The organism is Acinetobacter sp. F16 (assembly GCF_052712855.1).
The window spans coordinates 1-57,671 of the sequence record NZ_JBRATK010000011.1 but is presented as its reverse complement, the minus strand read 5'-3'; the positions used below and the strand labels follow the sequence as shown (position 1 = coordinate 57,671).

Annotated in this window: 49 protein-coding genes and 4 pseudogenes (1 of these 53 running past the window's edge); 34 read left to right on the top strand and 19 right to left on the bottom strand. The window is 42.3% G+C overall.

Annotated features, from left to right (window positions below; translation table 11 throughout):
• The 3 genes in view from ACU0NF_RS08350 to ACU0NF_RS08340 are tightly spaced (at most 33 nt apart) and all read left to right on the top strand, a layout consistent with a single transcriptional unit that may run on beyond the window.
• Nucleotides 1-666, top strand: partial view of an NAD(P)H-hydrate dehydratase gene (locus ACU0NF_RS08350; RefSeq protein ID WP_445660790.1) — the end only. It extends 822 nt beyond the left edge of the window; 666 of the gene's 1,488 nt are visible here — the last part of the coding sequence; its start codon lies off the left edge, out of view; it ends in the stop codon at nucleotides 664-666.
• Nucleotides 659-934, top strand: a complete 276-nt coding sequence (locus ACU0NF_RS08345; RefSeq protein WP_445660789.1) for an acylphosphatase — start codon at nucleotides 659-661, stop codon at nucleotides 932-934. Before ACU0NF_RS08350 ends, ACU0NF_RS08345 begins: the two co-directional genes overlap by 8 nt.
• 33 nt (nucleotides 935-967) lie before the next feature.
• Entirely contained in the window at nucleotides 968-1,303 is a 336-nt protein-coding gene (locus tag ACU0NF_RS08340; RefSeq protein WP_445660788.1) for a hypothetical protein, read from the top strand.
• 8 nt (nucleotides 1,304-1,311) lie between these two features.
• Here ACU0NF_RS08340 and ruvC read toward each other — a convergent pair whose 3' ends face one another.
• Entirely contained in the window at nucleotides 1,312-1,854 is a 543-nt protein-coding gene (gene ruvC, locus ACU0NF_RS08335; protein ID WP_131266622.1) for a crossover junction endodeoxyribonuclease RuvC, read from the bottom strand.
• 122 nt (nucleotides 1,855-1,976) lie between these two features.
• Between ruvC and ACU0NF_RS08330 the strand changes: the two genes are divergently transcribed.
• Together ACU0NF_RS08330 and ACU0NF_RS08325 are read left to right on the top strand one after the other, a co-directional pair.
• Nucleotides 1,977-2,558, top strand: a complete 582-nt coding sequence (locus ACU0NF_RS08330; protein WP_131383664.1) for an FxsA family protein — start codon at nucleotides 1,977-1,979, stop codon at nucleotides 2,556-2,558.
• Between the two features lie 158 nt (nucleotides 2,559-2,716).
• Nucleotides 2,717-3,355, top strand: a complete 639-nt coding sequence (locus ACU0NF_RS08325; protein WP_445660787.1) for a LysE family transporter — start codon at nucleotides 2,717-2,719, stop codon at nucleotides 3,353-3,355.
• On the opposite strand, the gene ACU0NF_RS08320 is transcribed toward ACU0NF_RS08325, so the two are convergent.
• Nucleotides 3,352-3,540: a hypothetical protein gene (locus tag ACU0NF_RS08320; protein ID WP_445660786.1), complete on the bottom strand. Its 189-nt coding sequence runs from the start codon at nucleotides 3,538-3,540 to the stop codon at nucleotides 3,352-3,354. The genes ACU0NF_RS08325 and ACU0NF_RS08320 overlap by 4 nt on opposite strands.
• 323 nt (nucleotides 3,541-3,863) lie before the next feature.
• Here ACU0NF_RS08320 and ACU0NF_RS08315 point away from each other — a divergent pair, with 323 nt between their 5' ends.
• Nucleotides 3,864-4,109 carry a hypothetical protein gene (locus ACU0NF_RS08315; protein WP_171535501.1) on the top strand — a complete coding sequence of 82 codons (246 nt, stop codon included), beginning with the start codon at nucleotides 3,864-3,866 and terminating at the stop codon, nucleotides 4,107-4,109.
• A 51-nt stretch (nucleotides 4,110-4,160) separates the two neighbouring features.
• Here the strand turns inward: ACU0NF_RS08315 and metK are convergent, their stop codons facing one another.
• Nucleotides 4,161-5,327, bottom strand: a complete 1,167-nt coding sequence (gene metK, locus ACU0NF_RS08310; RefSeq protein ID WP_131383658.1) for a methionine adenosyltransferase — start codon at nucleotides 5,325-5,327, stop codon at nucleotides 4,161-4,163.
• Nucleotides 5,328-6,200: 873 nt separating this feature from the next.
• On the opposite strand from metK, the gene tkt reads away from it, so the two are divergent.
• The 3 genes from tkt to ACU0NF_RS08295 all read left to right on the top strand — a co-directional run bounded on the left by tkt (nucleotide 6,201) and on the right by ACU0NF_RS08295 (nucleotide 9,603).
• Nucleotides 6,201-8,189, top strand: coding sequence for a transketolase (gene tkt / locus ACU0NF_RS08305; protein ID WP_445660785.1), 1,989 nt, complete (start codon nucleotides 6,201-6,203; stop codon nucleotides 8,187-8,189).
• Nucleotides 8,190-8,352: 163 nt separating this feature from the next.
• Complete coding sequence (locus ACU0NF_RS08300; protein ID WP_067724440.1) at nucleotides 8,353-8,568, top strand: hypothetical protein; 216 nt, start codon at nucleotides 8,353-8,355, stop codon at nucleotides 8,566-8,568.
• Between the two features lie 450 nt (nucleotides 8,569-9,018).
• On the top strand, nucleotides 9,019-9,603 hold the full coding sequence (locus ACU0NF_RS08295) for a YceI family protein (RefSeq protein ID WP_445660784.1): 585 nt from the start codon (nucleotides 9,019-9,021) through the stop codon (nucleotides 9,601-9,603).
• 56 nt (nucleotides 9,604-9,659) lie between these two features.
• Here the strand turns inward: ACU0NF_RS08295 and ACU0NF_RS08290 are convergent, their stop codons facing one another.
• The 3 genes from ACU0NF_RS08290 to exaC form a co-directional block, all read right to left on the bottom strand.
• Complete coding sequence (locus tag ACU0NF_RS08290) at nucleotides 9,660-10,283, bottom strand: LysE family transporter (protein ID WP_445660783.1); 624 nt, start codon at nucleotides 10,281-10,283, stop codon at nucleotides 9,660-9,662.
• Between the two features lie 61 nt (nucleotides 10,284-10,344).
• On the bottom strand, nucleotides 10,345-11,076 hold the full coding sequence (locus ACU0NF_RS08285; RefSeq protein ID WP_445660782.1) for a glutamine amidotransferase: 732 nt from the start codon (nucleotides 11,074-11,076) through the stop codon (nucleotides 10,345-10,347).
• A gap of 151 nt (nucleotides 11,077-11,227) precedes the next feature.
• On the bottom strand, nucleotides 11,228-12,739 hold the full coding sequence (gene exaC, locus ACU0NF_RS08280; RefSeq protein ID WP_445660781.1) for an acetaldehyde dehydrogenase ExaC: 1,512 nt from the start codon (nucleotides 12,737-12,739) through the stop codon (nucleotides 11,228-11,230).
• A 202-nt stretch (nucleotides 12,740-12,941) separates the two neighbouring features.
• Here exaC and ACU0NF_RS08275 point away from each other — a divergent pair, with 202 nt between their 5' ends.
• The gene (locus ACU0NF_RS08275) at nucleotides 12,942-14,123 is read left to right on the top strand and encodes a transcriptional regulator (RefSeq protein ID WP_445660780.1); all 1,182 of its coding nucleotides are present in this window, start codon (nucleotides 12,942-12,944) and stop codon (nucleotides 14,121-14,123) included.
• A 22-nt stretch (nucleotides 14,124-14,145) separates the two neighbouring features.
• On the opposite strand, the gene ACU0NF_RS08270 is transcribed toward ACU0NF_RS08275, so the two are convergent.
• From ACU0NF_RS08270 to ACU0NF_RS08260, 3 genes are all read right to left on the bottom strand, one after another.
• Nucleotides 14,146-15,114: an alpha/beta hydrolase gene (locus ACU0NF_RS08270; protein WP_445660779.1), complete on the bottom strand. Its 969-nt coding sequence runs from the start codon at nucleotides 15,112-15,114 to the stop codon at nucleotides 14,146-14,148.
• Between the two features lie 198 nt (nucleotides 15,115-15,312).
• On the bottom strand, nucleotides 15,313-16,485 hold the full coding sequence (mdh, locus tag ACU0NF_RS08265; protein WP_445660778.1) for an iron-dependent methanol dehydrogenase: 1,173 nt from the start codon (nucleotides 16,483-16,485) through the stop codon (nucleotides 15,313-15,315).
• A 433-nt stretch (nucleotides 16,486-16,918) separates the two neighbouring features.
• Nucleotides 16,919-17,665, bottom strand: a complete 747-nt coding sequence (locus tag ACU0NF_RS08260; RefSeq protein WP_131317291.1) for an IS5 family transposase — start codon at nucleotides 17,663-17,665, stop codon at nucleotides 16,919-16,921.
• 193 nt (nucleotides 17,666-17,858) lie between these two features.
• Between ACU0NF_RS08260 and ACU0NF_RS08255 the strand changes: the two genes are divergently transcribed.
• On the top strand, nucleotides 17,859-18,143 hold the full coding sequence (locus ACU0NF_RS08255; protein WP_445660777.1) for a hypothetical protein: 285 nt from the start codon (nucleotides 17,859-17,861) through the stop codon (nucleotides 18,141-18,143).
• Between the two features lie 120 nt (nucleotides 18,144-18,263).
• Here ACU0NF_RS08255 and ACU0NF_RS08250 read toward each other — a convergent pair whose 3' ends face one another.
• The 3 genes from ACU0NF_RS08250 to ACU0NF_RS08240 form a co-directional block, all read right to left on the bottom strand.
• On the bottom strand, nucleotides 18,264-20,363 hold the full coding sequence (locus tag ACU0NF_RS08250; protein ID WP_445660776.1) for a TonB-dependent receptor plug domain-containing protein: 2,100 nt from the start codon (nucleotides 20,361-20,363) through the stop codon (nucleotides 18,264-18,266).
• 180 nt (nucleotides 20,364-20,543) lie between these two features.
• Nucleotides 20,544-21,542, bottom strand: a complete 999-nt coding sequence (locus ACU0NF_RS08245; RefSeq protein ID WP_445660775.1) for an ABC transporter substrate-binding protein — start codon at nucleotides 21,540-21,542, stop codon at nucleotides 20,544-20,546.
• Nucleotides 21,543-21,545: 3 nt separating this feature from the next.
• Nucleotides 21,546-22,133 (bottom strand): ANTAR domain-containing response regulator, encoded by a 588-nt coding sequence (locus tag ACU0NF_RS08240; RefSeq protein ID WP_445660774.1) that lies wholly within the window; start codon nucleotides 22,131-22,133, stop codon nucleotides 21,546-21,548.
• Nucleotides 22,134-22,582: 449 nt separating this feature from the next.
• On the opposite strand from ACU0NF_RS08240, the gene ACU0NF_RS08235 reads away from it, so the two are divergent.
• From ACU0NF_RS08235 to nirD, 3 genes are all read left to right on the top strand, one after another.
• Nucleotides 22,583-23,929: an MFS transporter gene (locus ACU0NF_RS08235; protein ID WP_445660773.1), complete on the top strand. Its 1,347-nt coding sequence runs from the start codon at nucleotides 22,583-22,585 to the stop codon at nucleotides 23,927-23,929.
• A 25-nt stretch (nucleotides 23,930-23,954) separates the two neighbouring features.
• On the top strand, nucleotides 23,955-26,501 hold the full coding sequence (gene nirB, locus ACU0NF_RS08230; protein ID WP_445660772.1) for a nitrite reductase large subunit NirB: 2,547 nt from the start codon (nucleotides 23,955-23,957) through the stop codon (nucleotides 26,499-26,501).
• 115 nt (nucleotides 26,502-26,616) lie between these two features.
• The gene (gene nirD, locus ACU0NF_RS08225) at nucleotides 26,617-28,242 is read left to right on the top strand and encodes a nitrite reductase small subunit NirD (RefSeq protein WP_445660771.1); all 1,626 of its coding nucleotides are present in this window, start codon (nucleotides 26,617-26,619) and stop codon (nucleotides 28,240-28,242) included.
• Between the two features lie 439 nt (nucleotides 28,243-28,681).
• Here the strand turns inward: nirD and cynS are convergent.
• Nucleotides 28,682-28,990, bottom strand: a pseudogene (gene cynS, locus ACU0NF_RS08220) (cyanase); the annotation flags it as partial.
• Nucleotides 28,991-29,329: 339 nt separating this feature from the next.
• Between cynS and ACU0NF_RS08215 the strand changes: the two are divergent.
• The 12 genes from ACU0NF_RS08215 to ACU0NF_RS08160 all read left to right on the top strand — a co-directional run bounded on the left by ACU0NF_RS08215 (nucleotide 29,330) and on the right by ACU0NF_RS08160 (nucleotide 42,293).
• Nucleotides 29,330-30,139, top strand: a complete 810-nt coding sequence (locus tag ACU0NF_RS08215; protein WP_445660770.1) for a formate/nitrite transporter family protein — start codon at nucleotides 29,330-29,332, stop codon at nucleotides 30,137-30,139.
• A 61-nt stretch (nucleotides 30,140-30,200) separates the two neighbouring features.
• The gene (locus ACU0NF_RS08210; protein WP_445660817.1) at nucleotides 30,201-31,928 is read left to right on the top strand and encodes a protein kinase domain-containing protein; all 1,728 of its coding nucleotides are present in this window, start codon (nucleotides 30,201-30,203) and stop codon (nucleotides 31,926-31,928) included.
• Between the two features lie 635 nt (nucleotides 31,929-32,563).
• A complete protein-coding gene (locus ACU0NF_RS08205) occupies nucleotides 32,564-35,344 on the top strand; it encodes a molybdopterin-dependent oxidoreductase (RefSeq protein ID WP_445660769.1) in 2,781 nt (926 codons plus the stop codon).
• An 8-nt stretch (nucleotides 35,345-35,352) separates the two neighbouring features.
• Nucleotides 35,353-35,979, top strand: a complete 627-nt coding sequence (mobA, locus tag ACU0NF_RS08200) for a molybdenum cofactor guanylyltransferase (protein ID WP_445660768.1) — start codon at nucleotides 35,353-35,355, stop codon at nucleotides 35,977-35,979.
• Nucleotides 35,980-36,112: 133 nt separating this feature from the next.
• Complete coding sequence (moaA, locus tag ACU0NF_RS08195) at nucleotides 36,113-37,153, top strand: GTP 3',8-cyclase MoaA (RefSeq protein ID WP_445660767.1); 1,041 nt, start codon at nucleotides 36,113-36,115, stop codon at nucleotides 37,151-37,153.
• A gap of 1 nt (nucleotide 37,154) precedes the next feature.
• On the top strand, nucleotides 37,155-37,406 hold the full coding sequence (locus ACU0NF_RS08190; protein WP_445660766.1) for a MoaD/ThiS family protein: 252 nt from the start codon (nucleotides 37,155-37,157) through the stop codon (nucleotides 37,404-37,406).
• Nucleotide 37,407: 1 nt separating this feature from the next.
• Nucleotides 37,408-37,926, top strand: coding sequence for a molybdenum cofactor biosynthesis protein MoaE (locus ACU0NF_RS08185; RefSeq protein ID WP_445660765.1), 519 nt, complete (start codon nucleotides 37,408-37,410; stop codon nucleotides 37,924-37,926).
• 84 nt (nucleotides 37,927-38,010) lie between these two features.
• Complete coding sequence (gene moaCB, locus ACU0NF_RS08180) at nucleotides 38,011-38,934, top strand: bifunctional molybdenum cofactor biosynthesis protein MoaC/MoaB (RefSeq protein ID WP_370984705.1); 924 nt, start codon at nucleotides 38,011-38,013, stop codon at nucleotides 38,932-38,934.
• A complete protein-coding gene (locus tag ACU0NF_RS08175; protein ID WP_445660764.1) occupies nucleotides 38,934-40,163 on the top strand; it encodes a molybdopterin molybdotransferase MoeA in 1,230 nt (409 codons plus the stop codon). Before moaCB ends, ACU0NF_RS08175 begins: the two co-directional genes overlap by 1 nt.
• Nucleotides 40,164-40,177: 14 nt before the next feature.
• Nucleotides 40,178-40,939, top strand: coding sequence for a molybdate ABC transporter substrate-binding protein (gene modA / locus ACU0NF_RS08170; protein ID WP_445660763.1), 762 nt, complete (start codon nucleotides 40,178-40,180; stop codon nucleotides 40,937-40,939).
• Between the two features lie 27 nt (nucleotides 40,940-40,966).
• Nucleotides 40,967-41,650, top strand: a complete 684-nt coding sequence (modB, locus tag ACU0NF_RS08165) for a molybdate ABC transporter permease subunit (RefSeq protein ID WP_445660762.1) — start codon at nucleotides 40,967-40,969, stop codon at nucleotides 41,648-41,650.
• Nucleotide 41,651: 1 nt separating this feature from the next.
• Nucleotides 41,652-42,293, top strand: coding sequence for an ATP-binding cassette domain-containing protein (locus ACU0NF_RS08160; protein WP_445660761.1), 642 nt, complete (start codon nucleotides 41,652-41,654; stop codon nucleotides 42,291-42,293).
• A 104-nt stretch (nucleotides 42,294-42,397) separates the two neighbouring features.
• Here ACU0NF_RS08160 and ACU0NF_RS08155 read toward each other — a convergent pair whose 3' ends face one another.
• The 6 genes from ACU0NF_RS08155 to fahA all read right to left on the bottom strand — a co-directional run bounded on the left by ACU0NF_RS08155 (nucleotide 42,398) and on the right by fahA (nucleotide 46,948).
• The gene (locus ACU0NF_RS08155) at nucleotides 42,398-42,784 is read right to left on the bottom strand and encodes a carboxymuconolactone decarboxylase family protein (protein WP_445660760.1); all 387 of its coding nucleotides are present in this window, start codon (nucleotides 42,782-42,784) and stop codon (nucleotides 42,398-42,400) included.
• Nucleotides 42,785-43,028: 244 nt separating this feature from the next.
• Nucleotides 43,029-43,676, bottom strand: coding sequence for a CoA transferase subunit B (locus ACU0NF_RS08150; protein WP_131383609.1), 648 nt, complete (start codon nucleotides 43,674-43,676; stop codon nucleotides 43,029-43,031).
• 3 nt (nucleotides 43,677-43,679) lie between these two features.
• The gene (locus ACU0NF_RS08145; protein WP_445660759.1) at nucleotides 43,680-44,381 is read right to left on the bottom strand and encodes a CoA transferase subunit A; all 702 of its coding nucleotides are present in this window, start codon (nucleotides 44,379-44,381) and stop codon (nucleotides 43,680-43,682) included.
• A gap of 16 nt (nucleotides 44,382-44,397) precedes the next feature.
• Entirely contained in the window at nucleotides 44,398-44,973 is a 576-nt protein-coding gene (locus ACU0NF_RS08140; RefSeq protein ID WP_131383605.1) for a VOC family protein, read from the bottom strand.
• Nucleotides 44,974-44,994: 21 nt separating this feature from the next.
• Nucleotides 44,995-45,645: a maleylacetoacetate isomerase gene (maiA, locus tag ACU0NF_RS08135; protein ID WP_445660758.1), complete on the bottom strand. Its 651-nt coding sequence runs from the start codon at nucleotides 45,643-45,645 to the stop codon at nucleotides 44,995-44,997.
• On the bottom strand, nucleotides 45,632-46,948 hold the full coding sequence (gene fahA / locus ACU0NF_RS08130; RefSeq protein ID WP_445660757.1) for a fumarylacetoacetase: 1,317 nt from the start codon (nucleotides 46,946-46,948) through the stop codon (nucleotides 45,632-45,634). Before fahA ends, maiA begins: the two co-directional genes overlap by 14 nt.
• Nucleotides 46,949-47,341: 393 nt before the next feature.
• Between fahA and ACU0NF_RS08125 the strand changes: the two genes are divergently transcribed.
• The 8 genes and pseudogenes from ACU0NF_RS08125 to ACU0NF_RS08090 all read left to right on the top strand — a co-directional run.
• Entirely contained in the window at nucleotides 47,342-48,121 is a 780-nt protein-coding gene (locus tag ACU0NF_RS08125; protein WP_445660756.1) for an IclR family transcriptional regulator, read from the top strand.
• A gap of 67 nt (nucleotides 48,122-48,188) precedes the next feature.
• Entirely contained in the window at nucleotides 48,189-49,502 is a 1,314-nt protein-coding gene (locus ACU0NF_RS08120; RefSeq protein ID WP_445660755.1) for an MFS transporter, read from the top strand.
• A 47-nt stretch (nucleotides 49,503-49,549) separates the two neighbouring features.
• A complete protein-coding gene (locus tag ACU0NF_RS08115; RefSeq protein ID WP_445660754.1) occupies nucleotides 49,550-51,259 on the top strand; it encodes an FAD-dependent monooxygenase in 1,710 nt (569 codons plus the stop codon).
• Nucleotides 51,256-51,441 carry a hypothetical protein gene (locus tag ACU0NF_RS08110; RefSeq protein ID WP_445660753.1) on the top strand — a complete coding sequence of 62 codons (186 nt, stop codon included), beginning with the start codon at nucleotides 51,256-51,258 and terminating at the stop codon, nucleotides 51,439-51,441. Before ACU0NF_RS08115 ends, ACU0NF_RS08110 begins: the two co-directional genes overlap by 4 nt.
• 448 nt (nucleotides 51,442-51,889) lie before the next feature.
• Nucleotides 51,890-52,773: pseudogene (locus ACU0NF_RS08105) on the top strand (aldehyde dehydrogenase family protein).
• A pseudogene (locus tag ACU0NF_RS08100) lies at nucleotides 52,746-53,524 on the top strand (copper amine oxidase); the annotation flags it as partial. The pseudogenes ACU0NF_RS08105 and ACU0NF_RS08100, both read left to right, overlap by 28 nt.
• A 55-nt stretch (nucleotides 53,525-53,579) precedes the next feature.
• Nucleotides 53,580-54,835, top strand: a pseudogene (locus tag ACU0NF_RS08095) (hypothetical protein).
• Between the two features lie 762 nt (nucleotides 54,836-55,597).
• A partial coding sequence (locus tag ACU0NF_RS08090) for an Ig-like domain-containing protein (protein ID WP_445660752.1) occupies nucleotides 55,598-57,671 on the top strand: 2,074 nt, incomplete at its 3' end.

Genomic DNA, 57,671 nt, shown 5'->3' with positions numbered 1-57,671 from the left:
TGTCATGAAAAACATCACATGGCAATTTTGGCACGTTCACCGAATATTATGCTGCGTGATATCAATGCCTTGAGCGAAATTGAGACTCAACAATTATTAGCGCATGTGGATGCGGTCAGTTTTGGTATGGGACTCGGGCGAGATCCCTGGTCAGAACAGCAATATTTTAAATGGTTTCCGAAGGTCAACACGGCTGAACATTTACATGTGGTGCTGGATGCCGATGCTTTATGGTTCCTAGCGGAGCATCCTGAAGTATTAAAAGCAGATTCTTATGCAACACCGCATCCGGGTGAAGCGGCAAAGCTTTTAAATTGTTCGGTGAAACAGATTGAACATGACCGCATTGCAGCGATTCATCAACTTCAGGAAAAGTATGCCGGACAATGGGTGCTTAAAGGTGCAGGCAGTTTAATTTTAGAAGATCAGCTCTGGATTTGCACGAAAGGCAATGCAGGGATGGGAACCGGTGGTATGGGCGATGTGCTGGCAGGCATGGTCGCCAGTTTAAAGGCGCAATTTTCCGGAAAAATTCATCTGCATGAAATTGTCACTTTACATGCTTTGGCCGGGGACTGGTTGGCGATTAAAGGAATGCGTGGTCTGCAGGCACATCATATGAATGCAGCGGTTTATCATGTGGTCAATCGGAGTCATGATGAATAAGGCGATTAAGTTAACCATTCATGGCAAAGTGCAAGGTGTCGGCTATCGCCGCTGGTTTGAACAGCAAGCTTTAGCATTGGAAATCAAAGGCTATGTAAAGAATCTGGACAGCGGTGAAGTTGAAGCCGTCATAGTCGGTACAGAAAATCAGCTTCATGCAATTATTCAACGGAGTTATACGGGTCCATCACGTGCCGAGGTTTCAAAGATCAGTCAAAGTGAATTTGATCAAGCACAGGATTTTGCCACATTTCAAATGTTGCGCTGAATAGAACGTTGATAAAAAGAAAATAAGAAGGAAATGATGGATAAATATCTGGTAGTTGCAGTTGTGATCATAATTTGTATTGTGATGGTGATTTACACACAACGGGGCGGGAATTCTAGTCGCTCAAGTAATGTGTCATTTAAAGACATCGTGCAAAAAGAATTCCCGAAATATACAGTCGTTGAAAGGAATCAAACCATTATGATTTGCGAAATGAACCCTCGCAATCAACTTGAGGAACTGGTTTTGATCCGGATTGATCCCAACCAGAAAAAGAATATAAGAAACTTCGGCCGGAGAGTCACTTTTACTTATCCCAAGCAACCCTCGATGAGTGAAATGCGTAAAGATTTCGCGCCGTATTTATAAAATCCGGTTTAGCGTCTTCTGCTGGTACGGCTACGTCCACGTGCCATACCGCCTAAGGCATTGAGTACCGCCATTTTACTCATGCTGCCTGAAGCATGCGCATGGCAAATTGCGGCGGCTAAAGCATCGGCAGCATCTTGTTGCGGTTTAATGCTTAAATTTAAAATGCGCATCACCATCATCTGAACTTGTTCTTTATCTGCCGCACCATAACCCACCACGGACTGTTTAATCTGTCGTGCGGTATATTCAGCGACTTGTAAATCCAGATTCACCAACGCGGCTATGGCAGCGCCACGGGCTTGACCAAGCTTGAGTGCAGAGTCAGGATTTACTGCCATAAAGACCTGTTCGACTGCGGCTTCGGTCGGACCATGAAATTTAACAATACGTTCTACACCTGCAAAAATTCGTTTTAAGCGTTCAGGCATTTCCGGGGTTTCGGTACGAATGGTTCCTGCATCTACAAAAGTCAATTTTTGCCCATCTTTTTCGATAATACCGTAGCCTGTCATGCGTGAACCCGGATCGATACCAATAATTAATGACATATAAAGACTTTAAAAATAGAATAATGCCCATATTGTTACATAAGCGTATCAAAAAAGCTTGATCGTGATTAAGCACTTGTATATTGCACCCTATTTATTTTATTGAGATTTGATTAATTTTTATGAAATTATTTCTTATTGTTTTAGCTGGCTTAATCCTTGAAGTCTTTGTCTGGATTGGCGTGGGTGACCTCGTCGGTAGTATGTGGTACGTGTTTTTCTGGTTTGTTGCTGCCTTTTTTATCGGGATAAATCTGATTCGCAAATATTCGGCAGGTTTAATGCCTCAGATGCAGCAAATGCGTATGGGGCAAATGAGTGGCGATCCTGCATTAACCGGGAATCTGCCAAAAATTCTGGCAGGCTTGTTCTTGCTTATTCCGGGCTTAATCAGCGATGTCCTGGCCGTGCTGATTTTAATTCCAGCGGTTCAAAATGTATTTAAAAATGCCATGATGAAAACCATGGCAAAACGCCAGCAAATCATGATGGATAAAATGATGGGTGGCATGATGGGCGATATGAATGGCATGGGCGGGGGCGCGCAAGGCCAAAACCCATTTGCGGATATGATGCGTCAAATGCAGGATATGCAACAGCAGCAAGGTGGTGCACCGCGTCATGACTCTAGCATTATTGATGGTGAAGCACGCGAAGTAACGCCAGATGCGAAAAAAATTGAAATGAAAGATGTGAATAAATAAGTTTATTAATCCATATTTTTAAAAGTTAATTTAAAAGCCGAATCCTGATGATTCGGCTTTTTTATGCTTTTGATATTTGTATGACGGGTAAGCCGTTAAAGCATGCAAAAAATTGAACAAACGATATAATATATTTTTTAAAAATCTCCCCTCATTCTATGTCATTGCTTTTGACCATTTGTGCGCTGCATTTTGTTGCACAGCTTAGCCCCGGGCCGGACGTTTTACTGATTGCTAAAAGTTCAGCCTCGACTTCAAGGACAAATACATTAAAAATTATTTTGGGTATTTCAGTCGGTATTGTGGTTTGGGTCGTCCTGACGCTGCTTGGCTTTACTGTGTTGATGGAGCAATTTTCATGGATACAACAGGTTTTAATGTTGCTGGGTGGCGTGTTTCTGGCGCGCATGGGTTGGGCCATGCTGAATGGCGGTTTAAAAACCTTGAAGCAAGAAACCAATCTGGATGATGCTCAACAACTCGCTGCATCAGATTCTAAAAACCACTTTTTATTGGGATTATTTACCAATTTATCCAATCCTAAGACCCTGATTTATTTTAGCAGTGTATTTTCTTTGGCCTTAAGTTCATCTGCATCGGCGCATTTAAAAACCCAGCTTGCAGTGATTATTCCAATCCAGACTTTTCTGGTTTTTGCATTGTTCATGCTGATTATGTCGATGCCAAAAATCAAAACTGCGTATCAGCGTTCGGGCAGTTATATCGATATTATTTCGGGAGGATTATTCCTGATTTTTGCCATTTGGTTAGGGCTTGATGCATTAGCGATGTTTTAGTCTTTTTTATTAGACTCATCCGTGATTTGCGTATATGGGGGAGTGGTAGTACCGACTTCCTCATTTTTTTCGCCTTGAGAATAGCGATTGGGCTTTAAGGTTGCTTCAGTATTTTCTGAACCTTTATAGCTGCGGCTACGGTTGGCACGTTCGCGTAACCCCCCTTTTTTAATCAGTTGAACCATCATACACTCCAGATTATTGCCAGCCATTTTACCTAAAAAGGCGAGCGGTATATAGTTTTGGTAATTTTCATATTCACAACTTGGTTCATTGCATTGTGTTACAAATGATGTATTTAAAATTGAATTAAAGAATTAATTTTTTATATAAATGAATAATTTATAAATAAAATTGGAGAAACGATTCTTTTGGGTATATTTTAGTTATTGATAACTAGACTTGTATCTTCATAAAGAGTCACATAAGATTTTATCGATATTACCCTCCATCAAATAATAGGATGGAAATATAAAAACAAGAATGTGCGTAATGTAGGAGCATAGCTATGCTATATCAATATCATTGTGCGTGTTGTGATCAGGTTGTTGAGTCAACCCATCATAAAGAATGTACAAATTGCGGTTCACATAATATTAAAAGTCCCTATGGTTTCTGGATTTTTTGCGTTTTGACCTGTCTTGCAGCGGTCATCATTTTTAAAATCGTGCATGTCTATTTACAGGATCATCAAGAAACGCCTGTGCAAATTTCATTATTAGAAGTTTTACAACAGGGAGGAAAGCCGAAATAATGATTTTTTACGTAAAAAAAGCCCACAGATGTGGGCTTTTTTATGGAAAAATTACAGTCCGGCAGAGGCTTTAAGCGCTTCCACTTTATCTGTTTTTTCCCATGTAAATGCAGTGTCTGAACCTTGACGGCCAAAGTGACCATAAGCAGCAGTTTGCTTGTACATCGGTTGAATCAGATCAAGCATACGGGTAATACCATATGGACGTAAGTCAAAATGTTCACGTACCAACGCAATGATCAATTCTTCAGATACTTTTGCTGTATTAAAGGTATTGATTGAAATAGAAGTTGGCTCTGCAACACCAATTGCATAAGACACCTGGATTTCACATTTATCCGCCAGACCGGCAGCAACGATGTTTTTCGCCACATAACGACCTGCATAAGCAGCAGAACGGTCGACTTTAGATGGATCTTTACCAGAGAAAGCACCACCACCATGACGTGCCATACCACCGTAAGTATCTACAATGATTTTACGGCCGGTTAAACCGCAGTCACCTACAGGACCACCAATCACAAACATCCCGGTTGGGTTGATGTGGAATTTGGTGTCTGCATGGAACATTTCAGCAGGAATCACTTTCTTCACGATTTCTTCAATCACAGCTTCTTTCAGATTGGCTTGAGTAATTTCAGGATCGTGTTGGGTAGAGAGTACAACCGCGTCTAAACGAACCGGCATGCCATTTTCATAGGCAAAAGTCACCTGACTTTTCGCATCTGGACGTAACCAAGGTAAACGGCCATTACGGCGTAGTTCAGCCTGTTTTTCCATTAAGCGATGTGCATAAGAAATAGGAGCAGGCATTAAAACGTCAGTTTCACGGCTTGCATAACCAAACATCAGGCCTTGGTCGCCAGCACCTTGATCTTCAGGTTTTTGACGGTCCACACCTTGAGCAATTTCAGGAGATTGTTTACCAATCATGTTAATGACAGCACAGGTTGAACCATCAAAACCAAGATCAGAATGGTGATAACCAATTCCATTTACGGTTTGACGTACAATTGCTTCGAAGTCAACATTTGCAGTTGTTGTGATTTCACCGGCAAGTACTACCGCACCCGTTTTGACAAGCGTTTCACAAGCAACCCGTGCATATGGGTCTTCTGTTAAGATTGCATCCAAAATAGCGTCACTGATTTGGTCAGCCATTTTATCCGGATGGCCTTCGCTTACAGATTCCGAGGTAAATACAGCATACTCGCGCATAAGTCCTATCACAGTTAATTTTAAAGACCCGATATGTTACATCGAGTTAGACTTTTGGACTAGTTCTACACGACCAAAATGACTGAAATTATTTCAATTTCACGACTTTTTAATTGATATATGCATCTAAAAAACTGATAAGCAGCACAAATTGGGCTTTAAAGTTGCAATTCTAGCGATGAAAATTTTTATAGGCTAAATATTTAATCCGCGACTCAAAGCGTATTTACTAGAAATTGAAATCGTATTGTTAAGATTGCCTGTTAAAGTTTCTGTATAAATATAATGATTATTATCAAGATATTAATTCATATAAATTATATTGCAGCATTGTTTTTATATGGATTAATTAAATTTATATGCGTAATAAAAACAGTCAGAAAACATCAATTTTAAATAAATATATTTTTCATTAAATCTTTTTAAAGATGAATTTTATTCAACTTATGTGCTTGTTGCAGGTTAATTGATCAATTGGGTTTGATGCAAACTTGTTGAGGCTCGCTTATTAAGACTACTAATTCGGTGGAACTTATCAATGAATGGGTCAGTGAAAAAAATAATTCTTTTAATCAGAGAAATGTTTGAAAAATGTTCTCATTGAATAAATTAAGCTGACTTATCGTTAAAATATTAGCTATTAGTCTTAAATCAAATAAATTAAAGCTTTTACTGAGCGCTTACAAATTTAAAAGCGATGTGAAATTGAACGCTACCTGCATTTAAATATGCATATAACATCTATAGTCACGAATAAATGTTGAAATGTTGACTATTAGGCTTTACCCCTTGCTGTTTTTTTAAGACAATATAGCCAGCTTTGAATTTTCCTATTCATCATCTTCTTTAAACGATTTAGTTGGACTCTGACCTATGACAACCCCGCTTAACGAACGTCGTATTGCAAACGCAATTCGTGTATTGGCAATGGATGCTGTGCAAAAAGCAAATTCAGGACATCCAGGTGCTCCAATGGGGATGGCAGATATCGCTGATGTAGTATGGCGCGAATTTTTAAATCATAACCCAACAAATCCACAATGGGCGAACCGTGACCGTTTTGTATTGTCGAACGGTCATGGCTCTATGCTTCAGTATGCATTATTACATTTAACCGGTTATGAGCTTTCAATTGCGGATCTTCAACAATTCCGTCAATTACATTCTAAAACGCCAGGTCACCCTGAATTGGGTTATGCACCCGGGATTGAAACTACGACTGGTCCACTTGGTCAGGGTATTGCCAATGCAGTTGGTTTTGCTTTGGCAGAAAAAACCTTAGCAGCTCAATTCAACAAAGACGACATTAAAGTGGTTGACCATTTCACTTACTGTTTCTTAGGTGATGGCTGTCTAATGGAAGGTGTTTCACACGAAGCATGTTCATTGGCAGGTACTTTAGGTCTAGGCAAACTCATTGCTTACTATGACGACAACGGCATTTCAATTGATGGTGAAGTTGAAGGCTGGTTCTCTGACGATACAGAACAACGTTTCCAATCTTACGGCTGGCAAGTGCTTAAAGTTGATGGTCATGATTCTGCTGCAATCCGTCAAGCAACCTTGGATGCTAAAGCTGAATCTGCTAAACCAACCTTAATCATGTGTAAAACAGTGATTGGTTTGGGTTCACCAAACAAACAGGGTAAAGAAGACTGTCATGGTGCGCCTTTAGGTAATGACGAAATTGTATTGACTCGTGAAGCTTTAGGCTGGTCAGACGAAGCATTTGTTATTCCTGCAGACGTCTATGCTGCTTGGGATGCCAAAGAAAAAGGTGCTCAATCTGAAGCTGCCTGGAATGAAGTATTTGCAGCCTATGCTGCTAAATACCCAACAGAAGCTGCGGAACTTAAACGCCGTATCTCTGGTGATTTACCGGCTGACTTTGCTGCCAAAGCAGATGCCTATATTGCTGAAGTGAATGCAAAAGGCGAAACAGTTGCAACACGTAAAGCCAGCCAAGCAGCGATTCAGGCTTTTGCTCCACAACTTCCTGAAATTTTAGGCGGTTCTGCGGACCTTGCAGGTTCTAACCTGACACTTTGGAAAGGTGCACAAGGCATTCAGGACAATCCAGCGGGTAACTACGTACACTATGGCGTACGTGAGTTCGGTATGACTGCCATTGCCAATGGTGTTGCACTGCACGGTGGTTTCATCCCTTACGTAGCAACATTCCTGATGTTCATGGAATATGCACGTAATGCAGTACGTATGTCTGCACTCATGAAACAACGCGTGATTCATGTGTATACCCATGACTCAATTGGTCTGGGTGAAGATGGTCCTACACATCAACCGGTAGAACAAATTGCCTCTTTACGTGGTACACCAAACTTAAATACTTGGCGTCCATGTGACACCGTTGAAGCCGCGATTTCTTGGAAATCTGCACTTTTACGTTCTGAAGGTCCAACTGCGTTAATTTTCTCTCGTCAAAACTTGCCATTCCAAGCGCGTACGGATGCTCAAATTGCTGATGTTGCCAAAGGTGGTTATGTATTGGCTGAAGAAAAAGGTGAATTAAAAGCCATCATCATTGCAACAGGTTCTGAAGTATCTCTTGCGATGGAAGCGTATGCACAACTTGAAGGTGTGCGTGTGGTTTCTATGCCGTGTGCTGAAGAATTCGTTAAGCAAGATGCAGCTTACCGTGAAGCGGTTCTTCCATCTCACATCCGTGCACGTGTAGCTGTTGAAGCTGCACATGTGGATTACTGGTGGAAATTTGTAGGTCTTGACGGTCGTGTGATCGGTATGATGACTTATGGTGAATCTGCTCCTGCGAAAGACTTATACCAACACTTCGGCATTACAACTGATGCTGTCGTTGCTGCAGTAAAAGAAATTACTGCTTAATTCTAAAAGATTAAATCAGTGAAAACGCCCCATATGGGGCGTTTTTATTTTAATGAATTTTTAACGATATTGTTCTAGCAGTTTTTAGGAATAAGTATATAGTGATGCCATTCATTGAGTATTCATTTTGAGATGGTATTTATTCAGCATAAGTGAGGAAAATATGAGCCTTTATAACCAAATTAGTGATGAAATCACTTTAATGGAACCCGGTGAGCAAAAGTGGATCGGTCAGGATCTCCCCCTGGAAAGCATGATGGCCGTAGTATTGATGCTGAAAGAGCTGGACGAAGAAAAAGTGATTAAAGTGCGTCGCCAAAATCGTGAAAAGCACACAGGCTTAAAACAAGTCGATCGTGTTCTGGTTGAAAAGTTGTAGAAGATGATTCATCTTTAAAAGCCCCTATATGGGGCTTTAATTATTTTAGCCCTATATTCATCATCTCTCATATTTTTTAAATTGTTCACCAGTTTAACTTTAAATAGATTAAGTCAGTAAATAGATTAAGTCAGTCAAGCGTCAGCAGGGCGGCCATGAACCACTTCTAATATAAAGCCCTCTAAACTGTGTATTTTTTTGTATTAAATGATTCGAAAATTATTAAAAGCATCATGTAAATCAGGCATGGGAATAGAATCATAAAAGTGAATTAAAAATATTTATTTAATTTTATCAATAAATTAAAACTAATTAATTTATATGTATATTAGGTTTATCTGCAAAGCCGAATGATTGTTCTATTCTTGAAACATATCGTTTTATCTATACCAGTGAATTAAGATAAGAAACCTATAGACTAACAACCATTCCAAAGCGAGATAACAACACATGAATTTTAAAGCAATAACTTTAGGTTTGGCGGTTGCCTCAGTTGCAACTTTATCGTTGGCAAAACCCGTGGCTTACCAAATTGATCCAGGCCATTCAGCAACTGTTTTCTCTTGGAGCCACTTTGGTTTCTCTACACCATCTGCGAACTTTTCTGACATTCAAGGTACGATTAACGTCGATAATGAAAAGCCAGCAAACTCATCGGTAAATGTTAACATTCCAGTTGCAAGCATCAATACCAATGTAAAGGCATTGGATGATCATATTAAAGGTGCAGACTTCTTTGATGCTGCCAAATATCCAAACATCACTTTTAAAAGTACTAAAGTTCAGGCCCTAGGCAAAAACAAATACAGAATCACTGGTAATTTAACCGTGAAAGATGTGACTAAACCTGTAGTTTTAGATGCGGTATTAAATAAACAAGCCGTACATCCAATGACTAAACTACAAACTGTTGGTTTCAATGCAACCACTTCATTTAACCGTTCAGCCTTTGGTGTTGGTGGTTATGTTCCAAATGTAGGCGATAAAATTACCGTAAACATTACCACTGAAGCATCAATTCCTGCGAAAAAATAAGCCTAAAATGCTCTAAAATAAAAAAAGCACCTTTCATGGTGCTTTTTTATTTAATTTTAATCTCGATTCAGAATGAGATAACAACCAAAACTGATAAAAATGCCACCGGTTAAACCATCTATCCAGTTGCTGAAGCGTTGGTAATAGGCATTCATTTTTTGCCATGAAAATAGATAGGCCACTAAAGCAAACCAGATTAAACTTTCAATCCAGATGAGAAAAAGTAATGAGCTTTGGGTGCTTAATGGAGCATCGGTATTGATGGCCAAGGCAAAAACACTACTGAAATAGACCAGTGCTTTCGGGTTGGCCATATTGGTCAAGAAGCCTTGCAAGAGCAGAGTCAATCTTGATTTAGACGGTGACGCGTGTACAGGTGACACTGAATCTTGCGGTTTGCTTAGGGGGGATTTAAACAGCTGAATACCGAGATAAAAAAGGTATATTCCACCTAAAATCGTTAATACCTGTTGCAACCATGCCATCTTTTGAAAAAGGTAATGTAGACCGCTGATTGCACAAATGGACCAGACCAAAATGCTCAGTGAAATACCTAAAGCAGCAAACAGGGCATGCGATCTGGACTGGCGAATTGCACTTTGCGTGACGAAGAAAAAATCTGGACCTGGACTGATCAATGCAAAGAAGTGAATGAGCGCAATACTGATTAAAGGTGTCATCATCAGGAACTTATATAAATGAATGACACCCTTATAAATGAATTAGATCATAAATTAAAGTTTATTTACTCAACCCTTGCTGCATGATTTGCTTCATATAGTTTCGTAAAATTTCTGTAGCAACGGTTTCTAAGGACATGGCATATTTTTCATTGTCAGCACGTAAAGAAGGAATATGAATCTCAGCTTTACGCAGTTCACTGGTATGGCCAATGAGCCATTTTTCCAAGCTCTCTGCCGCAACTTCCAAATGAAATTGCAGAGCCAGAATATTTTTACCTACCGAAAAAGCCTGGTTTGGATAAACATCAGAGCTTGCCAATAATTTAGCCTGTTCAGGCAAATCAAAGGTATCACCATGCCAGTGTAAAACAGGCGTGTCAGTTAATGGCGCAAGCAAGTTGTTTGGCGTATTTGAAATGCTCAGTTTGCTCCAGCCGATTTCCTTTTGATGACCGGCATAGACTTTTGCACCCAAAGCATGCGCAATCAGTTGAGCACCTAAACAAATGCCAAGGGTTGGTAAATTTTCTTCTAAACGAACTTTTAGTAAGTCAATTTCTTGTTGTAAGAATGGATAGTCAGCCGTTTCATAAACACCAATCGGTCCGCCTAAAATAATGGTCAAACCTTTATGCTGAAATGCTTTGCTTAGCTCATCTACACCGGCTTCAAAATAACGGACCCGAAAGCCGAGTTGATAAAAGACATCTTCCATTACACCCAGGTCTTCAAAGGCAAGATGTTGAATGGCATAAATGGTGTCTGGAAAGTCTGGAGAGATTGTAGTCATACTATTTTTTCAAGATATTTGGAATAAGAGAAATTTAGCCCGAATCTGAATAAAAATGAAGGTTTCAAGCGAAATGATTTGCTTAATGATCTGCAATCATTAAAAAAGCGAACCGAAGTTCGCTTTTTTAATGTGTTATACCAATATATTTTTAGAAGAAGCCCATCGGTTTGGTCGCATAGCTCACCAGCAGGTTTTTAGTTTGCTGGTAATGATCAAGCATCATCTTGTGGTTTTCACGCCCAATGCCCGATTTTTTATAACCACCGAATGCCGCATGTGCAGGGTAGATGTGATAACAGTTGGTCCATACACGACCGGCCTGAATGGCACGACCGGCACGGTAAGAAGTGTGTGCTGAACGCGACCAGACACCGGCACCTAAACCATAAATAGTGTCGTTGGCGATTTTGATCGCATCATCAAAGTCTTTAAATGTAGCAACCGCAAGTACCGGTCCAAAAATTTCTTCCTGGAAAGTTCTCATGTCATTGGTGCCTTTGAAAATGGTCGGTTCAATGTAGAAACCTTGGCCCACTTCGTGACGTTCGCCACCACCCGTCAATATTTCAGCGCCCTCTGCACGACCTGTTGCGATACAGCCCAAGATTTTATCCTGCTGTTCTTGAGAGGCTTGCGCACCAATCATGGTATCTGTATCGAGTGGATGACCGGTCTTAATCCGTTTCACACGCTCTACGGCTTTTTCCAGGAATTGATCGGCAATGCTTTCCTGAACCAATGCACGAGAAGGACAGGTACAAATTTCACCCTGATTGAGTGCAAACATGACAAAACCTTCCAGCGCTTTATCTAAGAAGTCATCATCTTCTGCCATGACATCTTCAAAGAAAAGATTCGGTGATTTACCGCCCAGTTCAAGGGTGACCGGAATAATGTTCTCGGTCGCATATTGCATAATCTGCTGGCCAACCGCCGTTGAACCGGTAAATGCAATTTTGGCGATCCGTGGATTGGTCGCAAGTGGACGACCCACTTCAACACCATAACCATTGACAATGTTTAATACACCTTCAGGCAGCAGGTCTTGGATCAGTTCAACCAGAACCAGAATACTGGCCGGGGTCTGTTCTGCCGGTTTCAGCACAATACAGTTACCCGCCGCCAAAGCCGGTGCCAGTTTCCAGGTCGCCATTAAAATAGGGAAGTTCCAGGGAATAATTTGTCCAACCACGCCTAAAGGCTCATGGAAATGGTAGGCAATGGTATCTTCATCAATTTCTGAAATGCCACCTTCCTGCGCGCGGATACAGCCGGCAAAGTAGCGGAAATGGTCAATCGCCAAAGGAATATCGGCAGCCAGGGTTTCACGGATCGGTTTACCGTTATCCCAAGTCTCAGCTACAGCCAAAAGCTCTAAATTGGCTTCTAAACGGTCTGCAATTTTTAACAGCATATTGGAACGGGTGGTAGGAGAAGATTTGTTCCATTGTTCTTTGGCTTTATGTGCTGCATCCAGTGCTAGCTCAATATCTTCTACACTCGAGCGCGGAACTTTAGTAAATACCTTACCGTCGACAGGAGAAATATTGTCAAAGTATTCACCTTTTGTGGGTGCTACCCATTGTCCACCAATGAAGTTTTCATATTGGGCTTTAAACTGAACTTTTGAACCAGGTTGATTAGGATCGACGTAACGCATATGAATTTTCCTTTGCTTATTTTAGTGTTTTAACCGTATCTACAGCTTTGGTATAAGGTACTTTTGTACAATATTTGATTAGCATACAGGGAATAAGGTTGGAGAAAGGTTGGAGACAAGAAGGTTTACAATCTTTTCAATCGGCTTTAAAAGAATAGCGATTACAGCGGATGTAAATCATGAATTGTTGTGAGAATAAGGAATGATGACAAAGCAAAATTTGACGAAAAAAAGACAGGAAATTGAGCAGCTTAGGCAAAGCAGCAGTCTTTCTCCCTTGCATGCAGAACAGTTGGGACAAAGCATTGTCAGCTCTTGGCAACGCTCAACATCAGCCGAAATTCCTAAAGATCGCGCAGCTGCACCCTTAGTTTATTTACAAAAAGAAACCTATCCTTCTGCTTTAGAACATGCCTTGCAACATTGTGCACAAGATTTAAAGCATATTGCCGAGCAATCTTCGATGGTGCTGGCGGTAGGCGATATTGGCAGTACCATTATTTGGACAGCATCAAGTCCACAAATGCAGAGTGCGGCAGAAAGTGTACATTTTATCGAAGGCGGGCAGTGGCGCGAGGAACTGGTCGGCACCAATGCTCTGGCTTTATCATTAAAGACGCAACAATCGTGTTGTGTGTTTTCCAATGAGCATTACATGTCATCAATTCATGATTGGGTCTGTTATGCCGCCCCGATTATTGATCCTTATTCCAAACAGGTTCTCGGGGTGATTGACCTGTCGACCACATGGCAAAAGCATAATAGTCTGGGTTTGCTGGCGGCTGAACGCTGTGCCTCGATTATTCAATCCGCATTACTTGAATATCAAAAACAGCGATTGTTTATTCGGGCTTTTTCCGTGCCGCAAGTCATGTTCAATGGCAAAGTTCTGGTGCTTACGCCACGTCAAATCGAAATTTTGACCATTCTGGCACTGTGTCCGCAAGGCTTAAGTTTAGATACTTTACATCAGGCCGTATATGGCGAGCGAAAAGTCAGCATCGGCACTTTAAAGGCGGAAATGTCACAATTACGCGATATTTTAGGCGGCATGCTGGGGTCTAGACCCTATCGTTTATTGGCGCATGTAGAAGCTGATTTTCTACTGACCGAGCAATCTTTAGATGCCGGCTATATCGATTCGGCCTTAAAATTGTGTACGGGCGTCTTTCTGGCAAAAACCGAAAGTCCATTTTTATGTGCCTGGCGCGACTGTCTGGAATCGCGTTTAAGTGACGCCATTTTTAAAGCCAATGAGACCGATGTTTTGCTTAAGCACGTGGCGCGTTTTCCTGAAGCGATTGATGCCGTGGAGCGTTTAATTGAACTCATGCCCAAAACCCATCCCGTGCATCAAACCTTGCTTAAATATAAAGATGTCTAAGCTCTAGAACAGAAAATCTATTTTATAGACCTTTTGAGTCTAACCATTGGAACAGTTGCTGATAGACCTGATCGCGCACCGATTTTTCAGACAGAACCAGATCATGCAGTCCACCTTTTATTTCACTGATAGTGACATCACCTTTCATTTTCCGGGCATATTTATCAATATGTTTGACATCCAAAATCACATCGCTACTTTGAGCATGCTTGTGCCATTTTTTGGGATTTTTGGTTTGATCTGAATGCATCACTAAGGCAGGGACGTTTAAGGTCACGCCTTGATGAATTTCCTTTTGCGCTTCAAAAATTGCCCGTATAAAACTCAGGCGAACCAGCGGATAAGTGGTTTTTTTCCATTCAAGATTAAAGTCCCATTCTCCTTTTAAGCTTTTGTGCAAACTGGTCACATACCATTTATTCAGTTCACTGGGAAATTCCAAATCTGGGCAAATCTTGCCGACGCGACTTAAATTGGGCAGACCCAGTTTTTTCTTGATTGGATTCATGTTGAAGTCATAAAATGGGCTATTGACCCACAGTGCCTTAATTAAAGGATGATCCGGATGATGTGCCGCATATAAAGTCGTGGTCAATCCGCCAGTCGAATGACCGCACAACAGAACGGCATCATGACCTTCTGCACCAATAATCTCTAAAGCTTGGGTAATTTCGGCATCGTATTCAGCCATTTCACGTACGTTATAATATTTTTGATGGGGAAGGTGGGAACGACCGTATTTACGCAAGTCGAGTGCATAAAAGTCAAAACCATGCTGGTTGAACTGTTCTGCCATTTCGGTTTGAAAAAAATAATCGATAAAACCATGAATATATAAAACGGCTTTGCCGGTTGCCTGCTGCGCTTTTTTACGCACCAGTGTTGCTGTAACTTGACCTTCATAATCATCAGGGAAATCTAGGGTGGCCTGTTCATAGTCTGAACCTAAAACATCAAGTTGATAAAGCGGTTCAATTGTCTGTTCTGTCATTGTTGTGCTCATTTGGAATTATCAATTTTCTTTTATCCTTCATGATGGGCAGCTATTTGTCAAATTGCTTTAAGGCCAAAAATAAAAAAAGGCAATCTAAGTTTTCCAGCTCATTAAGAACATGGAATTTAGATTGCCAAAAATGTAAGTCAAAAATTTGGGGGGAGAAGACTTACATTGAGGATTTACATTGCCGCTTTACATTGCCGCTTTGAATATATCAACCACTTGTGCATGCGTGGCTTTACGTGGATTGGTCAGCATGCAGGCATCTTTTTGCGCATTTTCTGCCATGATGGCTAAATCTGCTTCTTTCACACCCAGTTCATTTAAGCCAGATGGAATGCCAATCGCGGCTGAAAGCTGGCGAATCGCCTGAATGGCTTCATCTGCAGCTTCATTCACAGTCAGACCATCAATATTGACACCCATGAGTTGGGCAATTTTGGCATAACGGTCAGGGCAGGCAATCAGGTTGAATTCACACACGTGCGGCAGTAATACCGCATTGCATACGCCATGTGGCAAGTTATAGAAACCGCCGAGTTGATGTGCCATGGCATGTACATAACCTAAAGAGGCGTTATTGAATGCCATACCAGCAAGGTACTGTGCATAGCTCATTGCGTCACGCGCTTCCAGGTTTTCACCATTGGCAACCGCAGGACTCAGCCATTCGCTAATCATGCTAATGGCTTTTTCTGCACAGGCATCGGTAATAGGGTTGGCTGCGGTAGAGACATAGGCTTCCACGGCATGGGTTAACGCATCCATACCTGTTGCTGCGGTTAAACTTGCTGGTTTGGCAACCATCAGTTTAGGATCATCAATGGCAATTAGTGGAGTACAGCGCCAGTCGACAATTGCCATTTTTACATGCGTGTCGGTATTGGTGATAATACAGAAGCGGGTCATTTCAGAAGCCGTACCTGCCGTGGTGTTGATGGCAATCAGCGGTGTCATCGGTACGGTACTTTTATCAATGCCTTCGTAGTCGCGAATATGACCACCGCCAGCGGTGACCAAACCAATGCCTTTGGCACAGTCATGCGATGAACCACCGCCTAAAGAGACGATGAAATCACAGCCATTTTCATTATAGGCTTGCACGCCGTTATGCACGTTAATATCGGTTGGATTGGGTTCTGCACCCGGGAAAATATGGCAGTCAACACCCGCCTCTTTTAAATAAGCTGCAATGTTATCTGCGACACCAAATTTGAACAGACCTGCATCAGTCACAATCAGTGCTTTTTTAGCACCTAAATTTTGTGCTTTGGTACCAATTTCCTTGGCACAGCCTGGACCAAAAAGAGAAACACAGGGAATATAAAAACCGTTTGTTTGATCTGCAATATTTTTAAAAGCCATGGTGCGATTCCTTCTACCATTGGTATGTTGTTATCGGTGACCCTCACCGTGAATTAAGTATCAAAGGAACAGGGAGAAAATCCTACCTACCAAACACCTACCATTTTAAGTTGTTGAATTTTTATTAAATTATTCATGCCAGGTTATTCAATCGGGACTTAAAGAATTCAATGTTTAGCGCAAATGTATGGGATTAATCAGGAGGGTGCGAGAAGAACGGTCATGGCCAAAAAGATCTAAATCAGGTTTAGGCGAGATTTCTGAATGAATAGTGAGACAAGACATTGTTTTGATAAAAGTATAATTTGCTATTTGGTAAATAAATAAATTATATTATTTATTAAATGATCAATATTTTTGCAAATGAAGAATTTAAAAATAAGCATTTTTTTCAGGGGACGAAAGAATTTAAAAATTAGGGTCTGTTGACATTTTATAATGGTAGCCAAATAAAGATACAAGCTAAGGCAACAGAATTTTCATAGCTTCGCTTTAGCTTGTCATAGCGTGTGGCAATTCCTCTAAATTGCTTTAATCTAGCAAAGGCATTCTCAATTAAATGCCTGATTTTATATAAATACCAATCCATATGATCATTATTTGAAAGCGTATTGGATTTCTTGGGAATATTGGCTTGAGTACCCATTTTTTCTATCTGTTCTCTCAAGGATTCAGAGTCATAACCCTTATCGGCACAGAGAATTTCTGTCTCGTTCAGATCTATGCTGTTAACTAATTTCGGTGCCACTTTTACATCATGGGTCGTACCATCCTCTATCAGAAACTGAACAGGGTTCCCATGAGAATCAACTGCCAAATGAATTTTAGAACTGTTTCCACCAATGCTTTTTGAAATTGCCTGATCCTTGATTCCTGTAGCATGCTGATGAGCCCTCACATGGCTGGCATCAATAAACACCCACTCCAGATCAGCATCAGATGAAATTAACTTAAATATTTTTAATAACTTATTATCTTTGGACCATCGGGAAAATTTCTTGAATATAGAATTTGGTTTTCCAAAGGCTGAGGGTAAATCCCGCCATGGGCAGCCTGTACGAATTCTATAAAGAATAGCTTCAATAAAATTTCGAAGATTTTGTTTGAGATAAATACGAAAATTACGGAAAATAGTTTCTAACTTAGACCAGTGTTGATCGGTCAACATTGTACGAGGCATAGCGAGGAGTAAATTTGGTTTGGCGATTAAATTCTACTTGCTCGCTATTTTTTTGCACAGTAAATGTCAACAGACCCTAATAAAAAGATAGTGTAGCAAATATTAAAAAAAATTCTTGATCATATTGTTAAGAGTAAATTATAGTCAATTTATAAGATTTTTGTATTAAATTCCTAAGGATGGGGTAAGTTTAATGAAAGTCGGACATACAAATGATGCAACATTATTATTACATGCAATCCATAAAATTCTGCTTAGAGAATGGGATCCTTTAGGAATTCGCAGCATTCCTTCGATGTGTGATGAATACGAAGATTATTTGCCTAAAATTTTTAACCTGATTTGTGACAATGCCGATGAATCAGAGATTTTTGAATATTTATGGCGGATTGAAAATAAAGTCATGGAGAAAAGAGGCAACAGGCAACACACCTTGCGAATTGCAAGTTTACTTAAAGAGTTACAAGTGAAAAAATGAAGTCAAATTTTTAAGCATTCAGTAAAATTTTTTAAAATATAAATGATGGGCTGCAATGATATTGATGGTCTGCAATGATATTAATGAAAAAACCGGTGCCTGAGCACCGGTTTTTTATGCTTAGAATTTCTTTTCCAGACTGACTAATACACTTGGAATCGCCTGATTGATCCGTGATTCATAAAGGCTGCCATCAGCTTGATTGGTTAAGCGCTCTTTATAATCGGTACTGAAAGTATTGCGCGCATTCAGTGTGGTTGCCCAGCCATTATTGAAGCGTTTGGTCACGCTGATATCCATGTTGACGCGTTCATTGCTGGTACGATTATAGGGCTGGTTGTCCAGGGCACGGGTAAACTCAGGCACGTAGTTCAGGTTGACACTGGTTGAAATGCGCCAAGGCTGATAGTTATAAGACAGACCTGTGCTTGCTGTATAAGGCGCGACATCACTGACCAGACGTTGTTGATGATTTTCATCTTCAACTTTTGCGCGCATAGTAGAAAGTTGTCCATTGAGCATCAATGAATGACCATTTTCAGTTTGCTTTAATGCATAACGGCCTGCAATTTCAACTCCATAAGTGGTGGCATTGTCCTGGTTTTGTGGACGCTCGACAAAACGTGTGCCTTCCTGGCGAATGACTTTTTCGATGTAGTCATCAATTTCACGTTGGTACGCGGTGATATTGATACCGCCTGACGGGGTGTTATAGCCCAAAGTCGATTCAAAGGCGGTAATTTTTTCAGGACGTAAAGCAGGATTACCGCCACGATCCGGATTGTTCAGGCTACCGGCATCGCTATCGGTAGACACCGAAACTGTTGGCAATAAACGGTCTGCTTTTGGGCTACGGAAAGCCTGACTGAGATTGCTTTGCAAAGACCAATGATCATCAAAGTCAAAACGATGTGCCAAGACTGGGCTTAAGTGACTGTCGCTATAATCGACTAAACCAGAGCGCTCGATCCATTCCTGACGGGCACCTAAAGTCACGGTTTGGCGATCGGTAAATTTCCAGCTACCTTCGGCATATAATGCATACAGCTGTTCATCTAAACTTTGGCTGACATTGCTGTCGAGTTCATTGGCACGAGCATCTGCACCAAATTTAAGCTGGCGAGTTTCATTGAACTTTCGCACGCCATCGTAGGCAATCCCATATTCATTGACCGTTTCATCGGTATAGCTGTTGAATCGTGGTGATTGAGCCGACTCAGTCGATTCAGTTTCATTCTGCTGCTCGACAGAAAGACGGATTTTATCTGAATTGCCTTTGTCTGTACGTTCATAACGGGTGTTTAAACGGATGCTGTCATTCTTGTCATTTTGAACCTGGTCGCCACGAACACCATCACTTTCGTTATTACGATAGAACAATTCCGCAACCAGTTTTTGCTGATCATCCATTTGATATTCCACACGCGGTGAAAGCATTTGCGACTTGCGTTCAGTGACTCGTTTTTGTTCACGTGTTCCGCTGCTGTTTTGGGTTTGCGTAATGGAAGTGGTGTCATTCCACATCTGGTTGGCAGACAGGCTGTATAACCAAGCATTGTCACGACCATCCGCCTGAACGCTGATATTTTTACGTTGTTCTTCTTTTTGATCCGATTTAGCCAAACCATATCCCGCACGGATGGTTCCGCCTATACGGGCATTATCTAAGGGTTCTTTCAGAATAATATTAATCACGGCGGAAGAAGCAACAGAAGCCTGAGCCACACTTGGCTGTTTGGTAATTTCAATTCGCTCAATCATATCTGGGGTGATGCTGTCAACGATAGACATGCCACCGCGTGGACCGCCTTGAACCGCTTCGCCATTGATTAAAAATACTGGGGCACCGCCACCACGAAAACGCATGCCTGAAGCACCGCCACCACCACGCGGACCACGTCCTGGAGATGGCATTTGAAAACCTGCAGCACGGCGCAAGGCATCATTCACCGACTGATCGCCAAATTGCAGCATTTCTTCACGCGTAACGATGGTTTTGGCAACCGCACTGATATCCGGATCTTTTGCAGTCGCTGGGGTCGCTTCGAATTTTAAAGTGGCGAGTGTTTGTACGGGTGCTGTTTGTGCTGATACTGTGTGTTTTGGGGCGCTGCCTGTTGTTGTATTTGTAATGGAATCAGCAGCCCAAGTTGGGGACATAAAAGTGAGCAAGGCACAACTTAATGCGCTTAATGGCCAACGCGGTTGTATGCGCTTCATTATTTGATGTTCCAAATGTATTTTTGCGTAAGATAACGTAAAAATGTGGAGAAACTTTGTGGGAAATCACAGGAATAAAAATAAAAGATAAAAATCTGATCACAGGTATAAAATAACCAAAATGAATGGTTTAGCTCCAGCATCTTATTGGAGTTTGTATGGCTGGAGCGATGGTTCATGTTAATGGTTCAAGGATAAAATACAGTTTTGGCTGATTTTCTCAATGAGGGCATCATTCAAACTGATTTGATTATCCCATTTCAGCATTTGCTGAATCAGCCATTTAAAGTCTTCAATGTCTGGCTGAGATGATTCATCGACAAAATGACGGATAATATTCTGAATGGAATGGAATTTTTGCACGTGAATGCTGTCAGAACATTGAAATTGAATAATATTGAAGTCAATCAGCATCTGCCAAACTTCAGCATAATCCTCTAGAGCTTTTAGTTCCTGTTGTGCCTTTTGAATTGCATTGATTAAAGCAATATGGGTGTGGGGATGTTGTGCTGCCCATTCACTGGTTACCGCCAGAACCTTGTCCGCTACTTTTGGAATAATGTTCTGACTGGATGCCACAATCTGACTAATTCCCAATAGTTCAGCTTGGGTATTCCACGGTTCACCGACACAAAAACCGTCAATCACCTGATTAGCCAAAGCTTCGACCATATAGGGTGGAGGAAGAATCGCAAGCTTGATGTTCTGTGCAAGCTCACGGTCGGCTAGGGCGAGCCATTCTCTTAGACAATAATGATGAATCGACTGTTTAAACACATGTGCCAATTGAACCGGCTTTTGTTGTTGTATGGCTGAGACTATTTTTTCTGCTGATTGCTGTACCGTATCTTGGGAAGAAATATCCAGTTCAAAGCATAATTTTTGACTCAAGCTGATAAAGGCCCGGTTATGACTGAGAACCAAAGCCGTTTGCAGGGGAATGCCGAGTTGGTCTTCACCCAGTGCTGCTGCCGGTAGCATGGCAGACAGGCAATGTGCAGCATCCAAAAAGCCAAAAGCCAGCCGGTCTCTTAAACTTGCCCAGGAGGCTTCCTTGACGAGGGTGATATCCAAACCAACTTCATCAAAAAAACCGCGCTGCTTGGCCCACAGAATGGCCACACAATCAAGCAAAGGAATATAGCCGATCTGGATTTGAGTTTTTTCTAAATCTGTCATGAGCTAATCCTTCAATTGGTTTTGTAATAGTTGTTGGGCATCCAGTAAACGGCGTGCCATTTCCCCAATGGTGATGCGATGGCTCATGGCATTTTTGCGCAGTAATTGAAACGCCTGATCTTCAGTTAAAGAATGCAATCGCATCATCAGTACTTTGGCTTTTTCTACATCTTTACGGTCGGCCAGTTTATTTTTGGTATCTTCCAGATCACCTAGTAATTTCTTGTGTTTTTTGAACTGTTCGATCGAAATTTCTAAAATGCTTTCCAGTTTGGAAGGGTCAATCCCGTCGACAATATAAGCGGTTACACCGGCATCAATCGCACTTTTAATGGTGTCTTTGTGGCTATTTTTAGTGAATAGGACCGTCGGCAAATCGAACTGGCTGACACAGCTTTCAATAATGTCGCGATGTGGATGATCCATATCCAATAGAATGACATCGGCATGCAATTGTTCTAAACGAAACATACTTAAATGGTCAATGGTGAGACAGGCAACCACCTCGAAATTGTGCTCGATCAGGGAGACTTTTATATAGGTCGCACGTTCTTGATCGTCATCAATTAGTGCAATTTTCAATTTTGGCATATCAGCTAAATATCACTAGGCAAAGCCTAAAAGAAAAATCATGGTAAATCCCAAGCAATAAAAATGCCAAAACTGTTAAAACTGCAATAATTCAATAAAAATCAGATATAAAACTTAACCATGATCATGTTATGCACCGTATTAATGCAAAAATGCGCTACAAGAAAGCACAACACTGTGCGATCTACTTGGCCTTAGTCGGGTTAAAAAGAACAAAGCAAGACAATGATTAAGCTCGAAAATGAAAAATTAATATTAAAAAATAATAAAAAATATAAAGTTAAGAATATTTTTTAAATCTTGGCACAGGGATTGCATTATCCCTTATGAGTCAAAGAAGACTCTATGAAATTTGTAGACGGCCAACGATGTCCGCTCTGATCGAATCTGGTATGCAGCGATCCGCATAGCAGATAACCCTATACGTTCAGTTCAGGAAGGAGAAGGCCATGTCTTCAAATTTATATGAAAAAAAAGCCACAAAAATAAGTCTTTTTAACTTTAATAGCGCAGCGATGAGAGCCTTCCACATGAGTTGGCTCGCTTTTTTTGTCTGCTTCTTTGCATGGTTTGCCTGTGCACCGCTTATGCCTGTGATTGCAGGTGAGTTCCACTTAACCAAAGATCAAATCGCCAATATTAATATTGCCGCTGTCGCAATTACTATTTTGATTCGTCTGATTGTTGGACCATTGTGTGATAAATACGGTCCACGAAAAACCTATACAGCATTACTGCTTATCGGCAGTATCCCGGTCTTTGGTGTGGCATCTGCCAACAGCTATGAATCTTTTCTTTTCTTCCGCTTATTGATTGGTGCCATTGGTGCCAGCTTCGTTATCACCCAATATCATACCAGTATCATGTTCGCACCGAATGTGGTAGGTACTGCCAATGCTGCATCGGCAGGATGGGGTAATGCCGGTGGTGGAGCAACACAAACGCTTATGCCGTTAATGCTTGCTGCCTTGGTGATGTTTGGTGTTGAACAGGCAATGGGCTGGAGAGTTGCCTTATTGGTACCGGGTATTCTGATGATTATTGTCGGTGCAATGTACTGGAAATTTACCCAAGACTGTCCACAAGGCAACTTTAAAGAACTGCGTGCACAAGGCATTCAAGTCGGTAGCGATAAAAAAGGCGGTATTGCGATTTTGATGCATGCTGCACGTAACTACCGGGTCTGGATTTTATTTGGTGCGTATGCAGCGTGTTTTGGTATCGAAATTTTCATTCATAACATCGTGGCGATGTACTACGTTGAACATTTTAGCTTTGGCCTAAAAGAAGCCGGCTTGGCAGCAGGGATTTTCGGTTTGCTGGCACTGTTCGCCCGTGCTTTAGGTGGAATTATTTCGGACAAAGTGGCAACGAAAAAAGGCCTGGATGGTCGTACCAAAGTGCTTTTCACCATGATTTTGATGGAAGGCCTGTTCTTGATCTTGTTCTCGCAAATGAATACCGCAGTTCTCGCAATTCTCGTGATGACCCTATTTGCACTCTTTACCCATATGGCATGTGGTGCAACCTATGCGTTGGTGCCATTTATTGACCGTGATGCTTTAGGTGGTGTTGCCGGCATTATTGGTGCGGGCGGTAACGTTGGTGCAGTGGCAGCGGGTTTCTTGCTGAAAGGCATGCTGGATATTCAAACCTGTTTGATGGCACTCGGTGGCTTGGTCGTGATTGCAGCTGGCTTTGTTCTGGTGATCCGCTTCTCGGTTGAACATAAAGAGAAAGAACAAAAACTGTATGAAGAAGCCATTCTTGAACGTAACAACATGGCACAAGGTTAAGTAAAGAGATTAAGGAGAAATTGATATGAAATTAGTCATGATTGGTCATGGTATGGTAGGGCACAAGTTCATTGAATCGGTTCTTGAATATGCAGGGGATGAGGTTGAAATCACCATCTTGGCAGAAGAACCACGTTTAGCCTATGACCGTGTGCATTTAACCGAATATTTCACCGGTAAATCTGCAAAAGACTTAACTCTTTGCCGTAGCGATTTTGCGGATGCCTACGGAATTGATCTGCGTTTAAGTACCAAAGCTAATGAAATAGATACTTTAAATAAAACGGTTACCACCAATCATGGCGATGTGATTAGTTATGACAAGTTGGTGCTGGCAACCGGTTCATATGCCTTTGTCCCGCCTATTCCAGGCAATGAGCGTGAAAACTGCTTTGTTTACCGTACTATTGAAGATTTAGATGCCATTCGTGCTGCAAGTTTAAATGCAAAAACAGGCGTGGTGATTGGTGGTGGTTTACTCGGTCTGGAAGCGGCAAAAGCCCTTCGTGACCTGGACCTGGAAACCCATGTGGTCGAGTTTGCACCACGCTTGATGGCGGTGCAAATTGATGATCTTGGTGGTAAGGTTTTACGTGCAAAAATCGAAAACCTGGGGGTGAAAGTTCATACCCAAAAAGCTACACAATGCATCGAAGCCGGTGAAAACACTACGCATGTAATGAAGTTTGGCGATGGTTCTGAACTGGAAACCGACATTGTTTTGTTCTCTGCGGGGATTCGTCCACGCGATGAACTAGCACGTCAAAGTGGTTTGGCACTTGGTGAGCGTGGCGGCATTGTGATTAATGATTATTGTCAAACATCCAATGCAGACATTTATGCCATTGGTGAATGTGCACTTTGGCAAAATAAAATTTATGGTCTGGTGGCGCCGGGTTATGACATGGCGCGTATTGCAGCGAAACATGTTATGGATCAAGCCTGCAATACATTTGCTGGCGCAGATATGAGTACCAAATTAAAACTGATGGGTGTGGATGTGGCATCGGTGGGTGATGCCCATGCCATGACGCCAAATGCCTTAAGTTATTTCTATGCCGATGAAGATGCCATGATTTATAAAAAAATCGTGGTGAATGCGGAAAAAACCAAATTGTTGGGTGCGGTGCTGGTGGGCTGTGCCAAAGAATATAATGACCTGCTACAAATGATGCTGAATGGTCTGGCAGTGCCAGAGAATCCAGAAAGCTTGATCATGCCGGGTTATGCACAATCCTCAGCGAAAACAGGTGGTAGCGGTGTCGATTTACTGCCAGACAGCGCAACCATTTGTTCATGTAACAACGTTTCTAAAGCAGATATTTGCAGTGCCATTGCTGATGGTTCAACCTCACTGGGTGCGCTAAAAAAATGTACCAAAGCCGCAACAGCTTGTGGTGGCTGTGCACCTTTAGTCACTCAAGTGTTGAAATCTGAATTGCAACGTCAAGGGGTGACTGTTAACAATCACCTATGTGAGCATTTTGCCTATTCACGCCAAGAGCTGTATCACCTGGTGCGGGTCAACGAAATCAAAACCTTTGATGATCTGATCGGGCAACATGGGCACGGTCTAGGCTGTGACATCTGTAAACCAACTGTGGCGAATATCCTGGCTTCTTGCTGGAATGACTTTGTACTGAAACCAAGTCATGCTGGTTTACAAGACAGTAATGATTACTACCTCGGTAATGTTCAAAAAGATGGTTCCTATTCAATTGTGCCGCGGATCGCAGGCGGTGAAATTACCCCGGAAGGTTTAATCACCATTGGACAGGTCGCGAAAGACTATGGTCTATATACCAAAATCACCGGTGGGCAACGGATTGACCTGTTTGGTGCCCAAGTGCATCAACTGCCTGAAATCTGGGAAAAACTGATTAATGCAGGTTTTGAGTCGGGTCATGCTTACGGTAAATCGTTGCGTACCGTTAAATCATGTGTCGGCAGTACCTGGTGTCGTTATGGTGTAGATGATTCTATGGGCTTGGCTATTTTCCTGGAAAATCGCTACAAAGGCTTACGTTCGCCGCACAAACTTAAAATGGCGGTCTCTGGCTGTACCCGTGAATGTGCCGAAGCGCAAAGTAAAGATGTTGGGGTGATTGCCACTGAAAAAGGCTGGAACCTGTATGTTTGCGGTAATGGCGGGATGAAGCCACGCCACGCAGAATTACTTGCTTCTGATCTGGATACGGAAACTTTAATTCGTTATATCGACCGATTCTATATGTTCTATATCCAAACCGCAGATCGTCTGCAACGTACTTCAGTATGGCGCGACAATCTGGAAGGGGGGCTGGATTATCTTAAAGCTGTAGTGGTTGAGGATTCTTTAGGGCTTGCTGTCGAGTTAGAACGCCGTATGGATCACGTGGTTGGCACTTATCAAGATGAATGGCGCACTGCGATTGAAGATCCTGAAGTACGTAAACGCTTTATCACCTTTATTAATGCCAAGGCTGAAAAACAGAATGATCCCCATATTCAATTTGCTACTGAACGTGGACAAATTCGCCCAAAAACTGCGGTGGAACGTGATGTAACGCGTATTCCAGTAGTTGAGGCATAAAAAATCTAGAGCATTAAGAGCTTCTTTCATCAAACCTTTTTATTTTTCCCTTCTGGGAGAAACACAATGAGGCAGTGAACCTTGATGAAAGAAGTTCAAAGAGAGGATAAAGAAGATGACAATTTTAAAAGAAATGAATGATTTTGATTGGGTTGAGATTTGCAATCTGGATGATATCACACCCAATACAGGGGTTGGTGCGCTGCTCAATGAGCAACAAATTGCGCTATTCCGGGTGGGCAATGAAAAACGGGTTTATGCCTTAAGTAACCAGGACCCCTTCAGTCAGGCTTTTGTGATGTCGCGCGGCATTATCGGTGATTTGCAGGGTGAACGTGTCGTGGCATCTCCCATCTACAAGCAGCATTTCAGTCTGGCAACCGGGCGCTGTCTGGAAGATAAAGATCAAAAGTTACTGGTTTTCCCGAGCAAGATTGAAAATGGAAAAGTCTGGGTCAGTCCTACACCGCAAAAAACCTATATCACCAATAACGGCACTTCTCAGGAAAAGATGAAACTGGTCTTGGTGGGTAATGGTCTGGCGGGCATGCGCTGCCTGGAAGATTTGCTGGATATGGCACCTGAACGTTATGAAGTGACCGTAATCGGTGAAGAGCCATGGGGTAACTATAACCGCATCATGCTGTCCCCAGTATTGTCGGGCGATAAAAGCATTGAAGACATCATGCTGCATCCGCATGCATGGTATAGCGACAAGGGGATTCGCTTCATTGCCGGTGATGCTGCGGTGAAAATCGACCGTCCACGTAAGCAGGTCTATACCGAAAAAGGTGAGATCGTTAATTATGACCGTTTGATTCTGGCGACTGGTTCCAAGCCATTTATTCCACCCATTCCGGGCACAGATTTAAAAGGTGTGCTGAGCTTCCGTGATATTTACGATGTAAATAGCATGCTGGATTACTGCAAAACCCAGAAAAATGCGGTGGTGATTGGTGGCGGTTTACTGGGGCTTGAAGCAGCTTATGGACTGAAACAACGTGGCATGAATGTGACGGTTTTACATTTGATGGATCGCATTATGGAACGTCAATTGGATGGTCGTGCAAGCGGCTTGTTAAGACAAAGTATTGAAGCGAAGGGCATCAATATCATCACTCAAGCCAATACCGAGCAACTGATTGGCGAAGAGGGTCATGTCACGCAAATCAAATTGAAAGATGGCACCGTGTTGGATGCAGATCTGGTGGTTTTTGCCGTGGGGATTCGTCCGAATATGGCACTCGCGCAAAGTGCGGGTTTACGTTGTAACCGTGGTGTGATGGTGAATGACACCATGCAAACCTTTGACCCAAGCATTTATGCGGTGGGTGAATGTATTGAACACCGTGGTCAAACTTTTGGTCTGGTGGAACCACTTTGGGGTCAAGCTTTTATTTGTGCATCACATTTGGCCGAACATGGCAGCTTAACCTTTAAAGCACCGACGGTTCCAACCCAACTCAAGGTCAGTGGCTGCGATGTGTTTTCAGCAGGCCGAATTGATTTGGAAAATAGCGAACCGCAAGAAGACTATGAAGACATTATTTTGAATGATGAAAAACGTCAGATTTATAAACGGATCATTATTCAAAAAGAGAAAGTCATTGGTGCGGTATTGTTTGGGGATACTGAAGATGGTGCCTGGTATGCAGAACTGATTTCTGATCAGACGCCAATTTCGAGTATCCGTAATAAATTGCTGTTCGGTCGCGATTTTGCATTAAAGAAAGCAGGTTGATTCAATTGGCATCATTATGATGCGGGTTAAGCCCATAGCGCTATTCATTAAAACTACAGCATTTATATAAATGCTGTAGTTTTTTTTATTCACATTAGAAATTTCAAATGAGCCATGCTGATATTTATTTCTACATTTGTAAATGAGATTTAATTTTTATATTTTTTAATAGCTTTATTTTTATACTGGATTTGATTTAAATCATAATCAGTGTCTGATTAGTTGTTAAATAAACGGGGTTTGTTTTTTATTTTGAATAAAGAGTTAAGTGAGATAAATAGAAAATATACTTAAGTTCTTTTAACGAACGATCACTAATATTTTAATAATTATCTGGCTATATTATGAAATTGAATTACTTTATGATTATATTTTGTCGAATTGAAAGAATCAGTCAAAAAAAGCCATTTTAAAATGGCTTTTCAGTCGAGTTCTTTAATCAATAACTTTTATAGGGCAGGAATTTTCCGGAAAGCACCACATTAACCCGATCGCCATTCGGATTGTTTTCGCGCTGAATATCCATACTGAAATCAATTGCACTCATAATTCCATCGCCAAACTCTTCATGAATCAGCTCTTTGATGGTGGTTCCATAGATATTCACCACTTCGTACCAGCGATAAATCAACGGATCTGTGGGGACGCTTGTCGGTAGTGAACCCTTATAAGGGACGATTTGCAGTCATGCTACAGCCTCATCACTCAAGTCAAAAATTTCACCAATTTTTTCTGCTTGCTGTTCATTTATTTTCTCCTTAAAGCATGATTTGAAATAATATAGAAGTACTTATATGGGGATTGTTAGTTGCATTATTTGTGCCAATATATTTTGCTGAAAGTTGATATTTTCATAGTGCTTAAATCTGAAAAGATAAGTATAAATTATTATATTTTGAAAGTTGGTATGATCTTTGCTTTTTAGTTAATCATTAAAGAATGGCAACGACGCCATTTCATTTAACATGATTATAGTTGTATTTCATTTCAGGCAATGGCGCCTAAGACTTAAAATAGGTCTTGGGCGCTTTTTTATTTACTGAAAAATAAATGATTGCTTTAACCCGTATATTAAGAGGTGAATGCGATGTCTTATCTCGCTCCTGCAGAGTTTGCACAAAAAGTGGTAGATGCTGGTGAAGCAAAACTTCATATGGCCACCCGCGATGTTTTAATTCGCTCATTTATGGCCGGTGCGATTTTGGCACTTGCTGCAGTATTTGCAGTCACCATCGCCGTGCAAACTGGCGTGCCACTGATTGGTGCGCTACTGTTCCCAGTGGGTTTTTGTATGTTGTATTTGCTGGGATATGACTTATTGACTGGAGTTTTCGTGCTCACTCCTTTGGCATGGCTAGATAAACGTCCAGGCGTGACCTGGAACCGTATTTTGAAAAACTGGGGCTTGGTTTTTCTTGGTAACTTTTCAGGCTGTCTGGTGGTGGCTTTTCTCATGGCGATTGTTTATACCTACGGCTTTGCTGCCGAGCCAAATAATGTCGGTTTGGCCATTGCGCATATCGGGGAAGCACGGACTTTAGGCTATGCCGAATACGGTTTTGCCGGTTGGATGACGATTTTTATCCGAGGTATGCTATGTAACTGGATGGTGTCGCTGGGGGTAATTGGGGCCATGATGTCGACCACCGTCAGTGGTAAATTTATTGCTATGTGGATGCCGGTCATGCTGTTTTTTGCCATGGGTTTTGAACATTCTGTGGTCAATATGTTTCTGTTTCCATTTGCCATGCTTATGGGCGGCGACTTCTCAATTATGGATTATTTCATTTGGAATGAATTACCTGTGGCGTTAGGTAATTTGGTCGGTGGTCTATCATTAACCGGACTGGCCTTGTATACCACTCATGTGCGTACTGCACCGAAAAAAGTTTTTTAATCTGAAATATTCTTACTCATCTCGGGATCAAGGATGATCTCATGCAATTGAGCCTCATATGATGCAAACACAACTGGCTGTCCGTATTGGACAATGCACCGACTCAGGTCAAAAAAGCATGAATCAGGATTTTCATGGCGCAGGATTGCCAGAAAATTACCTGTTACAGCAAAAGGGTGTCGTCTGTGCCATTGCCGATGGCATCAGTAGCAGTAATGTCAGTCATATTGCCAGTGAAACAGCAGTGTCCAGTTTTATTAACGATTATTTTTCTACACCTGAATCATGGAGTGTAAAAACCTCTGCTGAACGAGTGATTACTGCCGCTAATTCCTGGCTATTTGCACAAACCCAGCAAAGTCAGGGCCGCTTTGATAAAGACCGCGGTTATGTATGCACCTTGAGTGCATTGGTGCTCAAACATGATCAAGCGCATCTATTCCATATAGGTGATGCGCGCATTTATCGCATTCAGGGACAGAAAATAGAGCAATTAACCACAGATCATCGTATCTCGCTGTCTTCTCAAGAAAGTTATTTAAGTCGTGCCTTGGGTGTCGGGCAAAAAGTAGAAGTGGATTATCTGAAATTTCAGCTTTATCCGGAGGATATTTTTTTGCTGATGACCGATGGGGTATATGAATACCTCAATCAGAGCGAGATTCTTGCAGCTTTATCCGCAGATCAAGACTTAAACCAGGTAGCGAAATGTCTGCTACAGAACGCGCTGGCGAACGGAAGCACAGATAATTTAACTCTGCAGATTTTACAGGTTGATGCATTGCCGTCACAAGCAAGTGAATATTTCGATCCGCAATATAAGGATTTGCCGATGGCACCGGCCTTGCAGTCTGGCGATCTATTTGAAGATTATGTAGTGAAAAAAGTACTGCATCAGAATCATCGCAGCTGTTTATATTTGGCTCAGGATACACACTCGCAACAGCACTTGGTCATTAAAGTTCCGACCACCGATTTACAGCAGCAGCCCAATGCTATGGAGCAGTTTTATCTAGAAGAGTGGGTGGCAAAACGTATTCAGAATGATTATGTTATGCGTGCCTATCCGCAACGCAGTGCCAAGCATTATCTCTATCAAACCTTTGAATACATAGAAGGCCAGAGCCTTAAGGTCTGGTTAAAACAGCAAAACCAGACAGTCGAAGTGTCTAAAATAATTGATATTGTTGAACAGGTTGCCAAAGCGCTAAACGCATTTCATCGGTTGGAAATGCTGCATCAAGATATCCGCCCTGAAAATATTATGATCAATGCTGCATCTCAAATTAAGCTCATTGATTTCGGTTCAACATCGGTCAAAGGGATTGCTGAATTTCAACCTGCGCATGCAGATTTAGCTTTAGGCACGCTCGCCTATATGGCACCCGAATATTTTTTAGCTGAACCGGCAAATAGCCGTTCTGATCAGTATTCACTGGCGGTGCTGACCTATTATTTGCTGACTCAACAGCTACCTTATGGGACGGAAGTCGCCAAATGCACCACAAAAAAGCAGTTAAAAAAATTGCACTATTATCCTATGAGCCAATATAGAGCGGATATCCCTGTCTGGTTTGAGGCCGCAGTGCAAAAAGCTTTACATCCTGAAGCAGCGCAGCGTTATTCGGCTTTGTCAGAATTTATTTATGATTTAAAACATCCCAATCCACGCTTTCTCAAGCAACAAAAAATAGCTTTTATTGAAAAAAATCCGGTGCTGTTCTGGCGAAATTTATCCCTGATCTTAATCCTGCTGATCATTGGGCATTTATTGTTGCGATATTTTTAATTTAAAAAGCTGAAAGTTGGTGCGATCGCACAATTTTCACAATCACTTGCGCGTTTCAGAAACTTTAAACCCATCAAAATGAACTGCAAAGTTGCACCAGTTTAAGGCTGCTGGCGCCACAACTACACAACAGATTAACTTTAGAATTTATCCATAGGCGATAGATAAATAATTTATTTTTTATTTTCAATCACTAAATATAAGTTTGAAAAATTTTGGCACAATCATTGCAATATTCAGTTTGAGCCAAAGACGGCTCATTCAATTATAAGACGGCCAACGATGTCCGTTCTGATCGGTTGTTATTGCTCAAGGCAGATAACAGTAAAGACCATACGTTCAGTTCATCAAGGAGAAGGCCGTGTTTGTCCCTATTAAGCAGAATAAAACGGGTTGTTTTCGTTCTGGCAGTGTTATTGCCATCAAGATGGCATCTCTGATTTTAATGATAGATTTCTGGCTCAGGCTTCAACAAAAACAATTATATTGCTTTGCAAAAATGCACTTTAATTCTATTCATCCTCGTGGCCAGACTCCAATACAACCCGACCATGATGCAATCACATTGCACGATATCTTCACAGGGCACATCTTCCAACACGTCATTTTCATGAATCAGCCAAAGGAGTGTCTATATGCTTAGTATCCCTGTAATGGAACTGCATAGCTCCACAGAAATAAATACCAAAATCACCCATACCACTTGTCCCTATTGTGGGGTGGGTTGTGGCGTAACCGCAACTGTGCAGGACACCGCTTTAGGTCAAAAAGTTTCGGTTGCAGGGGATGTCAATCATCCATCCAACTATGGAAAACTGTGCATTAAAGGCAGCAATCTGGCGGAGACTTTGGGACTTGAAACACGTGTTCTTCACCCAATGCTGGGCCGAAAGAACCAGCGTGAAAAGACCGACTGGAATACCGCAACGGATGTAATTGCCAATAAATTCCAGCAATGTATTGATCAATATGGTCGTGACAGCATTGGCTTTTATGTGTCCGGGCAATTGCTGACAGAAGACTATTATGTGGTGAACAAGTTCGTCAAAGGTTATCTCGGCACTGCCAATATTGATACCAATTCACGACTTTGTATGTCATCGGCTGTTGCAGCACACAAACGGGCTTTTGGTGAAGATATTGTTCCGGCCAGCTATGAAGATTTTGAGCATACCGATATGGTGGTGCTGGTCGGTTCAAATACCGCATGGTGCCATCCAGTTTTATATCAACGCATCATGAAAGCCAAAGAACAGCGGGATCTGTTTGTGGTGGTGGTTGACCCGCGTTTTACCAGTACCTGTGAAGCAGCAGACCTGCATTTGCCGATTTTACCGGGGCAAGACGTCGCATTATTTAACGGTTTATTACAATATTTATCGCAAAATGGTCATGCAGACCAGGAGTTTATTGCTGCACATACGCAAGGTTTGGAACAGGCTTTGGCGCATAGCCAAACTGAATCGTCCATTGAAGAGGTCGCAGTACGTAGTGGTATTTCACTGGAAAAACTAAAAGTTTTTTATCAGAAATTTGCCCAAACTGAAAAAGTGATGACCCTGTTTTCCATGGGGGTGAATCAGTCTTCACAAGGCGTCAATAAAGCCAATAGCATAACCAACTGCCATTTATTTACCGGAAAAATTGGCAAGCTGGGTGCTGCACCATTTTCCATGACCGGGCAGCCGAATGCCATGGGTGGTCGTGAGGTGGGAGGACTCGCCAATATGCTGGCGGCTCATCTGGAGTTGGAAAATGAAAGCCATCAACAACTGGTGCAAAACTTCTGGCAAAGCCCTTATATTGCCAAGCAGGCTGGCTTCAAGGCGGTTGATCTATTTCATGCAGTAGAAAGTGGCAAAATCAAAGCCATCTGGATTATGGCCACCAATCCGGTGGTGAGTTTACCCGATGCAGATCAGGTGAAACGTGCCCTGGAAAAATGTGAGTTCGTGGTGGTGTCCGACATTTGCCAGGATACCGATACCACTCAATATGCCGATGTGCTGTTACCGGCTTTAGGCTGGGGAGAAAAAGACGGTACCGTCACCAATTCTGAACGCCGCATTTCCAGACAGCGTGCTTTTTTGGATGAGCCAGAACAGGCTAAAGCCGACTGGTGGGCGATTAGTCAGGTCGCAAAAAAATTAGGCTTTAGCGGTTTTGATTTTAATAACAGTCATGACATTTTTCTGGAACATGCACGACTCTCGGTAGAACAGAATTCAGAGCCAGATCTGCGCGCCGAAACGCCAAACTTCCGCTATTTCAATTTAAAGGCTTTAAGCGATTTAAATCAAAGCGAATATGATGAACTGCAACCGGTGCAGTGGCCCGTTTGGTCTAGGCAGCAAGCCGATGGTGCAGTGGCACGCATGTATGCCAAAGGGCAATTTAGCCATGCCGATGGCAAAGCCAAATTTATTGCCATTACCGCGATAGATCCGGTTAATAAAATCTGTAGCGAATTTCCTTTGGTGCTGAATACTGGCCGGATTCGAGACCAATGGCACACCATGAGCCGTACCGGTTTGTCTGCCAATTTAAGTACCCATCGCGCAGAGCCGTATTGTGAAATCCATCCGCATGATGCGCTGAAATACGGCATCAAAGATGGTGAACTGGTGGAAGTCAAATCGAAATGGGGCAACTGTGTTTTACGTGCGATGGTCAGTGATGATATTCGTCGTGGACAGGTGTTTGCACCGATTCACTGGAACGATCAGGTGGCGTCCGATGCCCGTATTGGCAAAGTGGTCAATCCGGTGGTCGATCCGATTTCCGGTGAACCAGAGTTTAAACATACCCCCGTCATCATCCATCCCTTTTATAGCCAGTGGCAGGGCGTGTTTTATGTGCGTCAGGGCTTTGAAAAAGTTGTGCAATCCTCCATCGAAAACACGGTGTGGTGGACGAAAATTACCACAGCTCAAGCTATGCGCTATGAACTGGCAGACCGCAGAAAATTCACAGCAACCACCGAGCATTTAAAAGAGCTGTTACCGTTTCAGGATGAAAGTTTTGAATGGCTGAATATTGAAGATCAAACCGCGCATATCAGTCACAGTGTGGTACTGAAAGATGGGCATTTGATTGCGAGTTTATATATTGCGCCTTATGCACTCTTGCCAGATCGGGATTGGGTGGCGAGCCTGTTTAAGCGTGAGCGCTTAAGTGCCATGCACCGTAAGGCGCTGCTTGCTGGACAACCGATGTCGATGGCCAATAATGAAGGGCCATTGGTGTGTAGCTGCTTTAAAGTCGGTAAAAACCGCATTATTGAAACCATTAAAACCCAAAATATCACCGATGAAAAACAAGTCACAGCATGCCTAAAAGCAGGGGGTAATTGCGGTTCATGTCTACCTGAAATTCGAGGCCTGATTAAAGCCTGTCAAGCGGAGACAGTGGAATGAAGCTAAAAATGAAGAAAGGAATAAATAAGTCAGTTTATCCAGACACCGACCTGGTGATTTTAGCCGGTGGACAGGCACGGCGTATGAATGGCATCAATAAGCTGTTGCAGAAATTTGATGATCAAATTCAACTGATCAAGATTCATCAACAGCTTAAATCACATGTTGCACAAGTTTGGATCAATAGTCACCGTGATGATTCGATCTATCAAAAAATCATTCCCAGCATTCATTGCTATCAGGATGATGAAAGTGGTTTTTTAGGTCCACTCATGGGCATAAAAAGTGCCTGGTCACATGTACAGGCAGACCATGTGCTGTTTGTACCCTGTGATGTGACCTACATTCCGCCAAAGGTGATTCTAAAATTGCATCAGGCTTTAGCTAAAAATAGCTTGGCCGAAGTGGCTTATGTGGAAATCAACGGTCAGGCACTGTATCCATTTTGCTTGGTTAAACGCAGCAGCTTAGCCACCTTGATGATCCATCTTGAACAAAAACAGCGCAGTTTAAAGCACTGTTTTTCTGATTTGCACGCACAAGTGGCACATTTTAAAAATCACGCACTATTTTTTCACAGTATTAACTCATTGGATGAGCTGCAACAGCATCAACAACTTAAATTTCTGCATTAAAACTAAATATTTCGCTTTTAGCACAAAGTTGGAACACTTATTGCAAATCTAATTATAACAAGATTGGGCGATTTAACGCTTGCGCACAATATGTGTGCAGTTGCAACCAAATGCCTGAAGATGGATGTTCAACATGAATATGATGACAGAGCTTAAAACTGAAGCGAAATTTGCCGATCAATTTGGTCGTAGCAAGCGCAAACTGCGTATTTCGGTAACGGATCGCTGTAATTTTAAATGCGTCTATTGTATGCCTGAACATCCAGAGTGGATGAAAAAACACGACTTGCTCAGTTTTGAAGAGCTTTATCATTTTTGTGATTTTATGGTGCGTCGTGGTATTGAATTTATTCGCATCACCGGTGGTGAACCGTTAATGCGTCAAGGGGTGGTGCATTTTGTTGCTCAGCTTCAAGAGCTAAAAAAGCTCGGGCTTAAACGCATTTCCATGACCACCAATGCTCATTATCTCAAGCAATATGCACAAGCCTTAAAGCAGGCGGGACTGGATGATTTAAACATCAGTCTGGACAGTGTGGATGCCGATCAATTTAAACAACTCACGCAAAAAGATTTAGCACCCGTACTTGAGGGAATTCGTGCAGCTCAAGCCGTTGGTCTACCGATTAAAATCAATACTGTATTAATGAACGGTATGAATGACGATCAAATTCTGCCTTTGGCCCGATGGTCGGTTAAGCAGAAAATCAGCTTACGCTTTATTGAATTTATGCCACTCGATGGTGACCGAAAATGGTCGACCGAACATGTGGTTAGTGAACAACAGATTTTAGACACTTTAGCCACTGAATTTGCAGTAACCAGCCAAGCCAATGATTCACCTCAGTCAAATTCAGATCCGGCACGGCAATATTTTATTGATGGTCATCCGATTGGAATGATATCCACCATCACTAACTCATTTTGTGGAACGTGCGATCGGGTACGTTTAACCGCACAAGGCGAATTTTATAACTGCCTGTTTGCACCTCAAGGTTTGAATCTAAAAACTGAAATTAAAGCACTGACTGCATCGGCACCATTGAGTCAAGCAAGCTTGTACAGAACATTGTTTAACTATATCTGGAGCAAGGAATCAGGTTATCACGCCATAGAGCAACGTTTGAAAAATCAGCCATCGCGCAAAATCAGCATGCATATGATTGGAGGTTAAAATGCCACAGATCAAAATTAAAATTGAAGCTTTCGGTGCGGTCGAACAACAGTTACCCCAAAACCTGGAAATTATTTGTAGTTTAAATAGCTCGGTTTCCGATGTCTTGGTCCAAGTTGGACAAGGCTATCCTGAAGCCTTTGCCATGATTGAACGATGTGCCTGTGCCATCGGTGAAGACATTATTTCGCGTCAAACTCTATTGAATTCGGATAGTACCTTAGTGCTGCTTTCACCTGTAGCTGGAGGTTGAGATGGATGTATTGAAAAAATTTTCACGGATTCAGGATACCGCCTTAACATTGGATAGTTTTGATCAGATTCAAACTTTTCCTGAATGTGGTGGTATTGGGGGTTTTGTCGGCACGGTACGCAATCATCATGAAGGTAAAGCGGTTAAAGCACTCAAATATACATCTTATGCACCCGTGGCGGAAAAAATGATTCGCCAGATTGAGCAGGAGATTCAGCACAAATATGGCGTGGCCTATGTCCGGGTGATTCACCGGATTGGCGCGTTGGATATTGGTGAAAAGGCGATTATTGCAATTGTCTATGCTGCTCATCGCAGGGAGGCCTTTGCTGCCTGTGAAGAAGCAGTTGAACGGGTTAAGCACGAAGTGCCGGTGTGGAAAGAGGAATTCTATATGGATGGTAGCAGCCAATATGTAGAAGGCTGCTGCATCCGTAAAGATACGGTGGAGCAGGTACATACACATCATCATGCAGAAAAGAATTCTGCACACAGTGATCATACACATTGCCATCATTAAAACCAGTCTAATCTACTTATTGAATCATGGTAGATGTCAGTCAACAGCATTATTTAAAGTAAAAATGAATCATAGGAACATGCAATGAAAAATGTCGGGATGAAAGCCGAGAGTTATCGGACAGCAGTGGCCACAGGAATTCTGCACGCACCGCCACATTGCATTGAACTGTTACGTAACGGCAATACTGAAAAAGGTGATGCGCTAAAGACAGCAAGGATTGCGGGTATTTTAGCGGCGAAACGTACCGATGAACTGATTCCACTGTGTCATCCGCTACCGATTTACCGTGCCGATGTGGAATATGAACTGTTTGATGCGCATGTTGAAATTAGCGCAGTTGTTGAAACCATTGGCCCGACCGGGGTGGAAATGGAAGCCTTAACCGCAGTCAGTCTGGCCGGACTAACACTGTATGACATGCTGAAACCGCATTGTGAACCGGAAGATTTATGTCTGGATCAGGTTAAATTACAAAAGAAAAAAGGCGGTAAATCACATTTTACCCGAGTGCTCAAAGAAGCCATGTCGGCATCCATCATTGTGTTGTCAGATACCGTAGCCGCAGGTAAGAAATCAGATACAGCCGGTCAAAATGTCTTGGAAATTTTGCAGGAAGCTAATTTCAGCAATATTTCTTATTTGGTAATTCCAGACAGTCCTGAGCAGTTACTGGCTTTAATCGAACAGCAAAAAAATGATTATCCGTTAATTCTTACCGTAGGTGGTACAGGACTGGGGCCGAAGGATTTAACCGTGGAAACCATTCAGCCTTTATTAAAACGTGAGATTCCTGGACTAATGGAAGCTTCACGCAGTTTTGGGCAAAAGCGCACGCCTTATGCGGCCTTGAGTCGTGGCGTGGCCGGTTATATTGATAACAGTCTGGTGATGACCTTGCCGGGCAGCCGACAAGGTGCCAAAGAATCCTTAATTGCAGTTCTGCCTGCATTGGTGCATTTATTTGATGTGCAAAAAAACATTCCCCATTCAGGGGGATATGAATAATGTCAGGATGTGGTGCTGAACATGGCTTGATTAGTGTCGATCAGGCCTTGGATTTAATCTTGCAGCAAACTAAAGTTTTAGCGACTGAAAGTATTGCGTTAAATCAGGCTTTAAATCGCTATTTGGCAGCAGATGTTTACTCGAATATCAATCTGCCCTTATTTTCACAAAGTGCGGTAGATGGTTATGCAATTTGTGCAGAATCTGCAATTGAACCCCATACCGAATTTGAACTGATCGGTGAAATTCAGGCAGGACATTCTTCCGAATTACAACTCGAGACTGGGCAAGCGGTTCGGATATTTACCGGGGCCAAAATTCCGTTTGGAACCACAACGGTGGCGCGGCAGGAAATTGTACAGGTCATCGATGCATCCAGAATTAAAATAACCGAAAGCCTAAAAGCCCATGCCGATATTCGCGATGTCGGTGAAGAAATTTCAGTGGGACAATTACTGGCCAATAAAGGTCAACAACTGTCCGTGGGTGCAATGGCTTCCTTAAGCATGGCGGGCATTCAAACGGTTAACGTTTTTCAATACCCTAAAGTTGCGGTGGTGATCACGGGTGATGAAGTCGCGGAAAGTGTAGAAGACTTTGCAATAGGTAAAATTTTCGATGCCAATGGGCCTCTGATTGAAGCATGGTTTCAGAATCAGGCACAGCAGGTTAAAATTTTTCATGTGGCAGATACTGAAGCTGCGGTTCAAGTACTCATTCAAAAATTATCAGAAAGCTATGATCTGATTTTAACCACAGGTGGCGTATCGGTTGGGGATTATGACTTTATTCGACCCGTGACTTTGGATTTGGGTTTTGAACAAATTTTCTGGAAAGTGAAACAAAAACCCGGCAAGCCGATGCTCTTTACGCGCTTAGAAAGAGCCGATGATTCACATTGTTATTTATTGGGCTTACCGGGTAATCCTGCAGCGGTGTATGTGGGCATGCAAATTTATACCTCAACTTTATTAAATGCCTTGCAAGGACAGAAACAGCAACCGAACTGGTTTAGTGCAGTACTGACCGATGATCTGAAAATGGATAGCCGAGAAAGCTTTTTAAGAATGTCTGCCGGTTTTGATCAATCGGTTTTAAAAGTGAAAAGTCTGTCCAAACAGCAATCGCATATGCTGAGTAATTTGATGCAGGCGAATTGTCTGGTACGTATTCCGGCAGGCCAAAGCTTGAGTGAAGGCGAGATTGTTCACGGTTTATTTATTCACTGATGAGGAAAATGCACATGAAAAAACCCCTGTTTTTATCCATGTGTCTCGCGATGACATTTTCCTCAGCGCATGCCGGGACAGTCAAAGTCTATGCAGCCGCAAGTCTAAGCAATGCCATGACAGATATTGCCATGATTTACCAAGCCCAGCATCCACAAACTAAAATTGTACCTGTATTTGCTGCTTCATCCGCTTTGGCGAAGCAGGTACAAGCAGGCGCCAGCAATGACCTGTTTTTCTCGGCAGATCAGGACTGGATGAATTATCTAGTGCAAAAAAATGTGATCGATTCAAACTTGGTCACACCACTGCTGTTTAATCAGCTTGTCGTCATCAGTCCAAAAAATCTAAATATTGCATTTAAAGCGCAGCCCGATTTTAACTTTGCCCAGTCTTTTAAAGGACATCTCTGTAGCGGGCAAATGGAATCTGTGCCTGCCGGTAAATATGCCAAACAAAGTCTGATGAAGCTGAAGTGGTTCAATAGCTTAAAGGGGAGAATGGTCGGTGCGGATGATGTGCGTTCCACACTCAATTTTGTCGAACGCGGTGAATGTGAAGTCGGGATTGTGTATAAAACCGATGCCTTGATCAGCCAAAAAGTCAAAATCATTGGAACCTTTCCGGCAAATTCACACCGCCCGATTGTTTATCCACTGGCATTGACCAGGCAAGGTGCAAAAAATAAAGAGGCAGTGCAGTTTGAACAGTTTGTAAAAAGCAGTCAGCGAGCCAAAACCATTTTCCAGAAATATGGTTTTAGCCTGAAATCTTAAACAGATACAGCAGGAGATGGCGACCCCATGTTAAGTCCCGAAGAGTCCAGTGCGCTTTATCTGTCTGCCAAGGTGGCGTTGTTTGCAACCGTTTTTAGTTTGCCTTTTGCTGTGGCGTTGGGCTGGTATTTGGCGCGTTATAAATTTCGCTTGAAGTTTCTTGTCGAAGCTTTATTACAGCTTCCGATGGTGTTGCCGCCTGTGGTTTTAGGATATTTATTATTGGTCTTGTTCGGCAATCAGGGTTTTATTGGACAGTATTTAAATGCCTTGGGAATACATCTGGCTTTTAACTGGAAAGGGGCTGTTTTAGCTTCGATGATTGTAGCGTTTCCACTGATGGTACAACCGGTTCGCTTGTCTTTTCAACTCATGAATCAACAGTTAGACCAGATCGCAGGTTCCTTGGGCGCCGCGCCGTGGAAGGTGTTCTGGAGTATCAATTTACCCTTGGCGATTCCCGGAATCGTGATGGGCAGCATTTTGTGCTTTAGCCGCAGTTTAGGTGAGTTTGGCGCAACCATTACCTTTGTGGGAAATATTCCAGATGAAACCCGCACCATTCCGATTGCGATTTATTCATTTCTGCAACAGCCCGATGGTGAGGATCTGGCAATGCGACTGGTTGCCTTGTCCCTGGTTTTGGCTTTTAGCGCTTTAATTGCCAATTATTTTATTCTGCAAAAGTATCAACGGAAATTGGGAGCTTGAAATGTTGAAATGTGATTTTCAATATCAATATGCCGATTTTATCTTGAATGTTGAACTGCAGATGCAGCAGCAACTTTTAGGCATTGTCGGTGCTTCAGGGAGTGGCAAAAGTACCTTGCTAAAAAATATTGTGGGGCTAATACAACCTCAGCAGGGTTCGATCCAGTTTAATAACCGTATTTTGCTGGATACTCAGCGACAAATTCATGTACCGATGCATCTACGCAAAATCGCTTTAATTTTCCAGAATGCATTGCTATTTCCTCATATGAATGTGCAGCAGAACCTGAGTTATGCAGAAAAACTGGTCTCTAAACCTGAACGAAAATTCCTGTTTGATGAGATTGTAGATTTATTGGAATTAAAACCCTTGATTCAGCGTAAAGCACATCAGCTTTCAGGCGGGGAAGCGCAGCGTGTATCGATTGGACGTGCCTTGTTATCTTCACCGAATTTACTGTTGCTGGATGAGCCTTTAACGGGTCTGGATAACCATCTAAAACAGCAAATTTTACCGTTTTTAAAACGGCTGAAACAAGAGCTAAATTTGCCGATGATTTATGTGACCCATCATATGCAAGAGCTGGAATATTTGCAGGCGGACATTGTGCAGTTAAGCCAAGGGCAACTACAGAATAAGTAAAACCCAATATCTAGGAGCTAATCTTAATCATTCAACAAAAATAAATAGCCTAAGCAGTTTAAATCATCAGCTACTTAAGCTATTTCGATAAACATCAAAGGAGACTATTCAGTTTTCTGATATTCATTAATCACTTCAAGTGCAGCACGGAAGGCTTCTTGAGTTGCGGGCGCGCCACAGTAGGGCAAGCTGTGAAGTAACACTTCCTGGATTTCTTCAACCGTCGCGCCGTTATTAAGTGCGCCACGAACATGGCCTTTGAGCTCAGTTGGGCTTTTTTGTGCAGTTAAAAATGCAATGGTAATTAGCGAGCGGTATTTACGCGGCAATACGCCTTCACGTTGCCAGGTTGAACCCCAGGCATGTTCATTAATCCAGTCCTGCAAGGGTTGAGTAAAGGGCACAGTATTGTCTTGTGCACGTTTTACAAAAGATTCGCCCATGACTTCGGTGCGGACTTTTAAACCATTTTCAAAATCTTGTTGTGACATGTTTTTACTCTTTCAAGGTTTATAAAAAAGAAGTGGTCAAAGTTTATGCCTGAATGACCTCTATGCGTATTGGTTTATGGTCGTAGTTCGATTGCAATTTTGGGAACGATGCCACGCGGATACTTTGCTGATGATTTGAATAGCCAGATTTGAATATATGAATTTAAATATATCGCTTTAAATGCGTAGATAAAATCAAGACAGCCGAAGCTGCCCTGATTTTGGTTTGAATATTTTTTAAATTTTAAGCGGCATTTAATTCAGTGGTGATCAGTTTCACACCTGTGGCTGCCTGAATTTGTTCAAGCGTGACATCTTTCGCAAGTTCAACCAGTCTAACGCCGTCAGCCGTAATATCCATCACGCCTAAATCGCTAATCACCCGGTTGACTACGCCTTTACCAGTTAAAGGCAGGGCACACTGATTGACGATTTTCGGGCTGCCGTCTTTGGCATTGTGTTCCATCAACACCACCACTTTTTGTACGCCAGCAACCAGATCCATGGCACCGCCCATGCCTTTGACTTTCTTGCCGGGAATCATCCAGTTGGCCAGATCGCCCGTTTGGGACACTTCCATCGCGCCTAAAATCGCGATATTGACATGACCGCCCCGGATCATGGCAAAAGATTCTGAACTGGAAAAAAATGCTGCACCGGGGCGAGCCGTTACCGTTTGTTTACCGGCATTAATCAGGTCGGCATCGACTGTGTCTTTCGTTGGAAATTCATCAATCCCCAACAAGCCATTTTCTGATTGTAACCAGACATTGATGCCTTCAGGAAGATAGTTGGCAACCAAAGTCGGCAAGCCAATACCCAAGTTTACGTAGAAGCCATCTTCAAGCTCGAGCGCAGCGCGCTGAGCCATTTCATTACGTGTCCAAGCCATGATTTAAGCCTCCGCCTTTAAAGTCATTTGCTCAATGCGTTTTTCAGGTGTTGCATTTACCACGATGCGGTTGACGTAAATGCCCGGAAGATGGATATCATCGGGATCAATCTCACCAATTTCAACTATTTGTTCGACTTCAACTACCGTGAACTTGCCAGCAACCGCACATTCAGGATTGAAGTTGCGTGCAGTTTTACGAAACACCAGATTGCCGGCTTTATCTGCTTTATAGGCTTTAACCAAAGCCACATCTGCAGTTAAGGTATTTTCCAGAATGTATTCTTTACCATCAAAAAAACGGCTTTCTTTACCTTCGGCAATCAGTGTGCCGACACCCGTTTGGGTATAGAAAGCGGGGATGCCTGCACCGCCGGAACGTAATTTTTCAGCCAGGGTGCCTTGTGGAGTCAGTTCGACTTCAAGTTCACCATTTAAATACTGACGCTCAAATTCCTTGTTTTCACCGACATAGGATGAAATCATTTTTTTGATTTGTTTGGTTTGCAGCAATTTACCTAAACCAAAATCATCGACACCGGCATTGTTGGAAATACAGGTTAAACCTTTCACTCCGGTTTGTTTTAATGCATCAATCAATGCTTCAGGAATGCCGCACAGTCCAAAACCGCCTACCGCAAGTGTTTGACCATCTGCAACAATACCCTCTAAAGCTTCTGCTGCACTCGCAACCAATTTATTCACGTTTTAGTCCTTTAAATCAGTGATCAACTTTTGCTATAGCTGAATTGTTTTCTAATTCATCGGCATGCAAGAAATGGGTGTGATGCGGTGCACGCTTATTCTTGCTCCACTCTTCCAGCATTTCGTATTTCATTTCTTCCGTGATCATGGCGATTTTTGCCGGTGCTTTTTCGTCATCATAAGCCAGCTCCAAACGATGACCATTTGGATCGAAGAAGTAGATTGAATGGAAAATACCGTGATTGGTGATGCCCAATACGTTGTTGCCATTGGCTTCTAAATGTTCTTTTGCTTCAAGCAGTGCTGCACGGTCTTTTACTTTTAATGCAATGTGCTGTACCCATTTTGGCGTGTTTTCATCACGGCCCATGTCCGGTTGGGTCGGTAATTCAAAGAAGGCCAAAACATTGCCATTACCGGCATCTAAAAATAAATGCATATACGGATCAAAAGCTTTAGTTGAAGGGACATAGTCTTCAGCAAAGGCCAAAATAAAGTCCATATTGAGGTTCTTTTTGTACCATTCCACCGTTTCTTTGGCATCTTTACAACGGTAAGCCACGTGGTGAATTTTTTCGATTTGAATCGCCATATAAATATCCTTATTTAAAATTTAAGCTGCATCGGCCTGCGCTTCAGGCGCAGCGTTCTGGAATGCAGGGAGCGTATTGCAGTGCTGATAAATCGCGGCAATTTTTGGGTAAGCCGCCAAATCAATATTGAAGCGTAATGCGTTATAGACTTGTGGCACCAGGCAGCAATCTGCAAATGTGGCTGTTTCACCAAAGCAGAATTTGCCGTTTGAGTCTTGAAGCTGTGCTTCTAATCCGTGAAAACCAACTTCCACCCAATGCGTGTACCAGGCGGATTTTTGTTCATCCGATACTGTTAAAGTGCCGGATAAATATTGCAAAACCCGTAAGTTATTCAGTGGATGAATATCGCAGGCAATGCTTTGGCTAAAGGCACGAATCAAGGCACGTTGTTCAATGTCTTGAGGCAATAAAGCTGTTTCCGGATGCTTTTCGTCTAAGTATTCCAAGATGCTTAAAGATTGAGTCAGGGTGAATCCACCCTGACTCGTATCTTCAACCCAAGCAGGTACAAGTTCATTTGGATTAATCTGACGGTATTCAGCGCTATGCTGCTCACCGCCATTTTTCACCAAATGCACCGGGATAACTTCGGCTTGCAGACTTTTTAAGTTCAAGGCAATGCGTACGCGGTATGCAGCAGAACTCCGAAAGTAACTATACAGTTTCACTGAGTTTCTCCTCAGCGGTATCGGCAGCGAAGTCAAATTTAACCGCAGGCAGTACGGTGCCAGACACTTCCCCAAAACCGATGCGTAAGCCATCTTTTTCACAGTAACCTTTCATGGTCAGTGTGTCGCCATCTTGCATAAAGCTGCGTTGTTCACCATTGAAAAGGGTCAGTGGCTTGGTGGTATTCCAGGTAATTTCCAGCAATGAACCATAAGAATCAGGTGTAGGACCAGAAATCGTACCTGAACCCATCAAGTCGCCGACTTGGACATTACAGCCGGCAATGGTGTGATGGGTTAACTGTTGTGACATCGACCAGTACATATATTTGAAATTGGTTTGACTGATCACATCGGCTTGTTCAGCTCCTTCAGCCTGAATTTCAACAGATAGGTTGATGTCATAACTGTTATTGGAATGATCTTCGCGCAAGTAGGCCAGTGGCTTTGGTTCCTGAACAGGTGAGCTGGTTTTAAATGGCTCAAGTGCTTCCATGGTCACAATCCATGGCGAGATGGACGATGCAAAAGTTTTTGCATTGAAAGGGCCCAGCGGTACGTATTCCCACTGTTGTAAATCACGTGCCGACCAGTCATTGAACAGCACCATGCCGAAGATGTGATCCCAGGCATTTTCAATAGAGATCGGTTCACCGAGTTTATTGGGTTTACCTACAATGAAACCGGTTTCAAGTTCGAAATCGAGTTTGCGACAAGCCGAAAATACAGGACGGTCGCTATCTGGAAGTTTAATCTGCCCTGATGGACGAACCACATTTGTACCGCTCACAATCACCGAGCTGGCACGGCCGTTATAACCGACTGGAAGTTCCGACCAGTTCGGTAAAAGTGCATTTTTAGGGTCACGGAACATGCAGCCTACATTGGTGGCATGTTCTTTAGAAGAATAGAAATCGGTATAGCCTGGAATATGGACTGGCAAATGTAGCGTGACTTCTGCTTGTTTAAAGAAAGCCTGTTGACGTAAGGCCTGATTGTCACGCAGCGTGGCATTGTCTGCAGATAAAATATCTTGCAGTTCGGCACGAAGCTTAGACCAGTTGGCTTTGCCGGATTCAATGAATTTATTCAATGTCGGTTGATTGAAGTAAGTTTTGCCTTGCGTGATTTTTAAGAAACCATGGGCTTCTAGTGCAGCAAGATCGACCACCCATTCGCCCAATGCGACACCCACACGACGCTCGCCTTCAGCGGATTCACTAAATACACCAAAAGGTAAGTTCTGGATTGGGAAATCCGAATCCGGTGCGACCTCAATAAATGATTTTAATTGACCTGTCATGTACGTGTTCCTTGTGTCGAAATAGAGCAATCTCTGGATATTGCTTTTACTCATCGAGTTCTGAAATTGATCAAATCTGTCTAAGGCTTTAGTGCTAAGTTTTATTCAACTTTATTTAAACCTGTTATAAAACAGTTATTTATTTAAAATTTAAAAACTTATACGGCTTAAGTCTAAGACGCTTGATTTTTACTATTAATCCAATCATACTCATTTCAACAGATTACGCAATACATAATTTAATTATGAATAACGTAATTAAACTAAAGTTTTAGATCATCAGGGGAAAAGGGCAACCTCAGACTGAAAGCCATTTTTTCTTGTGTGTAATGCTTTGAAATTGGGTTGCTTCGAGTAGAATGCTGGTCATTCCAGTAATGAGTTTGAAAACCAATGTCAGAAGAAAAAACACAAGGTGGGGTTCAATCTTTAGAAGTCGGGTTGACGGTACTTGATGCGCTGATTGCACATCGAACACCCATGATGCTGAAAGAACTTGCTGAAAATTTGTCGATGCATCCTGCAAAAGTTCATCGTTATGTGGTGAGTTTGGTTCGAATGAGTTATGCCAAACAACTGGATGATGGACGGTATGCACTCGGGGAACAGGCGTGGCGTTTAGGTTTAAGCTGTATTCAACGAACCGACACGATTCAGGCAGCGCAACCGATGATTTACGATTTGCACCGCAAGATTGATTGCGGTTTACAGATCAGTAAATGGACATCACAGGGACCATTGATCGTGCAATGGATTGAACCGAATCAACAGGTTTCGGTCATTACGCGAGTCGGTTCAATTATGCCCTTACTGAACTCGGCAACGGGTCGTGCCTATGCTGCATTTATGGCAGAAGACATCGTTCGGCCATTGATGGAACGTGAATGGCAACAGAAACAGGCACTCAATCAACAGGTTTATCCGGCCAATTGGGAAGAGTTTCTGGAATTGAAACAAAGCATCATCGGGCAAGGTGCTGCGACAGTTTCAGGCGATATGCTGGTGGGTGTAAATGCGATCTGCGTACCAATTTTCAATGCCCATGGCGAGATTGAGTTTTGTATTGCAGCTTTAGCGAGTGATTTACATCTTCCTATTGATTTTAAACACGAAAGAGTTAAAGCGTTGAAGGAAACAGCAGCAGCTTTAACACGTTACATTACTCAAGGCTAAAGTCCAGCTTAGCGGTGCTTTCTCCTTGGGCCATGTAATTGACTTGTAAGGAAACGGGGAAAGCACAATGAAGGACTCAAACAAGTTTTTCTATGGTTGGTGGATTGTTCTGGCATTGATGGCGGTATCAGGTACAGCCATTGCATTGACCATTACGACATTTAATATTTATTTAAATCAGTTCACGCAGTCTATTGGCATTTCACCGACACAATTTGCCTTATGTTCAACCATTATCAATATCACCGTGATGATTTTCTCTCCGAAAGTCGGGAAATTTCTGCAAGCACATACTAAAAAAGCATTGCTGATTTTCTTAACCGGTTTTTGCCTAAGCTATGCCGCATTTTCAATAGCGACCAACATTTATATTTTATATGTCGTGGCTGCTTTATTCGGTTTTTTCTCGACCGGTTTAACATTTATGCCACCCAATATTTTGGTGAACCGCTGGTTTATTCAGAAAAAAGGTTTGGCAATGAGTATTGCGCTGTCGGGTAGTGCTATCTTCGGGATGATTCTGAGCCCATTCATTACTTACTGTATTCAAAATCTCAGCTATCAGCTTGCCTATCAGATGATTGCCGGCGTGATGTTTGCGGTAAGCAGCCTACTGATTCTTTGGGTGATCAAAGCAAAACCTGAAGACATCGGTTTAAAAGCTTTTGGTGCCGATGAAGTTGAGACAACCTCAACTCAAGTGAATACTCAAGAAGAAGCACTGGTTCACCTTGAACCAAAAGTATTAAAGAAAAAGCCATTTTTCTGGTCTATGTTGGCAGCACATTTTCTGGTGGGATTTGTGGGTGGCGGGATTGTGTTGCAGCTTCCAGTGTTCTTGCAAAATACGTTTGGTATGCAGCAGGCAGCACAGTTTTTAGTGATCACACTGGGCGTGATGATTTTCGCCAAAGTGGCTTTGGGTTGGTTATATGACAAGCTTGGACCAATGAAAGCGACCACTCTGGTTTGTGCCAGTGTCCTAATGACCTGTATTCCGTTTGCACTGGCAGCCGGTTCAGATGCCTGGTTATTAGGTCTGGTTGGTGTGGTGTTCTGGGGCTTGGGCAACTGCATCGGTACTGTAACACCAGCAGTGGTCGCTTCTCAAACCTATGGGCAGACGCATTATGGTGAAGTATATGGCATCTGCTTGCGTTTCCAGACTTTAGGCATTGCCAGTGGTGTCCCTGCAATTTCAATGATTGCAACGGCAACCGGTTCATTCACACTGGTCTGGATGATTTGTAGCGTTTTAGCGGTCATGTTGCTGGCATTCTATGCCATCGGTCTGAGAGGAAGTCAGGCATACCGTAGCCGTAAAAATGAAGAATTCACGCAACCATTACCAGCAGCTCAAGCTGCATTGATTACCGAATAACAATTTTATTTATTTTCCTAGTGAAAAATGACGACAAGGAGTTCGACATGCATTTTCCTGAAACTCAACCTAGAAAATCACTCTATTACAGCTACGAGGTTTATCCCTATTTTCATAGTCATGAAGATACTGTAGCTGATGCGGATACTGTCACTGTTGTGGGTGCAGGTCCGATTGGAATGGCAAATGCGTTGTTATTGGCAAAACAGGGTGTCAAGGTTATCTTACTTTCTTCAGAACAGCAGTTATCTGAAGGCAGCCGTGCCTTGGTGTATACCAAGCGATCCATGGAAATTTTACAGGCTGCCGGTGCAGCTGAACGTATTATGAGCAAAGCCTTGCCTTGGACACACGGTAATTCAATTTATAAAGGTCAAGTGGCATTCCGCATGGCATCGCCGACCAATGAACATGACCAGTTTGCACCACTGAATAACTTGCAACAAAACTGGCTGGAGAGTTTTTTACTCGACACCATTAAAGAACAAGACAATATTGAAGTTCGCTGGGGCAACAAAGTCGTTGCACATGAACAGGATCATGACAAAGTGACATTGACTGTGCACACCCCTGAAGGTGAGTACAAACACATTTCAAACTGGGTCGTGGCTGCAGATGGTGGCCGTTCACCAATTCGTGAAAGCATGAAACTGCGGATGGAAGGTGCAAGTTACGAAGGTCGTTTTGTGATTGCAGATATTCGTATCAAACTGGATTATCCAACCGAACGTTTGGCATTCTTCTCGCCAGACTGGAATCCGGGCAATACCATTTTAATGCACCGTGAACCGGATGATATCTGGCGTTTCGATTACCAGCTTGACCCTAATATTTCTCCTGAAGACGCACTGAAACCTGAAAACTTGCATAAAGCGGTAAATGATCAATTGAAAATGATTGGCCAGGACCATCTTGAGTGGGAAATGGACTGGAGTACGGTCTATTCAGCACGTGCATTGACTTTAGATAATTACGTGCATAACCGGATTATATTTGTTGGCGATGCAGCGCATTTACTGCCAATTTTCGGTGTACGCGGTGCGAATACCGGTTTCCAGGATGCGCAGGACTTGTCATGGAAACTGGCTGCCGTGGTTAAGGGCTGGGCGCCTGAAAAATTACTGGAAAGCTATACTTTTGACCGTGTCGGCGCTGCTCGTGAAATTATTGCCGAAGCAGGTAAATCAACACGCTTTATGGCGCCACCAACCGATGGCTTCCGCTTGCTGCGCAATGCAGTACTTTCATTGTCACTTGAACATGAATTTGTTCGTCCCTTATATCACTGGCGCACTTCGCGTCCACATGCCTACACCCATTCAATCTTGAACAGCCAGAATGATGACAATGCCATCATGAATGAATTGACGGAAAACGGTGCGCTTATTCCAAACGTGAAATTTGCAGATGGCTCATTCTTGTATGATTCAATCAGCGGTAAATTCTCGGCTGTGGTACTTACCCAAAATGGTCAAGTGCCTGCAGCCTTAATTGCTGAAATTACTGCACTGAAACAACAGGGTATTCCTGCACAGGTGATTGCACTGGCGATTGATAATCAAGCGGTGAGTGAAGCAGATGTGACATTGGCCATTAATCCAGAAATTGCCAAAGAGCGTTTCTTTGCCGATGCAGGTGCAATTTATCTGGTTCGTCCGGGTCATCATATCAATGGTCGTTGGGTTAACTATCGTGAAAATGCCATTACTGAAACTTTATATCAATTCACCCAGGCCGCAGAAGGAGTAGCAGCATGAGTTCAATTTCAATTCATGATTTAGAAAAAGTATATGACCAGCTGGCAGAAAGCATTGATGCCATTCCAGAGGCTAAGCGTGAATTATTTCTAGTGAAATTGGCATTACTCAGTGCCAATCAAATTCAAGATGGCGCTGTATTTGGCCAATTAATTAATCAGGCAAAAGTTTTTGAAGATTAATGCTGATTCTTGATGTATTGACCTTGAAAAGGATGCCTAAGCGCATCCTTTTTTTCTAGAATATATAAATAAATCAAAGCAAAAATTCCCAATGAAGAAAGCGTGAAATGAAGAAAAACCAAGGTTGAATTGAGTGAAATTAATAAATCTATTATGAATGACTTTTATAATGAAAAATCAATTAAAAATCATCCTAAAGGATGAGTTAGCTATTGGTAATCACCTATAAAATGCAGTTTGGTCGGACTAAGCCAATAGGGATATAAGAATTACGAATTTAATTGTGAACGGTACAACGGTTAAAGGATTAGCTGAAACATTTACAGTTTTAAATCCTGCTTATGAAACAGTGATTGCTGAAATTGCAAGTGCTTCAACTGAACAGGTGCATCAGGCTATTTAATCTGCTTTAACGGCATTTAAACAATGGAAAATTTTTTCAGATACAGTGGTTAATCAAGCATTTGCAAAAATCGTTACCGATTTGCGTGCAGAAAAGGATGACATTGCCAAGCTGATTACCTTAGAACAAGGCAAAACCTTTGATATGGCACAATTTGAAGTGGAAGCAGGAGTTAGCTGGATTGAGTATCTGGCCAGTTTGGAAATTCCTGTTGAAACGATTCAAGATCCAAGTGGGAAGACCATTCAGGTTTTTAACCGACCGCTAGCGATGGTGGCTTCAATTACCCCGTGGAACTGGCCATTCATGATTGCGGTTTGGCATTTATTTCCTGCCCTTAAAACCAAGAATTGTATTGTAAATAGACCTTCAGAATATACGCCACTCAGCACCATCAAACTGGTTGAAATTATTAATCGTCATTTACCTCAAGGTGTGTGTACATAGTGTTGGGTGAAGGTGCGGTTGGACAAGCTTTAAGCGAGCACCCTGATATTGACTAAAGTCACCTTTACCGGTTCAACGCGTACCGGTCAAAGTATTTTAAGTCACTCGGTAAATAGCTTGAAAAGTGTGGTACTTGAGTTGGGTGGTAATGACGTCGGGATCGTGCTTGAAGATGTAGATGTAGAGAGCACAGCAGAAAAAATCTTTGGTTCAGCATTCTTAAATGCAGGACAAACTTGTGCAGCCTTAAAACGTTTATATGTACATAAAAATGTGTACGATGCGTTGACTGAAAAGTTGGCGAAAATTGCCGATGCTCAGGTGCTTGGAGATGGCATGGATGCATCTACAAGCTTTGGCCCAGTGCAAAATAAAATGCAATAGCCCCCACTTTAGTGACTAATGTACAAGAAGGTGTGGCACTGGTGGATGAAGAGCAGTTTGGACCCGTGTTGCCGGTGCGACAGGTATTGAAGCAGTGAAGGGTGTAAAACACGCACTATGTGTGATGCGACTGCCAAAGAAGATACCCGCTTTGGAACCTTGATTGATCATAATATTATCGGCACCACGCACCAGCACATTTATAACTTCCGTTTAGATATGGATGTCGATGGTGACAACAACAGCTTTCTGGAGTTGGATCCAGTCATTGCTAAAAATACCCGCGGTGGGCCTCGTACTAGTGCAATTGAAGTGAAGGAACGTATTGTCAGCAGTGAAAAAGAAGCTGCCCAGAAGTTTGATCCGTCAACAATACGATTGATTTCAAATACCAATACAGAAAATAAATTGGGCAATCCAGTTTCCTATCAAATAATTCCGTTTGCCGGTGGCACACATCCAATTGCCAAAGGTGCAAATTTCTCTCCAGATGAATGGTTGTTTAAACGCTTGAGCTTTATGGATAAGCAAATTTGGGTCACAAAATACGATGCCAATGAAAAATTCCCTGAAGGTAAGTATTCAAACCGTTCTATGGCGGATACGGGGCTCGGTCAATTTGTTGCTAACAACGACAATATTGAAAATAAAGACCTCGTGGTATGGATGACCACAGGGACAACGCATGTGGCCCGTGCAGAAGAATGGCCAATCATGCCGACAGAGTGGGTTTACACCATGCTCAAGCCGTGGAACTTCTTTGACAGCACCCCAACACTGCAATCAGAAATGGATCAAAAGATCAGTATAAACACTAATCTATTTTCAAAAGGGTCAACCATGTGTTGATCCTTTCTTTTTAAAAGTAAATTTTATGAAAAAATATTTAAGACCGGTGAGTTTTATGGCTGTATTGGGGACAGCTGTTATTCAGGCAAATGCAGATATGGCATTAGCAGAAGGACTGGTGGTGAAACCAAGTATAGATGTCACCTATGGCATGTTTTATAGCGATAAAAGTTATAACAATCCAGATGCAGATGAACAGAATTATTGGCATGAAGTATAGGCAAAATATGGATTAGCAGGCGAGTATCAATTAAAAGATTCAGCTTTATATGGCAGTTTAATGGGACTGATTCTGTCACTTTTGGCGACGGTGATGCAGCTGGCTTTAGCAATGGTAAAGAACGCAGAACATCATTGGAACAGTGGACCTTGGGCTGGAAAAACAGCAAAGCCGAAGATGCGGTACTTGATGTAAGTATCGGACGCCAAAATGTTTTAATCGGTGATGGATTTATTGTCGCAGGGGATGCTTTAAATGTCGGGAAGGGCATTGCTGATGGTGAATTGAATCGTGGCGGTGGCTATTATTTAGCTGCGCGCAGGAGCTTTAATTTTACAACCGTGATCAATTTGCAGTTGGCTGAAGGTTTAAATACCCATTGGTACTATTTAGAGTCAGGCAATAAAGCTTGATATCAACCCAAACTCTGGGTAACCGATTGGCAATATATAGCAGGCAAAAGTGATTTCGGTCTGACTTATTTGCAAGTTACAGATTTGGACGATTCCCTGCATAAATCTGTACGCGAAGATTTAACAGATGTCGCAGTACGTGCAAAAACAAAAATCACTGAACAGTTTGGAGTGAATGCTGAATTTGTGTATCAAGAGCAAAAAAATGACAATGAAAATGCATGGTATGTCGCAGCCAACTACAGCTTTGATCAGCTGAAATACCAGCCCACAGTAGGCTACCGTTTTTCTTCCTTCTCGGAAAATTATGATCCTCTGTTCTATGGCAACACTGCTGCAGGTTTTGGAACCTGGTTCCAGGGGGAAGTCGCAGGAAACTATGCAGGACCTTTTAATTCCAATGCCCGCATTCACCAAGTTTCACTACAAGCATCAGTGCAAGAAAACTTGCATTTAGGGGTGTTGGCTTATCAATTTGATACGATTAAAAAAGACCAGGAAAACCTGGATGGCCATGAGATTGATGCATTTGCGGTTTGGTCTCCAAACAAGAATATCAATGTGATTCCATTGGTGGGCTTGTATAAACCGAAAAAAGACATCAATCATTTAGGTACTCAAGTTTCAGACAATAAAACCAATAGCTATGCTCAGCTCATTTTGCAATATTTGTACTGATGTGGGTGTGATGAAATTAGCTTAAGATTATCCCTAGGTTACTTAAAGTGAAGACTTATTCTTTCTAAATTGGAATGAAAAAATAGAATCTCTAATCACAATCTAGTGATTAAGGATATTTTTACTGTTCTAAAAAGGTGTTCTTTATTATTTCTAGTTGTGTATAAGGGAAATTAGAGAGCTGAGTTAGCCTTTAATTTAGGGCTTTGCTTAGGATTTTATGTCACAAAATATTTTGAACTATATAGCTTATATTTTAAGTTAAAAAAAGAATGTATTTGAGTGAAACATTATTGTTAATGTGACATACCACTAATTCTTGTCTAGATTTTTTTTGAAAATAATTAAAAAGCTACTGTAAATAAGTCGAATAAATTAAAAAATAAATCACCATAATAAATATTATAATAGATTTTATTATATTGTTTAATTTTATTTAAATTAGAATGTAATTTAAATAAATAGCAAATCTCTTTATAATTTTTTAAAATCTCCCTAATACTTATTATAAGTCATTTTTTAAATAAATATTGATATTTATATATTTTATTTAACCTGTATTGCTTGATTATTATTTAATAACTTATCCATTCTTTAGAAGGAAAACATAATTCATTATATGTATTTATTAAAATGAAAATGTGAAATAATTTACATAAAATATTAAAAACAAGAACATATTTATACTAATTACTTGAAAATTTATATAAATAAACGTTTAATTAATCTATACAAATATAGTTGGTTATTTAAGGGTGTTTTATGCAGATTAACTTATCTTTAATTGATAAAAACTCGCATCTTGAAAGTGAGCTTTCAAGTAATGTTGAAAAAATAAGTCTCTCAAACCATCCAACTGTTGTTAAGTTAGATATTCTTAATGAAAAAATTTTAGAAATTAGAAAAGAAAATAATAATGTCATTATTTTATTAGAAGATGGTAAAAAAATTATTCTTGAAGACTTTTTTAATGCAGATCATAGTTTGGTTATAGAGGATGCTGAACACCGCTTATTATGGGTAAGGTTTACTGATGAAAATGGGATATTACTCAACGAAATTCATTATCAGCCCTTAGAGGAAGTTAATCCCTTACTTTATGATGATGGAGTAGCACCTTGGTTTTGGGCGGCAATTCCTGCAGCTGCGGCAGGTATTATTGCTTGGGCAGGTAATGGAAATGATAACTCTAAAGCAGCAATCGATACCCTTGCGCCGGAAGCGCCAGAAGCAACGATCAATGAAGCCGGCACCCAGGTTGTAGGTAAAGCAGAAGCGGGCTCAACCGTGGAAGTAAAAGACCAAGACAACAAAGTGATCGGTTCAGGTGTTGCGGATAAAGATGGCAACTTCGAGATTGACCTGGATCGTCCGTTGACCGACGGTGAAAAGGCGACAGTTACCGCTACGGATGCTGCAAAGAACAGCTCGAAACCGACTGAAATTGAAGGCGGCAAAGATACCCTTGCACCGGAAGCGCCAGAAGCGACGATCAATGAAGCCGGCACCCAGGTTGTAGGTAAAGCAGAAGCGGGCTCAACCGTGGAAGTAAAAGACCAGGACAACCAAGTGATTGGTTCAGGTGTTGCAGATAAAGATGGCAACTTCGAGATTGACCTGGATCGTCCGTTGACTGACGGTGAAAAGGCGACAGTTACTGCTACGGATGCTGCAAAGAACAGCTCGAAACCGACTGAAATTGAAGGCGGGAGAAACGTAACAGGCGATACCGGATCTACTGGCGCAACTGGATCTACCGGCTCTACTGGATCAACTGGCGCAACCGGATCTACGGGTGCTACTGGATCAACTGGTGCTACCGGATCAACTGGTGCAACAGGATCTACCGGTGCTACCGGATCAACTGGCGCTACTGGATCAACTGGTGCTACCGGATCAACAGGATCAACTGGCGCAACAGGATCTACCGGTGCAACTGGATCTACTGGCGCAACCGGATCTACTGGTGCTACTGGATCAACTGGTGCTACCGGATCAACTGGCGCAACAGGATCTACCGGTGCAACCGGATCAACAGGATCTACTGGTGCAACAGGATCTACCGGTGCAACAGGATCTACGGGTGCTACTGGATCAACTGGTGCAACAGGATCTACCGGTGCTACCGGATCTACTGGTGCTACTGGTGCAACAGGATCAACTGGATCAACTGGTGCTACCGGATCAACTGGCGCTACTGGATCAACAGGATCTACCGGTGCAACAGGATCAACAGGATCAACAGGATTAACAGGATCAACTGGCGCAACTGGATCTACCGGATCAACAGGATCTACCGGTGCAACCGGCTCTACTGGCGCAACCGGCTCTACTGGATCTACCGGATCAACTGGCGCAACAGGATCTACCGGATCAACTGGTGCAACAGGATCTACCGGTGCTACCGGATCAACAGGATCAACAGGATCAACAGGATCAACGGGTGCAACAGGATCTACCGGTGCAACCGGCTCTACTGGCGCAACCGGCTCTACTGGATCAACTGGGTCAACAGGATCTACCGGTGCAACTGGATCTACTGGCGCAACAGGATCAACAGGATCAACGGGTGCAACAGGATCTACAGGATCTACCGGATCAACAGGATCAACAGGATCTACCGGTGCAACCGGCTCTACTGGATCAACGGGTGCTACTGGATCTACGGGTGCTACTGGATCAACTGGGTCAACAGGATCTACCGGTGCAACTGGATCTACAGGATCTACCGGTGCAACCGGATCAACTGGTGCAACAGGATCTACCGGATCAACGGGTGCAACAGGATCTACCGGCTCTACTGGATCAACTGGCGCAACAGGATCTACCGGATCAA

Excerpts from the sequence above, each read along its gene's own strand:
- ACU0NF_RS08345 (WP_445660789.1), top strand. The coding sequence starts at position 659 with ATGAATAAGGCGATTAAGTTAACCATTCATGGCAAAGTGCAAGGTGTC.
- ACU0NF_RS08340 (WP_445660788.1), top strand. The coding sequence starts at position 968 with ATGATGGATAAATATCTGGTAGTTGCAGTTGTGATCATAATTTGTATT.
- ruvC (WP_131266622.1), bottom strand. The coding sequence starts at position 1,854 with ATGTCATTAATTATTGGTATCGATCCGGGTTCACGCATGACAGGCTAC.
- ACU0NF_RS08330 (WP_131383664.1), top strand. The coding sequence starts at position 1,977 with ATGAAATTATTTCTTATTGTTTTAGCTGGCTTAATCCTTGAAGTCTTT.
- ACU0NF_RS08325 (WP_445660787.1), top strand. The coding sequence starts at position 2,717 with ATGTCATTGCTTTTGACCATTTGTGCGCTGCATTTTGTTGCACAGCTT.
- ACU0NF_RS08320 (WP_445660786.1), bottom strand. The coding sequence starts at position 3,540 with ATGGTTCAACTGATTAAAAAAGGGGGGTTACGCGAACGTGCCAACCGT.
- ACU0NF_RS08315 (WP_171535501.1), top strand. The coding sequence starts at position 3,864 with ATGCTATATCAATATCATTGTGCGTGTTGTGATCAGGTTGTTGAGTCA.
- metK (WP_131383658.1), bottom strand. The coding sequence starts at position 5,327 with ATGCGCGAGTATGCTGTATTTACCTCGGAATCTGTAAGCGAAGGCCAT.
- tkt (WP_445660785.1), top strand. The coding sequence starts at position 6,201 with ATGACAACCCCGCTTAACGAACGTCGTATTGCAAACGCAATTCGTGTA.
- ACU0NF_RS08300 (WP_067724440.1), top strand. The coding sequence starts at position 8,353 with ATGAGCCTTTATAACCAAATTAGTGATGAAATCACTTTAATGGAACCC.
- ACU0NF_RS08295 (WP_445660784.1), top strand. The coding sequence starts at position 9,019 with ATGAATTTTAAAGCAATAACTTTAGGTTTGGCGGTTGCCTCAGTTGCA.
- ACU0NF_RS08290 (WP_445660783.1), bottom strand. The coding sequence starts at position 10,283 with ATGACACCTTTAATCAGTATTGCGCTCATTCACTTCTTTGCATTGATC.
- ACU0NF_RS08285 (WP_445660782.1), bottom strand. The coding sequence starts at position 11,076 with ATGACTACAATCTCTCCAGACTTTCCAGACACCATTTATGCCATTCAA.
- exaC (WP_445660781.1), bottom strand. The coding sequence starts at position 12,739 with ATGCGTTACGTCGATCCTAATCAACCTGGTTCAAAAGTTCAGTTTAAA.
- ACU0NF_RS08275 (WP_445660780.1), top strand. The coding sequence starts at position 12,942 with ATGATGACAAAGCAAAATTTGACGAAAAAAAGACAGGAAATTGAGCAG.
- ACU0NF_RS08270 (WP_445660779.1), bottom strand. The coding sequence starts at position 15,114 with ATGACAGAACAGACAATTGAACCGCTTTATCAACTTGATGTTTTAGGT.
- mdh (WP_445660778.1), bottom strand. The coding sequence starts at position 16,485 with ATGGCTTTTAAAAATATTGCAGATCAAACAAACGGTTTTTATATTCCC.
- ACU0NF_RS08260 (WP_131317291.1), bottom strand. The coding sequence starts at position 17,665 with ATGCCTCGTACAATGTTGACCGATCAACACTGGTCTAAGTTAGAAACT.
- ACU0NF_RS08255 (WP_445660777.1), top strand. The coding sequence starts at position 17,859 with ATGAAAGTCGGACATACAAATGATGCAACATTATTATTACATGCAATC.
- ACU0NF_RS08250 (WP_445660776.1), bottom strand. The coding sequence starts at position 20,363 with ATGAAGCGCATACAACCGCGTTGGCCATTAAGCGCATTAAGTTGTGCC.
- ACU0NF_RS08245 (WP_445660775.1), bottom strand. The coding sequence starts at position 21,542 with ATGACAGATTTAGAAAAAACTCAAATCCAGATCGGCTATATTCCTTTG.
- ACU0NF_RS08240 (WP_445660774.1), bottom strand. The coding sequence starts at position 22,133 with ATGCCAAAATTGAAAATTGCACTAATTGATGACGATCAAGAACGTGCG.
- ACU0NF_RS08235 (WP_445660773.1), top strand. The coding sequence starts at position 22,583 with ATGTCTTCAAATTTATATGAAAAAAAAGCCACAAAAATAAGTCTTTTT.
- nirB (WP_445660772.1), top strand. The coding sequence starts at position 23,955 with ATGAAATTAGTCATGATTGGTCATGGTATGGTAGGGCACAAGTTCATT.
- nirD (WP_445660771.1), top strand. The coding sequence starts at position 26,617 with ATGACAATTTTAAAAGAAATGAATGATTTTGATTGGGTTGAGATTTGC.
- ACU0NF_RS08215 (WP_445660770.1), top strand. The coding sequence starts at position 29,330 with ATGTCTTATCTCGCTCCTGCAGAGTTTGCACAAAAAGTGGTAGATGCT.
- ACU0NF_RS08210 (WP_445660817.1), top strand. The coding sequence starts at position 30,201 with ATGCAAACACAACTGGCTGTCCGTATTGGACAATGCACCGACTCAGGT.
- ACU0NF_RS08205 (WP_445660769.1), top strand. The coding sequence starts at position 32,564 with ATGCTTAGTATCCCTGTAATGGAACTGCATAGCTCCACAGAAATAAAT.
- mobA (WP_445660768.1), top strand. The coding sequence starts at position 35,353 with ATGAAGAAAGGAATAAATAAGTCAGTTTATCCAGACACCGACCTGGTG.
- moaA (WP_445660767.1), top strand. The coding sequence starts at position 36,113 with ATGAATATGATGACAGAGCTTAAAACTGAAGCGAAATTTGCCGATCAA.
- ACU0NF_RS08190 (WP_445660766.1), top strand. The coding sequence starts at position 37,155 with ATGCCACAGATCAAAATTAAAATTGAAGCTTTCGGTGCGGTCGAACAA.
- ACU0NF_RS08185 (WP_445660765.1), top strand. The coding sequence starts at position 37,408 with ATGGATGTATTGAAAAAATTTTCACGGATTCAGGATACCGCCTTAACA.
- moaCB (WP_370984705.1), top strand. The coding sequence starts at position 38,011 with ATGAAAAATGTCGGGATGAAAGCCGAGAGTTATCGGACAGCAGTGGCC.
- ACU0NF_RS08175 (WP_445660764.1), top strand. The coding sequence starts at position 38,934 with ATGTCAGGATGTGGTGCTGAACATGGCTTGATTAGTGTCGATCAGGCC.
- modA (WP_445660763.1), top strand. The coding sequence starts at position 40,178 with ATGAAAAAACCCCTGTTTTTATCCATGTGTCTCGCGATGACATTTTCC.
- modB (WP_445660762.1), top strand. The coding sequence starts at position 40,967 with ATGTTAAGTCCCGAAGAGTCCAGTGCGCTTTATCTGTCTGCCAAGGTG.
- ACU0NF_RS08160 (WP_445660761.1), top strand. The coding sequence starts at position 41,652 with ATGTTGAAATGTGATTTTCAATATCAATATGCCGATTTTATCTTGAAT.
- ACU0NF_RS08155 (WP_445660760.1), bottom strand. The coding sequence starts at position 42,784 with ATGTCACAACAAGATTTTGAAAATGGTTTAAAAGTCCGCACCGAAGTC.
- ACU0NF_RS08150 (WP_131383609.1), bottom strand. The coding sequence starts at position 43,676 with ATGGCTTGGACACGTAATGAAATGGCTCAGCGCGCTGCGCTCGAGCTT.
- ACU0NF_RS08140 (WP_131383605.1), bottom strand. The coding sequence starts at position 44,973 with ATGGCGATTCAAATCGAAAAAATTCACCACGTGGCTTACCGTTGTAAA.
- fahA (WP_445660757.1), bottom strand. The coding sequence starts at position 46,948 with ATGACAGGTCAATTAAAATCATTTATTGAGGTCGCACCGGATTCGGAT.
- ACU0NF_RS08125 (WP_445660756.1), top strand. The coding sequence starts at position 47,342 with ATGTCAGAAGAAAAAACACAAGGTGGGGTTCAATCTTTAGAAGTCGGG.
- ACU0NF_RS08120 (WP_445660755.1), top strand. The coding sequence starts at position 48,189 with ATGAAGGACTCAAACAAGTTTTTCTATGGTTGGTGGATTGTTCTGGCA.
- ACU0NF_RS08115 (WP_445660754.1), top strand. The coding sequence starts at position 49,550 with ATGCATTTTCCTGAAACTCAACCTAGAAAATCACTCTATTACAGCTAC.
- ACU0NF_RS08110 (WP_445660753.1), top strand. The coding sequence starts at position 51,256 with ATGAGTTCAATTTCAATTCATGATTTAGAAAAAGTATATGACCAGCTG.